This is a genomic window from Kitasatospora sp. NPDC038210 (assembly GCF_055600605.1).
On sequence record NZ_JBVJYK010000013.1, the window covers coordinates 1 to 55914 of the forward strand.

General features: G+C 72.6%; 51 protein-coding genes and 3 pseudogenes (1 of these 54 only partly in view). 24 read left to right on the plus strand and 30 right to left on the minus strand.

Going from position 1 to position 55914, the window contains the following annotated elements; genetic code table 11:
- Window positions 1-406: 406 nt before the first annotated feature.
- A complete protein-coding gene (locus tag ACZ7KX_RS25130) occupies window positions 407-664 on the plus strand; it encodes a hypothetical protein (protein ID WP_470328403.1) in 258 nt (85 codons plus the stop codon).
- 194 nt (window positions 665-858) lie between these two features.
- Here the strand turns inward: ACZ7KX_RS25130 and ACZ7KX_RS25135 are convergent, their stop codons facing one another.
- The gene (locus tag ACZ7KX_RS25135; protein ID WP_470328404.1) at window positions 859-1146 is read right to left on the minus strand and encodes a hypothetical protein; all 288 of its coding nucleotides are present in this window, start codon (window positions 1144-1146) and stop codon (window positions 859-861) included.
- A gap of 133 nt (window positions 1147-1279) precedes the next feature.
- Here ACZ7KX_RS25135 and ACZ7KX_RS25140 point away from each other — a divergent pair, with 133 nt between their 5' ends.
- Complete coding sequence (locus ACZ7KX_RS25140) at window positions 1280-1447, plus strand: hypothetical protein (RefSeq protein WP_470328405.1); 168 nt, start codon at window positions 1280-1282, stop codon at window positions 1445-1447.
- Between the two features lie 99 nt (window positions 1448-1546).
- On the opposite strand, the gene ACZ7KX_RS25145 is transcribed toward ACZ7KX_RS25140, so the two are convergent.
- The 3 genes from ACZ7KX_RS25145 to ACZ7KX_RS25155 all read right to left on the minus strand — a co-directional run bounded on the left by ACZ7KX_RS25145 (window position 1547) and on the right by ACZ7KX_RS25155 (window position 3981).
- Window positions 1547-1918 carry a hypothetical protein gene (locus tag ACZ7KX_RS25145; protein ID WP_470328406.1) on the minus strand — a complete coding sequence of 124 codons (372 nt, stop codon included), beginning with the start codon at window positions 1916-1918 and terminating at the stop codon, window positions 1547-1549.
- A 56-nt stretch (window positions 1919-1974) separates the two neighbouring features.
- Window positions 1975-2304 (minus strand): hypothetical protein, encoded by a 330-nt coding sequence (locus ACZ7KX_RS25150; RefSeq protein ID WP_360268853.1) that lies wholly within the window; start codon window positions 2302-2304, stop codon window positions 1975-1977.
- 1278 nt (window positions 2305-3582) lie between these two features.
- Entirely contained in the window at window positions 3583-3981 is a 399-nt protein-coding gene (locus ACZ7KX_RS25155; protein WP_470328407.1) for a peptidoglycan-binding domain-containing protein, read from the minus strand.
- A gap of 301 nt (window positions 3982-4282) precedes the next feature.
- On the opposite strand from ACZ7KX_RS25155, the gene ACZ7KX_RS25160 reads away from it, so the two are divergent.
- Entirely contained in the window at window positions 4283-5200 is a 918-nt protein-coding gene (locus tag ACZ7KX_RS25160) for an undecaprenyl-diphosphate phosphatase (RefSeq protein ID WP_470328408.1), read from the plus strand.
- A 226-nt stretch (window positions 5201-5426) separates the two neighbouring features.
- Here ACZ7KX_RS25160 and ACZ7KX_RS25165 read toward each other — a convergent pair whose 3' ends face one another.
- The 5 genes and pseudogenes from ACZ7KX_RS25165 to ACZ7KX_RS25185 form a co-directional block, all read right to left on the minus strand.
- Window positions 5427-6281, minus strand: coding sequence for an SDR family NAD(P)-dependent oxidoreductase (locus ACZ7KX_RS25165; RefSeq protein WP_470328409.1), 855 nt, complete (start codon window positions 6279-6281; stop codon window positions 5427-5429).
- 1159 nt (window positions 6282-7440) lie between these two features.
- Window positions 7441-7947 carry a DUF6624 domain-containing protein gene (locus ACZ7KX_RS25170; protein WP_470328410.1) on the minus strand — a complete coding sequence of 169 codons (507 nt, stop codon included), beginning with the start codon at window positions 7945-7947 and terminating at the stop codon, window positions 7441-7443.
- Window positions 7937-8470, minus strand: coding sequence for a hypothetical protein (locus tag ACZ7KX_RS25175; RefSeq protein WP_470328411.1), 534 nt, complete (start codon window positions 8468-8470; stop codon window positions 7937-7939). The genes ACZ7KX_RS25170 and ACZ7KX_RS25175 overlap by 11 nt, the downstream gene beginning before the upstream one ends.
- A 617-nt stretch (window positions 8471-9087) precedes the next feature.
- Window positions 9088-9177: pseudogene (locus ACZ7KX_RS25180) on the minus strand ((2Fe-2S) ferredoxin domain-containing protein); the annotation flags it as partial.
- Window positions 9178-9426: 249 nt separating this feature from the next.
- Entirely contained in the window at window positions 9427-10317 is an 891-nt protein-coding gene (locus tag ACZ7KX_RS25185) for an AraC family transcriptional regulator (protein WP_470328412.1), read from the minus strand.
- A 92-nt stretch (window positions 10318-10409) separates the two neighbouring features.
- On the opposite strand from ACZ7KX_RS25185, the gene ACZ7KX_RS25190 reads away from it, so the two are divergent.
- Entirely contained in the window at window positions 10410-11525 is a 1116-nt protein-coding gene (locus ACZ7KX_RS25190) for a serine hydrolase domain-containing protein (protein WP_470328413.1), read from the plus strand.
- 346 nt (window positions 11526-11871) lie between these two features.
- On the opposite strand, the gene ACZ7KX_RS25195 is transcribed toward ACZ7KX_RS25190, so the two are convergent.
- Window positions 11872-12471: a hypothetical protein gene (locus ACZ7KX_RS25195; protein ID WP_470328414.1), complete on the minus strand. Its 600-nt coding sequence runs from the start codon at window positions 12469-12471 to the stop codon at window positions 11872-11874.
- Window positions 12472-12940: 469 nt separating this feature from the next.
- Between ACZ7KX_RS25195 and ACZ7KX_RS25200 the strand changes: the two genes are divergently transcribed.
- The gene (locus ACZ7KX_RS25200; RefSeq protein ID WP_470328415.1) at window positions 12941-13465 is read left to right on the plus strand and encodes a MepB family protein; all 525 of its coding nucleotides are present in this window, start codon (window positions 12941-12943) and stop codon (window positions 13463-13465) included.
- Between the two features lie 364 nt (window positions 13466-13829).
- Here ACZ7KX_RS25200 and ACZ7KX_RS25205 read toward each other — a convergent pair whose 3' ends face one another.
- Window positions 13830-14024 (minus strand): hypothetical protein, encoded by a 195-nt coding sequence (locus ACZ7KX_RS25205; RefSeq protein WP_470328416.1) that lies wholly within the window; start codon window positions 14022-14024, stop codon window positions 13830-13832.
- Between the two features lie 1089 nt (window positions 14025-15113).
- On the minus strand, window positions 15114-16082 hold the full coding sequence (locus ACZ7KX_RS25210) for a protein kinase domain-containing protein (RefSeq protein WP_470328417.1): 969 nt from the start codon (window positions 16080-16082) through the stop codon (window positions 15114-15116).
- Window positions 16083-17067: 985 nt separating this feature from the next.
- Here ACZ7KX_RS25210 and ACZ7KX_RS25215 point away from each other — a divergent pair.
- Window positions 17068-18006 (plus strand): hypothetical protein, encoded by a 939-nt coding sequence (locus ACZ7KX_RS25215; RefSeq protein ID WP_470328418.1) that lies wholly within the window; start codon window positions 17068-17070, stop codon window positions 18004-18006.
- A gap of 518 nt (window positions 18007-18524) precedes the next feature.
- Here ACZ7KX_RS25215 and ACZ7KX_RS25220 read toward each other — a convergent pair.
- Both ACZ7KX_RS25220 and ACZ7KX_RS25225 read right to left on the minus strand, forming a co-directional pair.
- On the minus strand, window positions 18525-18815 hold the full coding sequence (locus ACZ7KX_RS25220) for a hypothetical protein (protein ID WP_470328419.1): 291 nt from the start codon (window positions 18813-18815) through the stop codon (window positions 18525-18527).
- 568 nt (window positions 18816-19383) lie between these two features.
- A complete protein-coding gene (locus tag ACZ7KX_RS25225; RefSeq protein WP_396553017.1) occupies window positions 19384-19698 on the minus strand; it encodes a hypothetical protein in 315 nt (104 codons plus the stop codon).
- Window positions 19699-20007: 309 nt separating this feature from the next.
- Between ACZ7KX_RS25225 and ACZ7KX_RS25230 the strand changes: the two genes are divergently transcribed.
- Complete coding sequence (locus ACZ7KX_RS25230; protein ID WP_470328420.1) at window positions 20008-20307, plus strand: WhiB family transcriptional regulator; 300 nt, start codon at window positions 20008-20010, stop codon at window positions 20305-20307.
- 161 nt (window positions 20308-20468) lie between these two features.
- Window positions 20469-20597, plus strand: a complete 129-nt coding sequence (locus ACZ7KX_RS25235; protein WP_470328421.1) for a glutamate-cysteine ligase family protein — start codon at window positions 20469-20471, stop codon at window positions 20595-20597.
- Between the two features lie 260 nt (window positions 20598-20857).
- On the opposite strand, the gene ACZ7KX_RS25240 is transcribed toward ACZ7KX_RS25235, so the two are convergent.
- The 3 genes from ACZ7KX_RS25240 to ACZ7KX_RS25250 all read right to left on the minus strand — a co-directional run bounded on the left by ACZ7KX_RS25240 (window position 20858) and on the right by ACZ7KX_RS25250 (window position 23624).
- Complete coding sequence (locus ACZ7KX_RS25240; RefSeq protein ID WP_470328422.1) at window positions 20858-21514, minus strand: PRC-barrel domain-containing protein; 657 nt, start codon at window positions 21512-21514, stop codon at window positions 20858-20860.
- Window positions 21515-21617: 103 nt separating this feature from the next.
- Window positions 21618-22637 carry a YdcF family protein gene (locus tag ACZ7KX_RS25245; RefSeq protein WP_470328423.1) on the minus strand — a complete coding sequence of 340 codons (1020 nt, stop codon included), beginning with the start codon at window positions 22635-22637 and terminating at the stop codon, window positions 21618-21620.
- A 375-nt stretch (window positions 22638-23012) separates the two neighbouring features.
- Window positions 23013-23624, minus strand: coding sequence for a YhgE/Pip family protein (locus tag ACZ7KX_RS25250; protein WP_470328655.1), 612 nt, complete (start codon window positions 23622-23624; stop codon window positions 23013-23015).
- Window positions 23625-24247: 623 nt separating this feature from the next.
- Here ACZ7KX_RS25250 and ACZ7KX_RS25255 point away from each other — a divergent pair.
- Together ACZ7KX_RS25255 and ACZ7KX_RS25260 are read left to right on the plus strand one after the other, a co-directional pair.
- Entirely contained in the window at window positions 24248-25081 is an 834-nt protein-coding gene (locus ACZ7KX_RS25255) for a class II glutamine amidotransferase (protein WP_470328424.1), read from the plus strand.
- A gap of 347 nt (window positions 25082-25428) precedes the next feature.
- Window positions 25429-25962, plus strand: a complete 534-nt coding sequence (locus tag ACZ7KX_RS25260) for a CbrC family protein (RefSeq protein WP_470328425.1) — start codon at window positions 25429-25431, stop codon at window positions 25960-25962.
- 224 nt (window positions 25963-26186) lie between these two features.
- Here ACZ7KX_RS25260 and ACZ7KX_RS25265 read toward each other — a convergent pair whose 3' ends face one another.
- On the minus strand, window positions 26187-27713 hold the full coding sequence (locus ACZ7KX_RS25265; RefSeq protein WP_470328426.1) for an MFS transporter: 1527 nt from the start codon (window positions 27711-27713) through the stop codon (window positions 26187-26189).
- Between the two features lie 276 nt (window positions 27714-27989).
- On the opposite strand from ACZ7KX_RS25265, the gene ACZ7KX_RS25270 reads away from it, so the two are divergent.
- Together ACZ7KX_RS25270 and ACZ7KX_RS25275 are read left to right on the plus strand one after the other, a co-directional pair.
- The gene (locus ACZ7KX_RS25270; RefSeq protein WP_470328427.1) at window positions 27990-28139 is read left to right on the plus strand and encodes a CsbD family protein; all 150 of its coding nucleotides are present in this window, start codon (window positions 27990-27992) and stop codon (window positions 28137-28139) included.
- A gap of 118 nt (window positions 28140-28257) precedes the next feature.
- Window positions 28258-28605 (plus strand): PRC-barrel domain containing protein, encoded by a 348-nt coding sequence (locus tag ACZ7KX_RS25275; protein ID WP_470328428.1) that lies wholly within the window; start codon window positions 28258-28260, stop codon window positions 28603-28605.
- A 167-nt stretch (window positions 28606-28772) separates the two neighbouring features.
- Here the strand turns inward: ACZ7KX_RS25275 and ACZ7KX_RS25280 are convergent, their stop codons facing one another.
- Both ACZ7KX_RS25280 and ACZ7KX_RS25285 read right to left on the minus strand, forming a co-directional pair.
- Window positions 28773-29309, minus strand: a complete 537-nt coding sequence (locus ACZ7KX_RS25280) for an RICIN domain-containing protein (protein ID WP_470328429.1) — start codon at window positions 29307-29309, stop codon at window positions 28773-28775.
- Window positions 29310-29797: 488 nt separating this feature from the next.
- Window positions 29798-30367, minus strand: coding sequence for a ricin-type beta-trefoil lectin domain protein (locus ACZ7KX_RS25285; RefSeq protein WP_470328430.1), 570 nt, complete (start codon window positions 30365-30367; stop codon window positions 29798-29800).
- A gap of 230 nt (window positions 30368-30597) precedes the next feature.
- Between ACZ7KX_RS25285 and ACZ7KX_RS25290 the strand changes: the two genes are divergently transcribed.
- Window positions 30598-31560, plus strand: coding sequence for a helix-turn-helix domain-containing protein (locus tag ACZ7KX_RS25290; protein WP_470328431.1), 963 nt, complete (start codon window positions 30598-30600; stop codon window positions 31558-31560).
- An 88-nt stretch (window positions 31561-31648) separates the two neighbouring features.
- Here ACZ7KX_RS25290 and ACZ7KX_RS25295 read toward each other — a convergent pair whose 3' ends face one another.
- A complete protein-coding gene (locus ACZ7KX_RS25295; RefSeq protein WP_470328432.1) occupies window positions 31649-32008 on the minus strand; it encodes a hypothetical protein in 360 nt (119 codons plus the stop codon).
- Window positions 32009-32373: 365 nt separating this feature from the next.
- Here ACZ7KX_RS25295 and ACZ7KX_RS25300 point away from each other — a divergent pair, with 365 nt between their 5' ends.
- The 4 genes from ACZ7KX_RS25300 (at window position 32374) to ACZ7KX_RS25315 (ending at window position 37758) form a co-directional block, all read left to right on the plus strand.
- Entirely contained in the window at window positions 32374-32955 is a 582-nt protein-coding gene (locus ACZ7KX_RS25300) for a TetR/AcrR family transcriptional regulator (protein WP_470328433.1), read from the plus strand.
- A gap of 320 nt (window positions 32956-33275) precedes the next feature.
- Window positions 33276-33965, plus strand: a complete 690-nt coding sequence (locus ACZ7KX_RS25305; RefSeq protein ID WP_470328656.1) for a type III effector protein — start codon at window positions 33276-33278, stop codon at window positions 33963-33965.
- Window positions 33966-34173: 208 nt separating this feature from the next.
- Entirely contained in the window at window positions 34174-36114 is a 1941-nt protein-coding gene (gene htpG / locus ACZ7KX_RS25310) for a molecular chaperone HtpG (protein WP_470328434.1), read from the plus strand.
- Between the two features lie 573 nt (window positions 36115-36687).
- Complete coding sequence (locus ACZ7KX_RS25315; protein WP_470328435.1) at window positions 36688-37758, plus strand: P1 family peptidase; 1071 nt, start codon at window positions 36688-36690, stop codon at window positions 37756-37758.
- Between the two features lie 93 nt (window positions 37759-37851).
- On the opposite strand, the gene ACZ7KX_RS25320 is transcribed toward ACZ7KX_RS25315, so the two are convergent.
- Window positions 37852-38529 (minus strand): glyoxalase, encoded by a 678-nt coding sequence (locus ACZ7KX_RS25320; protein ID WP_470328436.1) that lies wholly within the window; start codon window positions 38527-38529, stop codon window positions 37852-37854.
- Window positions 38530-38863: 334 nt separating this feature from the next.
- Between ACZ7KX_RS25320 and ACZ7KX_RS25325 the strand changes: the two genes are divergently transcribed.
- The 5 genes and pseudogenes from ACZ7KX_RS25325 (at window position 38864) to ACZ7KX_RS25345 (ending at window position 46186) form a co-directional block, all read left to right on the plus strand.
- The gene (locus tag ACZ7KX_RS25325) at window positions 38864-39367 is read left to right on the plus strand and encodes a hypothetical protein (protein WP_470328657.1); all 504 of its coding nucleotides are present in this window, start codon (window positions 38864-38866) and stop codon (window positions 39365-39367) included.
- Window positions 39337-40755 carry a hypothetical protein gene (locus tag ACZ7KX_RS25330; RefSeq protein ID WP_470328658.1) on the plus strand — a complete coding sequence of 473 codons (1419 nt, stop codon included), beginning with the start codon at window positions 39337-39339 and terminating at the stop codon, window positions 40753-40755. Before ACZ7KX_RS25325 ends, ACZ7KX_RS25330 begins: the two co-directional genes overlap by 31 nt.
- Window positions 40752-42188: a VWA domain-containing protein gene (locus tag ACZ7KX_RS25335; protein ID WP_470328437.1), complete on the plus strand. Its 1437-nt coding sequence runs from the start codon at window positions 40752-40754 to the stop codon at window positions 42186-42188. Before ACZ7KX_RS25330 ends, ACZ7KX_RS25335 begins: the two co-directional genes overlap by 4 nt.
- Window positions 42189-42262: 74 nt before the next feature.
- A complete protein-coding gene (locus tag ACZ7KX_RS25340) occupies window positions 42263-43378 on the plus strand; it encodes an ATP-binding protein (protein WP_470328438.1) in 1116 nt (371 codons plus the stop codon).
- 17 nt (window positions 43379-43395) lie between these two features.
- Window positions 43396-46186, plus strand: a pseudogene (locus tag ACZ7KX_RS25345) (DUF5682 family protein).
- 114 nt (window positions 46187-46300) lie between these two features.
- Here ACZ7KX_RS25345 and ACZ7KX_RS25350 read toward each other — a convergent pair.
- The 6 genes from ACZ7KX_RS25350 to ACZ7KX_RS25375 all read right to left on the minus strand — a co-directional run bounded on the left by ACZ7KX_RS25350 (window position 46301) and on the right by ACZ7KX_RS25375 (window position 51250).
- Window positions 46301-46843: a DUF6328 family protein gene (locus tag ACZ7KX_RS25350; RefSeq protein WP_470328439.1), complete on the minus strand. Its 543-nt coding sequence runs from the start codon at window positions 46841-46843 to the stop codon at window positions 46301-46303.
- Between the two features lie 32 nt (window positions 46844-46875).
- The gene (locus ACZ7KX_RS25355; RefSeq protein ID WP_470328440.1) at window positions 46876-47076 is read right to left on the minus strand and encodes a hypothetical protein; all 201 of its coding nucleotides are present in this window, start codon (window positions 47074-47076) and stop codon (window positions 46876-46878) included.
- A 69-nt stretch (window positions 47077-47145) separates the two neighbouring features.
- Window positions 47146-47406: a DUF4235 domain-containing protein gene (locus ACZ7KX_RS25360; RefSeq protein WP_470328441.1), complete on the minus strand. Its 261-nt coding sequence runs from the start codon at window positions 47404-47406 to the stop codon at window positions 47146-47148.
- 263 nt (window positions 47407-47669) lie between these two features.
- Window positions 47670-48956 (minus strand): pyroglutamyl peptidase, encoded by a 1287-nt coding sequence (locus ACZ7KX_RS25365; protein WP_470328442.1) that lies wholly within the window; start codon window positions 48954-48956, stop codon window positions 47670-47672.
- A gap of 316 nt (window positions 48957-49272) precedes the next feature.
- Complete coding sequence (locus tag ACZ7KX_RS25370; protein WP_470328443.1) at window positions 49273-50295, minus strand: zinc-binding alcohol dehydrogenase family protein; 1023 nt, start codon at window positions 50293-50295, stop codon at window positions 49273-49275.
- Between the two features lie 148 nt (window positions 50296-50443).
- Window positions 50444-51250 (minus strand): glycine betaine ABC transporter substrate-binding protein, encoded by an 807-nt coding sequence (locus ACZ7KX_RS25375; RefSeq protein WP_470328444.1) that lies wholly within the window; start codon window positions 51248-51250, stop codon window positions 50444-50446.
- A 136-nt stretch (window positions 51251-51386) separates the two neighbouring features.
- Here ACZ7KX_RS25375 and ACZ7KX_RS25380 point away from each other — a divergent pair, with 136 nt between their 5' ends.
- A complete protein-coding gene (locus tag ACZ7KX_RS25380; protein WP_470328445.1) occupies window positions 51387-51749 on the plus strand; it encodes a winged helix-turn-helix transcriptional regulator in 363 nt (120 codons plus the stop codon).
- Between the two features lie 165 nt (window positions 51750-51914).
- Here ACZ7KX_RS25380 and ACZ7KX_RS25385 read toward each other — a convergent pair.
- Both ACZ7KX_RS25385 and ACZ7KX_RS25390 read right to left on the minus strand, forming a co-directional pair.
- Window positions 51915-53292: pseudogene (locus ACZ7KX_RS25385) on the minus strand (PP2C family protein-serine/threonine phosphatase).
- A gap of 179 nt (window positions 53293-53471) precedes the next feature.
- Window positions 53472-54350, minus strand: a complete 879-nt coding sequence (locus ACZ7KX_RS25390; RefSeq protein ID WP_470328446.1) for an alpha/beta hydrolase — start codon at window positions 54348-54350, stop codon at window positions 53472-53474.
- A 110-nt stretch (window positions 54351-54460) separates the two neighbouring features.
- Here ACZ7KX_RS25390 and ACZ7KX_RS25395 point away from each other — a divergent pair, with 110 nt between their 5' ends.
- Window positions 54461-55914 carry the 5' portion of a BTAD domain-containing putative transcriptional regulator gene (locus ACZ7KX_RS25395; protein ID WP_470328447.1) on the plus strand. The gene runs 484 nt beyond the window's last position, so 1454 of the gene's 1938 nt are visible here — the first part of the coding sequence; the start codon lies at window positions 54461-54463; its stop codon lies off the right edge, out of view.

Below are 55914 nucleotides of genomic sequence, written 5' to 3' on the forward strand. Positions count from 1 at the left end.
TACTACCGCCTCCTGCTCGGAACCGGCCCACTCGACCCGGACGACACCGCCGCCCGCATCGACTACCTCCTCAACGGCCTCAAACAACGCTGACCCCGGGAACAGGCAGGCGCGCAGCGAATCCTGCACCAACAGCGCCCCCCAGCCGGCCACCCGCCGAGGACCGCCTTCCACCCCCGAGCAGCACCGACACACCCCACAGGCCAAGCCCTCGGCCAGTACCACCAGCGCGTCATCGGCACCGTCGAGAACGGCGCCGAAGCCGAAGGTGTCCCGCGCGGATCGGTTCGCGCTTGGGATTGCCGCGCTTGCGCAGTTCGCCGAGCGGGAGGGCCGCGGGGTGAGGTGAGGTGTCAGCACCGGGAGATGAGTACCCCGATCACCTGGTCCAGGCGCAGAGGCGCTGGTGGCCGTGCAGGCCGAGCGCCGCACCTGCCTGGCCTCGCTCGGGACCTGGAACGGCGACCTGGAGGCGACCCGGGCGGGCGTCGCCGAGGGGCAGCTCGCCGGGTCCGGGCGGCTGGAGGAGGCCGAGCGGCAGGCCTCGCACGCGGCGTGGGCGGACGGGTTCCGGGCGGAGCTGTCGGGCAAGGACCGCGTCCAGGCCCGCAGCCTCCTCCAGCACATCGACGACCCGACCGAGGCCGCCGAGGCCGCGGCGTAGCGGGTGCGGCCCGGTGGGCCGGGCGGGCGGGACCCGGCCTCTGGGCGCTGGCGTCGCTTGCCGACGGTGGCGGTGGCGCCCCGGCCCTGTGTCACGAGGGAGTCCGCCCGAGGGGGTCGTGGACGGTGCGCGGGCCCCGCACCCGCAGCTCTGCAGAGTGCCCTACCGGCGGCACCGCCTGGTCTGACGGGCGGCTACGACGCAGGCGGCGCCTGGCCGCGGTCTCGGGAGCCCCACGCCGCGTTCCACGGCGTCAGTACCCGATGCCGATTGAGGTGGCGCAGGTCGCCCCTGTCGGATGCCGCGAGCAGGGTGTCGACGACGCGGTCGCGCTCCGGTACCGCGGGCTGGTGGCAGATGCCGGGCAGCGCGTGCTGCGCGGCGCCGTAGGCGCAGCTGTAGTGGCCGTCGGCCGTACGGAGGAGGAATCCCCGCTCGGCGGCGATGCGCTCTCTGCCGGGCGGCAGGGTGGCGAGGTCCATGGCGACCGCGTCGTAGGGCCGGTGCCGGTCACGGAGGGGCCGGGCGAACAGGGCGTCGGCCCGGGTGGAGACTTCGAGGGCGCGCTGTACACCGGCGACCTCACCATCATCACGACCCTTCCCAGGCGGGCAGGTGTGGGTCGCCGTCCAGTACACCGGCGCCGACAAGTGGTACATCCTCACCGGCACCCCTGCTCCGCTCCCGGCCGGCCAGACCCTCGACCAGTACCACCAGCACGTCATCACCATCGAGAACGGCCGTGAAGCCCCCGCACCACCAGCCACAGCCCCGGAACCGTAGCCGCGTCCCCACCCTTCCCCAGACCGACCGGACCTCCGGCCCGACCCCGTGGCCTCCACCCCGCCTGCTGGGTGGAGGCCACCACCGCGCTCCGGATGCCTACCCGCAGGTCAGCGGGTTGACTGACCGACAGGAGCGTGCACGCTCCGGTGGTTTCGCCTCACCGCACTCACCCCAGGTCCTGCCGAGGTCGTCGCTGTCCATGACGGCCGACCAGACGATGTCGGTCATGCCCTCCTCGCGCTGGTCCGGGCAGCGCACCTCGACGTCCCAGGCATGGAGGAGCTCTGCCTTCATGCTGATGTTCATGGGGAAGCCGTACTGCTGCGGCGGCGTGGAGACGGGCAACGCGCCGGGTGCGTCGAAGCGGGTGCCAGGTCTGCTGGCTCTGCCCTGGGGCGGGAAGATCGGCGCCAGCAGGAACAGGGTGCGGACCTTGTCGGGATGCTGCACCGTGTAGGGGCCCATCACGAACGAAGCGGCGGACCAGCCGACGAACGCGACAGAGCGCTACCACCTACGCGACGTCAACTGTGCTTGCAGTCGCCCTGTGGGCTGGCTGCTGGCGGAACGCACTGGTAGTGAGTGTCTGCGGCGTGATGGCTCAGGAAGCGGCCGATGCACTGGTCCTTGCCGGTACGGCCGTGCGCCGCACAGAAGGCGAGTGCTGCATCTCCGTCGCTGAAGGGGCCCGGATCGTAGATGACCCAGTACCCGGGACGCAGTGAGGCGAAGTCGCCGCTCCGCAGGACCTGGGCCCCGGGTACGTCGGCCCGGACCTGTGCCAGCCGTTGGTCCAGTCCGGCGGCACCAGTGGAGACCGGCTCGGAGTAGAGCTGGGCGATCCAGCTGTCCACGCTGTCCTCTCCTGCCCCCGCAGCTGTTCTGGCAGCCGCCGACGGTGACGTCGGGGGCGGACTTGACGGCGGATCCGGGGCCGGCGCGTGAACCGGAGTCGAAGTTGCCTGCGCTGGAGCACTCCCTGGTGGATCCGGGGTCGGCGCGGGAACCGCGGCCGGGGCTGCCTGCGCTGGAGCACTCCCTGGCGGCTCAGCCCCCGATGGGGATGGACGAAGCCAGGGGCCGACGACTCCGATCACTGCCGCGATGATGGCGGCTGCGGCACCGATGAGGGCCACCGTGATCCTCGGCGACGGCGTAGGCGGTGTGCCACTGGTCACCATCACTCCCGTGTTCATCCCGTTGGCAGAAACTGACTGGGAATCACGATGCTGGCGGGTTGGGTAGAGCCGCCCTGCGACTGCCGCCTTTGCTGCCTTATCGTTACGAACGAGACACAACGGTGCCCGCCCCGGCCCCGCAGCCAGCCCGGCACCGGCAGCAGCGGCCGCACCACCGCCCACTCCGCCTCGGTGAGCCAGACAGTCACACGCGCGATCGACCGAAGGGGAACCCGCTCCCGCGATGCCGTAGAACTGCGACAACAGGGCCTCCTGGACTGCTCTTTGGCGTAGACACCCTTCGAGCCACCAAGAGGCCCTGCTCTTCGTGCGCGGCGGCCGTGAGCGTCAGGACACGTCTTCGGCGGCCTGGCAGCACCTCCTGGCGCTGATCGAGGAAGCCGCCGCCGACGGACGGGAGGTGTTTCGGCCGTTGGTGGAGATGAGCCCCGAGAGCGGCGCCAGATCGTCACCCTGCCGGCCAGCATCGCGAAGCTCACCGCCGTCAAGCAGTTCATCCTCTACGGCAGCAACCTGGTACGGCAGCAACCTGGTTCGGATCCCCCCTGGAGATCGGCGCCATGAGCAGCCTGCAGGAATTCACCCCGTACACCTCCTACCGGCTGCACTGGTTCCCGTACGAGCTGACCAGGTGCCCGAGGCTGAAACGCAGCACCGTGAGCACACGCGCGCTGTACGGCAACGAGAAGCTCCGCTCGCCGTTCCCCCCGCTCCGACCTGGCGGCGTGGAGACTCAGAACCTGCTCCGCAGCCTGCCTGCAGATCCTTCCCGAGCCTCCCGAGGACTACGTCCGGACCCCGCACACGGGCGGCCCCGGACTTGCCCAACCCCTCGCTGACTACGCCTGACTCCTCGGCCGGTTGTCGGTTGCCGTGCCGTGGCACGGCACGGGGGCGGCGGTGGGCCGCAGGCGGGCCGACGGCCGCAGGGCCTCAGGTCGTGGGGAGGGCCAGCCGGCACGTGTCCCGGTACGAGCCCGGGAACACCGACCCATCGCGGTCGATCTCCACCATGGCGGTACCGGTCAGCCGACCGACGACCCCGTCCGGCGGCCCGACGTAGTACCCGGGAACGCGGTTGATCTTGTCCTGGACGATCCTGATGGCTTTCTCGGTCATCGGCCCGAACTTCCCGTCCACGGTGATCCAAACCCCGTTGGAGGCCCAGACGTTGTAGAACTTCTGCACGCACGACACGGCCACAGCGGAGTTCGGATAGCCGTACCCGATGTACGGCGCGCCGCTATTCGCCTCCGCGGCGCCCGGCACCGCGACCACGGTCAGCAGCGCCGCCGCCGCCGTTGCGAGGATCCGGCCACCCTTGCGCGTCACACCCATGTCCACCCCGTTCGATCGAGCTCTTGATCAACAGCGCCCCGAGAGTACAGGTCTCCGCCCACCGGCACGCCGCCGGGACGAGGGCTGCCGCAACGCCGGCCTTGCGCGACGGCTCGGCGGTTGCTGTCGTGACGTCAATTCGCTTGCCGGGCAAAAGCCGACCGCAGGTGACCCGGCGAAACGCATAGATCATCTTGTAGTAACCTCGCTCCGCCGAGGGACGGGGGAAGCGGCGTCACCCTCGTGCGGAGGCTGTGCACGGGTCTCCCGCCGATTGCGAAAGTCGTCGTCGAAGATGTCCGTCCTGACCTATCCCGAGGCCGTCGGTGTCGGCCTGCTGCACGGTGTCACCGAGCTGTTCCCGGTCTCCAGCCTCGGCCACAGCATCCTGTTGCCCGCGCTGGTCGGCGGGCGCTGGCGGCACGACCTCGACGTGTCCGCGCCGGGCTCGCCGTATCTGGCCGTCCTGGTCGGGCTGCGCCTGGCCACCACGCTCGCGCTGGTGATCCGGTTCCGGCAGGACTGGGCGCGGATCGCGCGGGGCCTGTGCAGTTCGGTCCGCCGCCGGCTCATCCGCGAACCGGACCAGCGCCTCGCCTGGCTGGTGATCGCGGGAGCCACGCCGGTCGGCATCGCCGGGCTGGCCGTCAGCGGGGTGTTCAAGGCGGCCCTGGGCAAGCCCGTCCCCGCCGCCGTCTTCCTCACCGTGAACGGCCTCATGCTGTTCTGCGTCGAGCTGCTCCGCCGCGACGGCTCCGGCCGACGCCGGGCGCAGCCGTTCGTCGCCCCTGGCGACGAACACCTCTCCGCCGAAGGACAGTCGGACCGCCGGATCGTCCAGTTGAGCTACCGGCAGGCGGCCTTCATCGGGGCGGCGCAGATCACCGCCTTCCTGCCCGGGATCAGCCGTACCGGGATCACCATCGGTGCCGGCATCCTCAACGGCCTCTCCCACGAGGACTCGGCCCGCTTCGCGTTCCTCCTCACCGCGCCCGTGATCGGGTCCGCCGCTCTGTTCGAACTGCCCTCGCTGATCGACGCGTACGGCGCAGACCTCGGCGCACAGGTCCCGGTCGCGAGTGCCCTGGCCTTCGTCGGCGGGTACGCGGCCGTGCACTTCCTCAGCAAGTACTTCCAGACGCACACCCTGAAGCCGTTCGCCTGGTACTGCTCACTGGCCGGGCTCGGCGGACTGGTCTTCCTCACGGTGTGAACTCCGCCTCGAAGTCCCGGGATTCAGTCACCGACGACGCCGCTCAGCCGACCGCCGACCCGCCACCGATCCGTGCGGTCAGGGCCGCCGGCTGACCAGCGTCTGGCACGGGGGTCGTGACCCGACGGGCTCGACCGCGCTCCCCCGCTTGCACGACACAGCGTGCTCGATCCCCGAACCGGCCGGCCGGTCCGGCCACCAGCCGACCCGAAGACCGGGGCCAGGGTCAGCCGGCGGACTCACGCAGGCCGATGCGGTAGGCGAAGGGCAGGGTTCCCGGGTCCAGGACGGTGGCGCCGCCGTCGACGGTGAGGGTCGCGCCGTTGACGAAGGAGGCGGCCGGGGACAGCAGCCAGGCGATGGCCTCGGCGACCTCGCGCGGGTCGGCGGGACGACCCGCCGGGAGCAGCCGGGTGGCTTCGGCGTAGGCCGCGTCCGTGCCGCCGTCGCCGTCGCTGTCGTTGTTGCTGTCGCTGTTGCCGTCGCCCAGCTGCGCATCCTCGGCGAAGCGGGCCATTCGGCGGTCGGCCATCTCGGTGCGCACCCAGCTGGGGCACACCGTGTTGGCCCGCAGCCCGCTCGGGCCGTAGTCGACGGCCAGTGAGCTGCACAGCTGCAGCAGGGCCGCCTTGGACGCGGCGTAGGCGGCGTTGCGCAGGCCGTTGCGCAACGCCGAGACGGAGGCGACGGCGACGACGGCTCCGCGTGCCCGCAGCAGGTGCGGCAGAGCCGCCCGCATCGTCAGGAACGGGCCGGTGAGGTTGGTGCGCAGCACCAGGTCCCAGTCCTCGTCGGAGGTCTCGCCGACGCCGCCGCCGCGGCCGACTCCGGCGTTGACCACCAGTCCGTCGAGGCGCCCGTAGTGGGCGACGGTGCTCTCCACGAGGTCGCGCACGGCGGCGGGGTCCGTCGTGTCGGCCGGGTGGGCCAGCGCGCCGCTCTGCCGGGCGACGTGTTCCAGCGGCTCGCTCCGCCGTCCGGAGACGACGACCTCGTGGCCGCCCTCCCGCAACAGCCTCGCGGTGGCCGCGCCGATGCCCGTACCGCCCCCGGTCACGATCACAACTCGCTGCTCCGTCATGGGCCTTCCCCCTCCGATCGGCCACCAACCACCCCTGCTGCCCTAGCTGTATCACAGGGTCGGCGCAGGCGCGGCGCGGGCTGTCCCGATGGCGCACGGGGCCCCTGGGGGGGGGTTCCCGCGGTCCGGTGCGGCGGCCGACCGGCCGACCGGCAGACCGGGCCGTCCGGTGACCGAGAGCCTGAGGACTCAATGGTCGTGTCGACGACCGGGTCGGATCGGGCGGCGGCCGGGCAGGTGACCGCCACGTCGGGGGTTTCGCGCCGCACGCCGGAGGCGCTGCGCGCGGCGCGGCCGCGGGCGGGCTCCGGCGGGGTGGGACGGCGCTGCGTCTCGGCCGGGCTCCGGCGGGCGGGACGGGTTCGGCGGGCGGGGAGGCCTTCGCTTGTGCGCAGGCGCGGGCGTGCGCCAGTGCCAGGTCGGCGCAGCGCAGGTGGTGGTTGACGACGGGGGTCAGGGTGCCGCGCAGGCGGTCGTCGGCGTGCAGTGCGTTGGCGGCCTGTTCCAGCAGGTCGCCGGCGCGGTGTACGGCGCGGCTGCGGTCGCTGGTGCGGAACTCGTCGGCAGGGACGTGGGCCAGTCCTGCCAGCTGGGCGTTGCGGCGCGTCTTCCACCACGTGCTCACGTGGCGATCACGCACCACGATGCGCCGCGGCGGGTGAGGGACGGGCCCGGGCCAACTTCCCTGTGCCGACGGGGACTCGGCGGCCTGCGGAAGGAGGGTGTCCCGATCCCTGCGCTGTGAGGGGCCGTGTCACCCGTGGGCCCGGGGCCGCTGGAACTCCATGATCTCCTCGGCTCGGGCCTGCCTCACCTCCGGGGTGGCCAAGCGATGGCGAGGCGAGGCGGCGGGCACCCGCGTAACCGGCCGGCGCCCACAGCGCGGCGCCGTGCTCGTCGGTTTCCAGCTCGATCCGATCGCGCGCCTCGCCGGCGGCGTGCCGCCGTCCGTGAACAGCGGAAACTGCTTGCCGGGCGGATCGAGGAACTCCTGGAGGCCCACCCTAATCCGTAGTGAAGGCGGTTCCAGATGAACCCCGGTTCGGTGCGATCGGGCTGTCTTCGGGTGGCAGACACCTTGGAACGGTCCTGGCCCGGGAGGCCTTGGGACTGTCCGGCGGATCAGGCGCGAGCGTGATCCGCCGGACGCCGGGATGGTTCAGGCGATGGAGAACTGAGCGATGTACTCGGCGAACGGCGGGATTCCGACTTCTGCACGGCGCTCGTCCATGCGCTCGGGTTCCTCACAGGGCCACGGGGTCGGCGCGCCGTCCTTCACGCCGGCAATCTGCGTGCCGTAGATCTGCTTCCTCCCTTCGTTCACAAGGGTGCGATCCCGCAGAAAGGCAAGATCTCGCAGGCTGGCGGCGCCGTCGGCCACCGCCTGCTCCATCAGCCGCAGCGCGCGCCGCTGAACGTCGAGCTGCCGATCGGCGTGTTGCGCGATCAGCCACGCCGCGCGGGCCGCGTCCTCACCGACCAGCTCCGCGGTCGGCCATCCGTACGCGTCCATGATCTCGCTGAGACGGTCCGCGTGCTGCACGGTCAAGCGCCGCCAGGCCAACTGCTCCGCCGGGTCTTCGCTGTTCGCATTGCGCGCGGCCTGGTGATCTGTCGCAACCATCCTGTTGAGCTCCGCAGCCACTGCGGCGATGTCAGGTGCCATCCCGACTCCAAGTCAGATCGAAGTTCTCGCTGGTCATCCGCAACCTTAGGTGTGTAAAACACGACAAAATATCCTCCCGGAGGACGGTGACAGGCCCGTCCCGATCTTGGGATACTTGATCTACCGACGGAGCCAGAGCCGGATCGAGCCGGTGGGCTCCCGCGAATCCCATGGCGGCGGGCACGGGACTGAGAACGGCGAGGTCCCCACGCCCGATGAGCACCGCCGTCACCGTCGCGGCGGCGACCCAGCCGGTGATTGCCGCGAGGGCCAGGACTCCGTGCAGCCCGTTCCGGGCCAGTGCGGTGACGGCCCGGAAGGACAGGGTCTCTCGCACCGGCTCCGGCAGATCGGCCGGCGCCGCCGTGCCCGGTGATAACTGCGTGCCGCGTTGAACGCGGCCTTCAGGACATAGGCCCTCGGACTGAGGATCTTCATCCGCTGCTCGGCCCTGAAGAGAGCGACGAAGCCCTGGCTGGCAACCCTTGCTGTCCAGCCCGTGGTCGCCGTAGGCGAGTTCCACTTGGGTGCGGACTTCGGGGCCCTGAAGAGTTCGTCCGCGCTGGCGCCGGCTTCGAGGTACCTCCGCCTGAAGACATCGTCTGGCGAATCGCCACTGTCTTCCATGCTCCACGCCTCCGGTTGTGCAAGCCGCTCAGGGCTGCCAGTCCGTACAGTCCCTCAGGCGCCGGACAGGGAGTACGCGTTACATGATGCCCAGCCCAACATTCCAGGCCGGAGACCGAGCCGGTGCGGCATCGGGACGCGCGCCCGCTGGGAACCCGGGACACTGCGGGCTGCGGGCACGGCCACCGGCAGGCCCGCACCGCCGCGAGGTACTGCCGGAAGACAGGCGGGGCTGCGGGACAACGGGGCGGCCGACGACGCCGGAGGAGACAGCGGGAGGACGACGACGAAGGACCGGTCCGCCGCCCGCTCGGGCGTGCGGGTGGCGGACCGGTCCCTGCAGTACGTGCGGACGGACACCGCGGTGCGCCCGGGCTGCTCCGTAGCGAGGTCTGGCCGGTCGGTGCAGGCGCAGCGGGCCGGCTGGCCGGGGCTGGAGGAGGATCAGCGGGACCCGCTGGCGACGCCGAAGGCGCCCCTCAGGTAGGGACGGAGCGTTCGGTGTTGGTTGCTTCAGCTGTCGATCTGCTGGCGGATGCGGCGCGAGGGGCTGAAGACGTAGAGGTCGAGGATGTCGGGTGGGTCGGCGAGGCCAGGGCCGCCGCCCCTTCTCGGAGGCGGCGGCGGGCTCGCGGGTGCGCCGGCTCGTCGCCGCCGAGCAGGAAGAACAGGTCGAGCCGGGTGAGGCGGGCGCTCCGCTCGTCCTCCTCGGCGAGGCACAGCGGGGCGACGTCGCACGACCTCGACGTGCTGCGGACCGCGGTCACCCGGTGGTTCACCCTGGCCGCCGGCATCCCTGGTGCCCCCCTGCCCCGCGGGCACGAAGGGGTGTCCGACTCCGGCGCGTAGCGGTCACGAGGGGGACGACCCGGCGCTCCAGCCGCTCAGTTCGACCGGGATCCACAGCTGGGAGTCGACCTCCGCGCCGATCTCCACGGGGCGCGTCCGGAGCAGCTCCGGACCCGGCCGGCTCGCATAGGGGTTCGAGGGGAACCACTGGGTGAACACGTCCCGCCACAGTTCCTGAAGGGCACGCGGATAGGGCCCGTGGTTGTCGAAGACCGCCCAGGTCCCGGCCGGTACGTCAAGGGCGTCGAGGCCCTCGGCAGCCGCCTCGGGACCGGTCACCACGCCGATCCAGTAGTCCGCCTCCGCGCCGTCCTCCCGGCTGTCGGTCAGGTGAACCGCCGCCGACAGGACTCCTTCCGGCTCCCGGTCGGACAGCTCCTTCATCCGGGCGACCGCCCGCTCGTCCAAGCTCTCCAGATGCGCCGCGGCGGCCGCGTTGACCCCCTCGTGCACGAGCGGGACCCGCGCCTTCCTACCGACGATCCGGAACCGCTCCTTCTCGACGATCCGGTACCGCATCGTCGTGCTCCCCTCGACGACGACGCGGAAGGACATGCGCGGCTGCGCCGTGAGCACCGCACCCGTGCGCCGGGCCTCGCCCGGCCCGATGCCGTGCACCGACCGGAACGCCCGGGCGAACGCCTCGCCCGAGCCGTACCCGTAGCGCACCGCGACGTCGAGCAGCGTCGGCTCCCCGGACAGCACCTCGGCCCCGGCGAGCGTCATCCGCCGGCGCCGTACGTAGACCGTGAGCGGCATCCCGGCGAGCGTGGAGAACAGCCGCCGGAAGTGGTACTCGGACATCGCGGCGATCCGGGCCGCCTCGGCGATGTCGACCTCCCGCTCCAGGTGGGCCTCCAGATGGTCCAGCGCCTGATTGAGCCGCTCCAGCACGCGTGTCCGCCCTTCATCCGATCGCGACGCCCGACCGAACCGGTGCGGGAAGTGTCAGGCAGCGAGCCCCTCCGTCACCCGAGGCTTACACCATGACCGATATCAAGGGAGCGTGCGAGCCCCGCTTCGACGCAGTCCGTGCGGCCCTCGCGGCGTCGCTCGACGAGGACGACGTGGGCGCCTCTGTCGCCGTCTACCTCGACGGCGAGCCGGTGGTCGACATCTGGGGCGGCTACGCCGATGCGGACCGCTCGCTCGGCTGGGAGCGCTCCACCCTCACCTGCGTGAACTCCACGACCAAGACCATGACCGCCCTGTGCGCGCTGATCCTGGCCGACCGGGGCCGGCTCGACCTGTCCGCGCCAGTCGCCGACTACTGGCCCGAGTTCGCCGCGGCCGGCAAGGAGAGCGTGCTGGTGCGGCACGTGCTGTCCCACACCGCCGGGCTGCCGACCCTGACCGGGCCGGCGGCGGTCGAGGACCTCTACGACTGGGAGAAGGTGACGGCGGGGCTGGCCGCGCAGGCCCCCGCCTGGGAACCCGGGACGGCCGCCGGCTATCACGCGCTCACCTTCGGGTTCCTGATCGGCGAGGTCGTCCGCCGCATCACCGGCCGCAGCCTCGGCGAGTTCTTCGCCGAGGAGGTGGCCGAGCCGCTTGGCGCGGACTTCCACATCGGGCTCTCCGCCGCGCACGACCACCGCGTCGCACCGCTCGTCCCACCGCCGTCGTTGACCGACGAGTACGTCGCCGCCGCACCGCTCGGACCGGACGGCGCGCCGCCGGAGACCACCGGCGCCGCGATCCGGGTCGGGGACGTCAACTCGGCGGCCTGGCGCCGTGCGCAGATCCCCGCGGTGAACGGCTTCGGCAACGCCCGGTCCGTCGCCCTCGTCCAGTCGGTACTGGCGAGCCGGGGAGCCACCGGCGGCGTGCGGCTGCTGTCCCCGCAGGGCTGCGAGCCCGCGTGGCAGGAAGTGTTCCGCGGCGAGGACCGCGTCCTGGGAACACCGATGTGCTGGACGGCCGGCTTCGGCAGGTTCGGCAACACCTTCGGCTGGGGCGGCTGGGGCGGCTCGCTGGTCGCGAGCGACCCCGACGCACGGATGACGGTGGCCTACGTCATGAACCGGATGATCGACCGGGGCCGGCAGGAGGACAACCGCGGCACGGAGATCGTCATGGCGGCGTACGGCGGACTGCGCTGACAGGCCTCGGCTGTGCTGGGAGAGCGCGTCGGCGTGGGAGCCCGGTGAGCAGGCCCGGCCGAGGACCGGTGAGACCGTGTCCGCGCCCGGGACGTTCCCGAGCACGGCGGCGCAGTACTGGACGCCGGGTACGGGCAGCGGGCGGAGCCGGGTCGCCCCGGCCACCTGCTGAGCTGGTCAAACTGGCGCCGCGGACGCCGAGCCGTCGCCCGCCACTGCCACGACCAACGGCGACTGCACCCGGGAGAGGGGTGTTCCGCGAAGAACGCCCCCGCCCCACCAGCGGCCCACCACACTCCCCGCGACGCCTCTGACCAGGCCAGATAGCGAAGCGCTGCTGGGAGCACTAGGAGGTTTCGCCGTCCGTCTCCTCGAAGTCGCCGATCATGGCCGGGTCGTCGGCCGAGGTGGACTCGGGCCAGGGGGCGGCGCCCGTGACGCCGAGGTCGACGCGCATCGCATCGCGGGTGGCGCGGATCAGGGGCCAGAGCGCCTGTTGACCCTCGGCGGCTGACCGTAGCGTCTCGCCGAGCCGGGGGTTCCCCTGTTCGATGCGCTTGATCTGCCCGTACACCCGGGTCAGTGCGTCGTTCAATTTGTTGGCCGGACCGATCACGGTGTCCGGGGCGACCATCAAGGTCTCGGACCAGCGGTCCCGGTGGGCGTCCTTCGCCCTTTCCAGCGCCCGGACATCCTCCTCCCCGGGCGCACGGTCCCGCATGACGTACAGGTGGCGGCTCAGCGCCGTGGCGAACTGTCGGGCGTCCCGGTGGAGTTCGGTGTAGCACCGCCGCCGCAGTTCGCGGTTCTCGCGACGTTCCTGGATGGCGTGGCTCATCTCCAGCTCACGCTTCTTGACCCGGTCCGCGCCGCGCTGGGTCAGCAGCGCGCCGCCCAACGTCCCCGCCACCCCGGTCATCGCAATCAGTACCGCCCCCACGTCCATGGGATCACCCTAGGATCCGCCCTCAGCCGTCCTGGCGGCGGGTTGGGAAAGGGATACCCGGCAATGCGAACCCGGCAACCGGGACGACGGCCAGCAAGCAGGCCGGCGGCGGCGGCGCGGCCTGGACGGCGGGCAGCGGGCAGCGGGCGGCGGGCGGCGGGCAGCACGGCACCGATCAGGCCAATGACCCAGGCCAACGACGATGGCACCCGGACGGCGCCCTCGCGCCCGGACAGGGCACGGGCTCACAGCCCACCCCACGGGCACCAGTCCCGATCAGGAGGCCGACCAGCACGACCGGCTCGACCGGCGCCCTGGTGGTCTGGCGGCCTGGCGGCCGTTCAACGGACGGGCTCCACGACGCTCTCAGCGACGGCCGTATCGATGTTGCCCGGCCGCGGCGGATGCCGGCCGCGCTGCCCCGGACCGGGCCGCCGACGGCCGGCGGTCGCGATGGCAGGATGACGGCATGGTGACGAATCAGCCGTGGTCGGGGTTCCACGACGACCTGGTGGCGGCGAAGGCATTGGTGTACGACCCGGGCGCTTTCACCTGCTCACCGCCGGTGCCCGAACCGGAGAGCGCCGAATACGCCGCTTGCGGGTTCACGCTCGACGGCCGCTCCCTCCGGTTCCGCGTTGCCAAGACCACCCCGACGAAGGTAGGCCAGTTCGTCACCGTGTGGCAGCGGTCCCAGGAGGGGCCGATCCGGCCCTTCGACGCCGCCGACGGGGTGGACCTCTTCGTCATCAGCAGCCACGACGAGAACGGCTTCGGACAGTTCGTGTTCCCGCGCGAGGTGCTGTGCGGGCACGACATCGTCTCCCGCAACGGCTCTGGCGGGAAACGAGGATTCCGTGTCTACCCGCCGTGGGTGACCCCGCCCAACCGGCAGGCCCGCAGCACACAGGCATGGCAGGTGAACTACTTCCTCCACATCGGCAAGGACGGGCCCGCCGACCTGCCGCACGCCCACGCCCTCTACCACCCGTAAGTGCCCGCTCCGGTCCCGGCATCCGTCCGCCGAACGAACGGGTCGTGCAGAAGTCGCCGAAACGAGTGGACGGGTTGCGGGGGCGGCGCCCACGACCTCCCCCGGGGACAGGCGCAGCACAGCTGGATCAGCCCGCGAGGCCGGCCCCGCAGGCGACCAGAGAACAGCAGGCCCGGCAGCCCGCCTGTCAGGCGCGTACAGGGCTCTCGACAGAACCGCGAGAAACCCCAGTACTTCTCACGCCATCCGGCACTTCTCAACCAACCGCACAAACACCGACCGGGTGCAGACCGCCGTCTTCGCCTACGACGTGGGCTGACCCGGCGGAAGTCGTCAGCCTGATCTGCCGAGGCCACGGGCGCGGTCACGAGGTCTTCGCGGTGCCGGTCCTCTCGTCGCCCAGCTTCTGCAGCGCTTCGATGGCGAGCGCTCGCGGGTCGAGGCTCCGTCCGGCGAAGAGCCTCGCCAGGGACAGGGCCCACCGTCCCTTCTTCAGTCGCCCCAGGACGTATCCGATGAGGACCCCGATCCCGAGAGCGATCTTGGTGGTGATCTTCATAGGTGCTCCCTCGGCCCGTGCCTCTTCTGGTCGGACGGTTGCCGCGCCGCGATGTCGGACGCCCTGCCGGAACCCGTCGGCCGGGCCGGCCGAACCGGTATGCGCCGCAGGTACGGCACGATGCGACGCGGGCCGAACCACGACCTGGCCTGTCCCTGTGCTTCTGACCGGGCCGACCTGCTCGTAATCACGATCACGACCGGTTCGCCGCGTGTCCGGGCGAAGAACGGCCACGAGACGGTCATGAACCCCGGACCAGACACTGTTCCCGACAGTCGCAAGGCCCACGGCCGGGCCTGACCCCTACGCCTTCGGCAGCCGGTCCGGCCCGGCCTTCTCCGCGAGCTCCAGCAAGGAGCCCGCCTTCCCGCCGAAAGAGCTCGGAACGTCCAGCGCGGGCGAGCGCGGCGTTCGCTGCCCGGGCTGCCTTCGTTGCTCTTCGGCCTCCCGTTCCAGTCGTTCGTCGTGTTCCTGGCGGCAGGCCAAGCAGCGGCCGCCGGGGCGGCGGGTCCACTCCACCTGTCCTTCGGGGCCGTACTCCCAGGGGCTCTCGACGGCCCGGGCGCAGCCGGCAGCCTCCCGGAGCCGCCGGCGTCGTCTCGACGGCCGTCGAGACGACTGTCCCGGGGCGCTCGGTCGCCAGTGCCGGTCGCGCCATTCCGCCTCGGGGATGGAGCCTTCCGAGACCTCACCGCAGCGCTCCGCCGCCTGGACGGGGCGACGAACACAGGCTGGCTCAGTACGACGTGAGCGGAGCGCCGGGCACGAAGGGCAATGCCCAGCACGTCCGAGGCAGGATCCCCGTACTGGCCGAATCGCAGGTCGTGTCCGCGGGCGGCCGTGTACTCGGCGAACTCGGCCTCGACGAGCTCGGACGGCACGCGGCCGACCAGCGGCAGTGCGTCCAGCATGGTCTGCGGACCGCGGGTCCGAGGCGAGGGGGCGGGGACGTGCAGGAGGAGTGGTCGCCGGAAGACGTGGTGGCGTGCTGGACGCTGGTCTCACCGATGCGCTGGTGGATCTGCTGGTCGCCCTGGTCCCGGCAGCTCCGGACGCGCCGGGTACATCAGGTCACCGGTCTCTGAAGCCTCACTGGCCCTCTCCCGTGAGGCGTCCCCACAGTCCCCGCAGCGGGCCCTTCCGCTGCGCCTTCTCCTCTGCCATCCGGGCGCGGACCCGAGCCGCGCTGATCTGCCGGTGCCCTTCGAGGAACACCCGGGTGAAATGCTCCTGCCGCGCTCTGCCGGCCCGCTGCTCCTCCTCACGGCGCCGTAGCGCCTCCAGTGGCTCGGGGGTCCGCGGCGGCATCTCGGGGCGCAGCGTGCTGCCGTCGGTCATGGCGTCCCGGAGCAGCGCGATGCACGCGGCGGCGTCCTTCGGGCGCTCGGCCGGGTCGCGGGCCGTGAGCCGCTGTATCACGGCCAGGTACGGCAGAGGTGCGAGGCGTCCGTCGTCGTCGTGGTGCAGCATGGCCACCAGGACCCGCCCGGCGCCGTAGAGGTCGGAACGCGTGTCGGCCGGCCGCTCCGGGGCGGCGAAGAAGCTGTCATCCTCGGCGGTTCCCGGCAGGCCGGGCAGCCCGGCGTCCAGGAGGACGACGGGCCGGTGGAGGTCATCGGTGAGGAGGATGTTCGACGGCCGGACGCCACCGTGTGCGAGTCCGCCGGCGTGCAGGTGCTCCAGCCCGCGCAGGACGTCGGTGACCAGAGTGCCGGCCGTACGCGGGGCGGAATTGTTCACGGTGTCGGCGAGTTCGGCGGCGAGGGTGCGGCCTTCGAGGTGCTCCATGACGAGGAAGGAGGCGGGGGACCCGTCCGGCGCGGCGGTCGTGCCGCTGTCGTGGCAGGTGACGACGGCGGGCGACGGCTGCGACAGGATCCGGACCCGGTCCTGGAAGCGCTGTGCGGCGTCGGTGCCGACCACGAACCTGATGGCGAGGGGCCGCTGCGCGGCAGTGTCGACGGCCTGCCACACCCCTTCCCACCCCGCTCCGGCCCCGCCCGTCCCCAGGCGCCGCTCCACGCGGTAGCGCCCCTCGACCACCCACCCCTGCTCCACGGATTCCCCCTCCGATGCCGGGCGTTGACGTACGTTCCCTCTCCCGCGCCAGGCTATGCGCGTTGCAGAGGGCAGTGTCAGCCCGGCACACGACCCGACGGCAAGCCCAGGACGGCGACACCCGGCCCGGACCACAAGCCGAACACCCACCCCCGCCACCGCCCCCGACCTCCATCAGCAACCACACAAAGTCACCAAAGCAGCCACCACCCACCAACAACCGGAACCCCCACCAGGCCCAACAAGAGGTCTAGACCACACGCCTCCAGGGCCATTCCACGCCCACCACTACCAACTGGTCACACCCGGCGTCACCTCGCCGGGTGGAGCTTGGCGTGCAGTCCGGCAGATCTTTCGGGCGCGTGCAACGGGCATCTCGTCGGAGCGCGTCTCGACGTGCGGCAACGTCAGAAGTCGTTGCCCCACGGGCCATACGAGGTCGACCATGTGACCGAGAGGATCAGGAGCCGCTCCATGCCGGACGAGACCCCACTGCATCCCGCCCCTGACAACCCGCCCCGATCAAGACCGAGCGGCTCGTGCTCCGTGAGCCCGAGGCCCGGGACGGCGGCCGCAACACGGGCAGAGGCCATTCCACGCCTTACGAGCCGGTCAGATCACACCGTGCGGTCCTTCGTCGGGAAGAGCCTCGCGTGGAGCACGCGGTCATCCCACCCGCGCAACTGCACGATCCGCGCGAGGCGCGCCGGCGCATGGTGCCCGTCGGCGGGGGAGGCTGATCCCCGGGTTGCGGCTCGCCGCGCCCGAGGCACTCACGGCCCCCGGAGAGGAAGCCACCCGGTGTTCCCGGGGCTGAGCGGTCCTCTGCGTCACTACTCCCCCTTTCTCCCGCCTGGGGGAGCCGCATCAGATGCCCGGCTACGCACCGGGGCCGACCTGGTCAAGCTCGACGACGTGCCCGGCTGCGAGCCCAGCCAACGCGTGGCCGCCGCTGTTTTCGGCACCCCGGTGAGAGGCTGGTCCCATGCAGGATCCCCCCGTCGACGCCCGGGAATCCGCGCTGTCCCGCTTCGTGCTGCGAGCGGCCCTGGCGGACCCCGGACACCTGCCCGAGCTGCTGGCCAACTTCGCCGTCCAGCATCTCGGGCGGCGCGCAGCCGCCTCGGTCGCCCGCACACGCGAAGAGCGTCCCGAGGCGGCTCCGGCCGAGCTGTCCGCGATGGTGATCACCCGGGGGCGGCGGGTCAGCCAGAGCGAGGGCGCCTTCGTGGGTGGCCCGTTCACGGTGCTCATCCCGTTCGCGTTCTGCACCGCGCTGCTCACCCAGAGCCGCATGATGCTGGAGCTCGCGGCGTTGGCCGGGCGGGAGCCGACCGATCCGGCACGGGCGGCGGAGCTGTTGGTGATCCAGGGCGTGTACGAGGACGAGGACCAGGCCGCCGCCGCGCTGGAGGCCGCGGCGGCGGCGCGGCCCGATGCTCCTCCCGGCCGCATCGCCGCCCTGTGGAGAGTGGTGAAACGGATGGCCTACCTGCTCGGTGTGGTGACGCCCGAGCAGCGGCCGGTGTCGACCGTCATCCGCACCCTGCAGTGGACGCTGCTCGCGGTGGTCCTTCTGATCGGCCTGGTCGCCCCGCTGATCTGGCTGCCCTACCTCGGGTACTCCTACCACCGTGCGAGCCAGGACCTCGGCGAGCGAGCTCGGGCCTACTACCAGGGCAAGGCCGACGCCTGGCCGACGGAGCCGGAGCCCGCCGCGCGGGCCCGGCCAGCGCTCGTGGCCGCCGTCCTGAAGACACTGCTCGCTCTGCTGCTGCCGATCGCCGCCGTGGTCCTCGTCATCGCCACCGACGCCCAGTTCGTGGGCGGCCGCTACCCGTTGCTCGCGATCGTGCTGGTCGCCCTGTCCGCCGTGGTCGGCGAGATCTGGTACCTACGGCGCCGGCGCCGGTCGGCCGACTGACCCACTGCGCCCGAACCGGCCCGACCGACACCCTCAGGCCGCTCACGGATGGGCGGGCAGAGGCCCGCCCAGTACAGGAGTCCGCGCCGGTGGCCGCCTTCGGCTCCGGTGTCGAGGACTTCCCGGACGGCGAAACCGAAGGTCACGAAGAAGGGCGATCCCCAGCACCGCAGCCCAGGTCGGGGTGGCGGGACTTCCCGGAATTTTCCGGCGACCCCTGCAACGCATCAACCTGCGAGGACATTGCCGACCCGGTCGAACGAGATCCCGGGACTGGGATGATCATTCCGGCCCTTCGGGCTCAACCATTGCCCGCCCGGGGAGCCGCTCGGCCCAGGACGCCTCGGACCACCGACTCCGGTGCCCGGCCGCGCAGCGCCCACGCCCGGGTGCGGGCCGCATCCCCCGGGCACCGCCTCGGCCGCCGGGGGGTCGTGCGCGCGAAGGGCAGAGGGGGAACCAGGCAGCCTCGACTGATGTCTTCTCGGGGTGCGGACGGGCCGCGGGTTCCTTGCGCCTCAGGTTACGGGCCGGGCCCCGACGCTCAGGATCTCCTGCACCACCGATCCCGTGTCGGCCACAACGTGGTGAATGGCGCCGCTCGCCAGGACGACGGCGCTGAAGAGGATCCAGCCGCCCGGACCGCTGTCGATGCCGATCTCCTGCCTGCCCTCTCCGGACGGCTCGGCCGGCGACCTCACCGCCGCCCGGGCGATGCGTGCCGCCCCGGCCACGGCATGCGCGGCCCCGGCCAGCGCCAAGCCTGCCACACCGAAGGCCAGCCATTCCGTTCCGCTGATCTCGTCCACCGTTCTCACTGTCCTTGGCCGGTGGGGCACGAAGCGGAGCGCCCTCACCTCTCAGGCTCGGCGTGATCCGCTCGCGGCCTTCCAAAGCCGACAGGGCAGCCTGTCAGGGCCACTGGGCCCATCCGGCGAAGGCCGAAAGGCACGACCGATCGCTCCGCCCCGCGACTCCCGCCGGACGTGCCCCATCGCGCCGCGGGCGCCGGTCCCGGCCCGGCCAGGGGCGCGGCGCGCCGCGCCCCTGGCCGGAGCGTGCGGATCACAGGGGTACATGCGCGAGGACTTGGCGCCGGCCTCTGGATCGGTCAGGTCGACGTACGCTGCGTCCGCCGTCTTGCGTACTCGCACCAGCCCCGGCAGTCCGACTCCAGCGGGAAGCGCCGCCACCGGCATGGAGGTTCTTCTCCTCACCGGCGTAGCGGCGGTCGTCGCCGACCCGCCGCAGCGCCGCCGGACCCGGACGGCGAGGAGCAGGCCGGACGGCGAGGAGCGGGCCGGGTGAGTCCGGCCCGCTCCGGCGGGCGGTGTCAGGCCGGTGAGCCCCTGGTGCGGTCGACCGGCGGACGGCGGATCAGCCGACGTCGATGCCGGTGACCGCCGGAGTCCCGATGCCCACCGCACCCTCCTCGTACCCGGCCGCGGCGAAGGCCCGCCGGGCCAGGTCCAGTGCCGCCTCCCCGGCGGCGGTCCGGTCAGCGGCCTCGACCTCCAGCCGCAGCACGAAGGTTCCCTCCGGTTCGTCGAGGGTCAGGACGTCGAGGTCCGGCACCTCCGCGCCGGCCTCCTCCGGGTCCGCGCCGCGCACGACGGCGAGCAGGGTGCGGCGTGCCGACTCCCCCAGTGGTTGCTTGACGGTCCCCGGAACGGTGATCACATAGCTGCCCATGTCCTCCGTGTGACCCGTCCGCGGCGTCGGAAACCTCGATCCGCAGGGTTCACCCGGACGTGCGCCCGTGGTCCGGCGGCTTGGCGGCGTGAACGATGTCCGGGAACTGCCGGACGTCCGCGACGAGGACGAGGACAAGGCCGTCAACGGGGACGGGGACGCTCCCCGGCCTCCGGCGGCGGACACCCGGGCGCCCTGACCGGCCCCGTTGCGCGGCGCCACCAATGGGCCCGATCGGGCGAGTGGTTCGGCGCAACCGGGGCAGACGGACGCGACAGGCAGCTTCCCCCAGTCGGAGAGGACGACCCCATGCCGCACGGCCCGACCCACCAGCCCGGCGCCTACGAACACCACTGGAGCTGGCAGTTGCGCGGCGCCTGCCGCTCCGGGGGTGCCGGCCTCTTCTTCCACCCCTCGGGCGAGCGGGGCAAGGCACACGAGGCCCGCGACGCGGCCGCCAAGGCCGTTTGCGCCGGCTGCCCCGTCCGGCTCGAATGCCGCCGCCACGCCCTCGAAGCCCGCGAGCAGTACGGCGTGTGGGGCGGGCTCACCGAGGACGAGCGGGACCGCCTGCTCAGCCGGGGCCTGCACCGGCAGCCGGTGGCCTGAGGTGCCGCGGCGGGGGCCCGCCCGCCGGGCCCCCGCGGCGGCGGCCCGCGCGCCCGCGGGTAGGGGCGCGGGCATGGGTTCGCGAACGAATGACGCGGTGGGCCCGTCACCGTGGGGGTCGAGGCGGAGTACCTGCTGATCGATGCGGTCACGGCCTGCTTGTGCTCGACCGGCTGCGCGGCTGGCTGCCGGTGCTCACTGCGCCATCCGCCAACTCTCCGCTCTGGTACGGCGGCGACACCAGGGCCGGCCGGCGCACGGTGGTGCTCGGCCGCTGGCCGCCGGGCTGATCCCCGACGGCGGGCAGCTACTGGTAGGCGCGGGCCTCGGCCCGCTTCCCGACCGTCGAACTGCGCGCCGTGGAAGTGCAGTTGCGCGCGGACGAGGCGGTGATGCCGGCCCAGGGCAACGGCGCCGAGCACCCGCGCCGCCACCTGGAGCGGCACGGGAAGTCCGGCCTGCTCGCGACGATCACGGACGAGAGCTCCGCGGTGCGATCGGGGACCACCCGGCCGGGCCGGACCCCGATCACACCGCGGGTGCCGAACGGTCAGGCGCCGCTGAACTCCGCCGGCGGCAGGTCCGCGACCTCGTCCTTGGTCAGGCGAACATGGAGCAGGCCGCCGCTCCAGTAGGTCTGCCGGATCGGGATGGCGACCGTCTTGCGGCCCCACAGGTGGCCCTCCTGCAGCAGCACGTGGGTCACCGCATGGTCAGCCGGGTCGACCACCAGGCCGCGGACCTTGCCGATCGCGCCGTCCTCGGCCTCCACCTGGTCCCCGCGCCGGATCTGCACCTCGCCGGCCGGCACCCGGTCGTGCTGCTCCAGCCCCGGGTCGGCCGCGGGGAACAGCAGACCGGGCGTCAGGCCGGCGGTCCCGGCGCCCAGGCCGTAGTAGGGCAGCAGCAGGGCCTCGCCTGGTCCGTAGCCCGGGCTGTTCGGGTCGGTTTCCAGGTAGTGGGATTCGACGGCGGGGTCCAGCTTCTCCAGGTCCGCGCGCGTGCACCGCAACCTCAGGGTGCCGTCGGACCCGTCGTCCGGCACCGCCGGGTGCTCGACCAGGTCGGCCGGCACCAGGCGGTCGGCGACCACCAGGTGGGTGACCTCGGCCGCCACGGGGTCGACCACCACGCGGTCCAGCCGGCCGCAGTCCTCGTCCGTGCAGCGGACTTCGGCCCCGATCCGGTACGGCACTGCCTCGATCATCGCAACCTCCGATGCTCCGATGGGATGTCGGGTCGCCCGTTCGTCTGCCCCGGTCGTGCCCGGCCATGCCTGTGCGGTCGGGCACGGCAGGCGCCGACGCGGCTCAGCCGCGCCAGCCCGCCCACGCTCCGGCGACAAGCACGAGCCCGCCCGCCACCAGGTTCGTCAGGGGGTAGGAGACCAAGACGGCCGCGTACTCCCGCAGGATCGCGCTGGGCCAGTAGTACGCCGCCGTCGGCGAGCCCGCGGCTTCGCCCGGCACGTCGGCGCGGCGTGCGAGGACGGCCGCGCGAAAGGCGTGGAAGTCGTTGGTCACGATGACGCAGCGGTAGCCCGGCCGCAGGCGCTCCATCAGTTCCCGGCTGAACTTCAGGTTCTCCTCGGTGCTGGTCGAGGAGCGCTCCTGCACGATGCATCCGTCCGGGACCCCTCGCTGCCTCAGGTAGTCAGCCATCGCTTCGGCTTCCGGCATCCGTTCGTCCGAGCCCTTGCCGCCGGAGACCAGCAGGATCGGGGACCGTCGCCGCGCCGTCTGCTGCCGGTACAGGGCGAGCGCCCGGTCCAGCCGTGAGGCCAGCAGCGGCGGGACGACGGATCCGTGCGTCAGCCCGGCACCGAGGACGACGACGAAGTCCACCCGACGGCGCGCCGCCACCCGCTGGTAGAGGGCGGAGTAGCCGACGAAGCAGGCGAAGAGGAACGAAAGGTGGCCGGTCAGGAACAGCACGGCCGTGTTCACGGCACGCAGGGGGCGGTTGTCGATGCCGGCGGCGACGCCCGCAACGCCGAGCGTCCCCAGGAGCGCGGCGCCCGCCAGCAGTGACAGAAGGTTGGCCGGGCGACCGCCTTCCGTACGGATCATCCGGATGCCGTTGGTCACCAGGAACCCGGCGAGGACCGTCGCACCCGCTGCAGCTCCGAGCGTGATGCCGGTCCCCACCGCTCGGTTCACCGGCCGCACCACGTGATCGAGCCCGATGAACGAGCCGGCCAGCAGGAGGAGCGCGCACACGCCCAGCAGGACCCCGTTGCCGAACCGGCGCCGGTCACCGTCGTAACGCCGCAGGAAGACGAGCAGGACGAGAGCGGCCGCCAGGTAGCAGGAGAAGAAGGAAAGAGTCATAGGTGGTCCCTCGTACCCGTGAAAGGCTGTCGGCGGCAGTCGGACGCACTGAGGTCCGGTGCGGGCTGCCCCCTCTCACCGGATACTCGCATCGGGTTGATCTCAATCGCGGTAGCCGACGCGAGACGGTCCGGGTCGCTGAGGCTCCGGTCGGCTCCGGCCTCTGGCGGCACACTCCGGTGCGTTCCGCCTGCCGCTGCCAGGGCGCCACGGTCCACCCCGGTCGGGCCGGCCGCAGCAGAACCGGCTCGACTTCGGCGGCGTCCGCGCCGGGGGAGCTTCTCGCCGTCCCTGACAGCCGGCGGGGCCGGGATCGCCATGTCGGCTTCCACGGCACGCGAGCAGCTCGGGAGCGAGCAGGCGCCGATGGGTAGTTCACAGCGTGAGGTCCGGGTGGAGGCGTCCCATCGTCCACATCCGCTGGCGGCGCGTCACCAGCGTGGTGAGAGTGAGGAAGAGGATCCCGTAGGCGGTGAGCAGGGCGCAGTCGCGGACCAGGTGCGAGGTCTGGCCGCCGGAGACGGTCATCCGCAGGCCGTCGATGAGGTAGGTCACCGGCAGCAGCGGGTGAAGTGCCTGGAAGAAGGCGGGTGTGGTGGCCATCGGGCGGAGGCCGCCGCAGGCGGTGAGCTGGAGGATGAGCAGGACGAGGGAGAGGAGGTCGCCGGTGATGCCCAACGCGGTGCGCAGGAAGTGGTCGACCGTCACGAAGGAGCCGGCCGCGATGACGAGGAGGGCGGCGGTCGCCAGCGGGTGCACGGGGTGCAGGCCCAGGGCCAGGTCCACCGTGCAGTAGACCACCAGGGCGGCTGCGGCGCCGAGGGCTGCGGCCGGCAGCCATCCGGCGAGGGCGATGCGACGGGCCGCCGGTGGCGACGTCGTGGCTGCCGCTGTCGATGGCGGTCCTGGCCTGGATGCGCCGCGCCCCGCGGCCCGCCGCGCGGTCCCATCCGCCCCGACGCCCGGCGCTTCCGGTGCACGTCGGATTCAGGCCACTGGACTTCCTGCCGGAGGTCTACCACCGCTACGGCGAAGGCCCAGGCGGCGCCATCGTCCCCGACGCCCTGCTGCACTGCGCGACGTGCGGGCGGCTCAGTGCCGCCGGGCAGAAGCGGTGGCGATCGTCTTGAGGCCGCGGTGTGGTCGGGGCCGGGCTCGCGATGGCAGGGCGGGGCCGGGCTCGCAATGGCAGGACGGGGCCGGGCTCGCAATGGCAGGACGCGTGGGGTCGTGGTCGCTGACCGCGACGTGTACCAGGCCCGGCACCGGTGTCCGAGGACGAGTTCCCGTGGACCGTGTCCGTAGCGGGAAGCATTGGCCGGCAGTTCGCCGACGATCAGGAGGACGTCGTCCGCGAAGCACGCCCGTGCGCTCTCGCCGGGGGGCGAGCAGGTCCGGCGCAGGACGCCAGCACCCGGGGGCCCACCGGTCCTGGCTGCCCGGCCCTCACCCGCTCACCCGGCCCCCGGCCGGAACCGCGTCCGGTGCCCTGGCCTTCCGTCCTGCGTCGTCGTCGAGGGTGATCGATAATTTCTGCAGTGACCGGCGCCCGCCGGTGTTCATACGTCGCATGGGCATGCCGGGCCGCTACGTCCACAAGGAGGTCGACCATGTGCCGATGGCTCGCCTACTGGGGCTCTCCCATCCGACTGACGGATGTGCTCTACACACCGGTCCACTCGATCATCGATCAGAGTCTGCATTCCAAGCTAGGAGCCGAGACGACCAACGGCGACGGCTTCGGGATCGGCTGGTACGACGGGACCGACGCACCGGGGGTGTTCCACAGCACCGAGCCGGCATGGAACGACACCAACCTGCGCGAGGTCTCGGCGCACACCACTTCACCGCTGTTCTTCGCGCACATCCGCGCCGCCATCGGCTCCGCCGTGCAGCAGTCCAACTGCCACCCTTTCCGGTACCGGCGGTGGCTGTGGATGCACAACGGCTTCATCGACGGGCTCGGCGACATCAAACGAGAGCTCTCCTTCGAGATCGATCCCGCGCTCTGGCTGGACGTCAAGGGCACGACCGACACCGAGCTGATGTTCTACCTGGCACTCACCTACGGACTTGAGGACGACCCTCCGGGCGCCGTCGCCCGCATGATCGGGTTCGTCGAGGCGCGCGGCCGCGAGCACGGGCACCAGTTCCCGTTCCAGGGAACGATCGCGACCAGCGACGGCGATTCACTGTGGGCGTTCCGGTATTCGAGCGTGGGCCGGAGCCGATCGCTGTACTTCAACCGGAGCGTCCCGCAACTCAGGGAGCTGTTCCCCGATCGGGCCGTCCTGCGTGAGGCGGCCGACCGCACGCGCCTGGTGGTATCCGAACCGATCGGGGACCTTCCCGGTGCCTGGGTCGAGGTCCCGGAGGCCACCTACGGCGTGGTCAGCCAGGACCGGGAGGAACTGGTTCCCTTCACTCCACGGACTCCTGCCTGACGGGGAAGACCGGGAGGCCATCCGGGATGCCAGCGCACCGACAGCCGCTCCGTCAACGCGCAGGCAGGCGGGATCGTGCGGGAGCACGTGTTCCTGACGGGGCCAGGACGACGATGCCCGGCGGCCCGGGGCGGCACCTCGCGCTCGGGGCGGTGGGCTGGGCCGTGCCGTCCCGGTGATGGACGGCACCCGAAGTGACGGACGTCCCGGCGTCTGGGTCTCGCCGCTTGATCACGGGGCTGCTTGCGGAACAGACTGCGACCCATGAGGTTCACAGGCACGCCCACCGACGCGCAGACCACCCGCGTCCACTCGGCTTCCTCCTTCCTGCACGGGCAGGCCCGCCGGTGAGCGCCGGCCTCCCCTTCTTCCGCTACCACCCGGAGCCCGTCGCGAGCGGATCCATCCGCGAGAGTGCCGAGGCCTGCGCGTGCTGCGAACGCAGCACCGGATGGATCTACACCGCGACCTTCTACACGGCCCAGGACGTCGACGGGCGGTTCTGCCCCTGGTGCATCGCCGACGGCAGAGCCGCCGAACGGTTCGAAGGCGACTTCACCGACTCCTACGGGCTCGACGGCGTCAGCGAGGAGACCCTGGAGCTGGTCACCCGCCGCACGCCCGGATTCCGCGCCTGGCAGGACCCGCACTGGCTCGTCCACTGCAACGACGCCGCCGCCTTCATCGGTGAGGTCGGATACACCGAACTCGCCGCCCACGCCGGCGCACTCGACCGGCTTCGAACCGATCTACGGATGAGCGGTCGGCACGACGCATCTCAGCTCGAAAACGTCCTGACCCACCTCGGTCAGGGCGCAAGCGCCATGCTCTTCCGCTGCACCGTCTGCGGCACCCACCTCGCCTACGCCGACGCTTCGTAACCAGGCCCTGCCCAGCAGCACGTGCTGTTCCCTTCAGGGGAACTCCGCCCTTCGGAGCTCCCCGGTCCGTCTCCTGGATGCCGCATCGCCCGGTCCGCCGTTCCCAACCCGGATTCGGCGGGCGGAGTTCGAACCGCCGAGGGGGTGCGCGGTCGGGATGCGCGCGTCCGTGGAGTGTCTGCCTCCTTCCCCTGCTCCGTCGGTCGGCAGCCGGTGGGGAACGTTCACGGGGTCCGGGCGGGTGTCACCTGGCTGAGGGGTGCGGCCAGGGTCTCCAGGCTCCGCCGTTCGGCGCGTACGCCGATCGCTGCTTCGACCAGGCCGGCGCACGTCATCAGGGCGGCGCCGATGCAGAAGGCGAGCGTGGTGTCGGAGGTCCTCCCGCTGCCGACCAGGCCGTTGAACAGCAGCGGTCCGGTGATGCCGCCGATGGCCGTGCCCACGGCGTAGAAGAAGGCGATGCACAGCGCCCGGGTCTCCAGCGGGAAGATCTCGCTGACCGTCAGGTAGGCGGCGCTCGCGCCTGCTGACGCGAGGAACAGGACCGCCGTCCAACAGGCGGTCATGGTGGCGGCGTTGAGAGCGCCGCGCTCGAACAGAGCCGCCGTGCCGAACAGCAGCAGGCCGGAGCCGATGTAGGTGCCGGTGATCATCGGCTTGCGGCCCACGGAGTCGAAGAGGTGGCCGAGGAGCAGCGGCCCGAGGAAGTTGCCGACGGCGATGACGGCGAAGTAGTAGCCGGTGTGTCCTTCGGGCACGTCGAAGAAGGTGGTGAGGATGGTGGCGTAGCCGAAGGTGACCGAGTTGTAGAGGAACGCCTGGCCGACGAAGAGGGCCAGGCCGAGGATGGTGCGCCGGGGGTACCGGGTGGTGACGGTGCGGGCGATGGTGAGGAAGCCCAGTGGGCCGCGGGGCCGGATCCGGATCGTCTCCCGGACGGGCTCCAGTTCGCGTCCGGTCTGCGCGGCGACGGTCCGCTCGACCTCGTCGACCAGCCTTTCCGCCTCGGCTTCGCGGCCGTGGGTGAACAGCCAGCGGGGGCTTTCGGGTACGTGGCGTCGTACCAGCAGGATGACCAGGCCGAGCACCAGGCCGAGGCCGAAGGCGAGCCTCCAGCCGACCTCGGTGGCGAACAGCGCCGTGTTCAGCAGGGCGATCGAGGCGAACGCGCCGAGGGCGGCGCCGATCCAGAAACTGCCGTTGACGACCAGGTCGATCCGGCCGCGGACCCGGGCGGGGATCAGCTCGTCGATCGCCGAGTTGATCGCCGCGTACTCGCCGCCGATGCCGAAGCCGGTGAAGAACCGGCAGAGGAAGAAGAACCAGGCCGTCCAGGACACGGCGGTGACCGCGGTGGCAGCCAGGTACACCGCCAGGGTGACCATGAACAGCCGCTTGCGGCCGAGCCGGTCGGTCAGCCAGCCGAAGAACAGCGCGCCACTGCACGCGCCGGCCACGTAGAAGGCAGCGGCCGTGGCGGTCACCTGGGTGGTGCTGATCGCGATGCCGCTGCCGGATTCGGCGAGTCGCCCGGCGATGTTGCCGACGACGGTGACCTCCAGGCCGTCCAGGATCCAGACGGTGCCCAGGCCGATGATGATCCGCCAGTGCCAGTGCGACCAGGGCAGTCGGTCCAGTCTGGCGGGTACGGCGGTCTCGATGACGTCTTCCTGCCGGTCGGTGCGGGTCCGCTGGTCGCGGGTCCGTTCGGCGGGGCTGGTTCCATCCGGCACGGTCGGCCTCCCTGTCATTCGTTCTCGCTGCGGGCGCCGCGCTCTCGGGTTCGGCGCCCGCTGCGTCTTCCCGGCGTTGCGCTCCCCACACCCGCCGACTCCCGCCGACACTCCGTCCACGCCCGTCCGCGTCCGGCAGCGGTGGGTGGTCCGCCGTCCTGAGCCTGACGGCGTTTCAGTCGGATCGTCCGGATTCGGTGTGCATGGACCCGGGCAAGGGGGGCAGTCGAGCGACAGCCGTACAGGACGTCACATCGGGAGGGGACGCCGTGAGCACCGGTGACAGGGCATCGAATGCCGTCCGGGGGGGCCAAGGGTAAGGCTGAGGAAGAGGTCGGCAGGGCGTTCGGCAACGAGCGGATGACCGCCCGGGGCAAGACCGACCAGGTGGCCGGGGACCTGAAGCAGGCCGGCGAGAAGGTCAAGGACGCGTTCCGCGACTGACGCACGGCGTCCGACGTCGCGCACGTCCGGCGCCCACCGGGTACCACGTCCCGGGTACTGGGCGCCGGGCACGGCACCGTCTCGTTTCCGCCGAAGTCACACCGAAGAGGAGGCAGTTGTGAGCACCGGTCTGTGGGGTTACGGGAACGCCGAGGGCTACAACCCGGGCAGCGACCTGACGGGTTTCCGCGTCGAGGCGGAGGACGGCCACATCGGCAAGGTCGACAAGCACTCCGAGGAGGTCGACTCCGCCCATGTCGTGGTCGACACCGGTCCGTGGATCTTCGGCCGGGAGGTCCTGCTGCCCGCGGGCACCATCCAGCGGGTCGACACCGGGGAGAAGACGGTCTGGGTCAACCGGACCAAGGAGGAGATCAAGAACTCCCCCGGGTTCCACCGCGACAAGCACATCGACGATCCGGACTACCGTCACCGGCTGGGCGGCTACTACGGCGGGATCTTCTGACCGCCTGACGCCGCACCCGAGGCGGCCCGCAGTCGACATGGGCGACCGGGCCCGACCGCGCGCCCCACCGCGATCTGCCGCGCCAGGCGCAGCCGGTCCTCGTGCGAGCGCTGCGAGCGCCCGGCCCGACGCGGTGTGGCGTCGGACCGGGCGGCGGGATCGTTCGGTCAGGCGGGGCAGTTGCCCAGGACGACCTTGCCGCCCGACTGCGAGGCGGTCGCCGGATCCACCATCAGGCACAGGTTCGTCCACTTGTTGATGAACCGGTAAGCCGCCTGGTCGGCGAGATTGGTGGGCATGATGTTCCACATCTGGTTGTCGGACATCCAGCGGGTCTCGCAGGGCCACCAGAACAGCTGGGTCCCGGCCGACGGCGGGGTCCCGTTGTTGTACGGGGCGGTCAGGCACTGACCGTTGGCGGCCTTGATGAAGAAGTAACCCATGCTGTCGAAGGTGGACGGCTTGGCGGCCTGCCACTGGTGGCTGCTGGGCGGGTTGCCCTGGCAGGTCCGCTGCTGCACCACGCCGCCCTGCCCGGAGCTGTCGAACTCCGGTCCGCGGGTCATGCACCGGCCGTACTTGCTGTCCACGTACGTCTTGTCGGACTTGACCACCCAGATCGCCGGGCTGGTGTTCCTGGCCTCGTAGTACCTGTTGCGGGCGACGATGTCGTGCACCAGCGCCCAGCCGGGGTAGTCCATCATGACGATGCCCAGCCGGCGGTTGGCGGTGTCCTTGTTGAGGTAGTCGTGGTCGCCCCCAGCTGCCCATCCAGTCCTGTTGGTCGGCCGAACCGAGGTTCTGGAAGGCGTCGCGGTTGTCCGTCCCCTCGGCCAGGGCAGCGTGTGGTGCGGCCAGCGAGGCCACGACCAGGGCGAGGGTGGCGACGGCGGTCATATTTGCCGTCCGGGTCAGGCGGCGCAGGCGCCGCAGGGCGGCACCGGCCGGGCGCACGGACGGGGCGGAGGTGTGGGGCATGGCCGCACCGTCAGTGCCTCGGCCGCCTCCGAACCGGTCGGTGAAGGCCGCCCCGTGACGGCCGACCAGCCGCACCGGCGCGGCCCCGGGCCCGTCGGCCACGCACCGGCAGCGTTCACATCCGCCCCTCCCGGTCGGCATGCGCGGGCGTCACCGAAGGCCGGGGCGCCCCGCTGCAGGCGCCCCGGCCCCGCGTTCGCGACGCCCCGTGCGTTCAGATGTTGGGGAAGACCGGGCGGTCGCTGTCGGAGTGGTGCCAGTCGAATTCCTGGGTGATGCCCGCGCTCGCGTTGCGGCCCAGGGTCCACAGGCCGTAGGAGGAGCGCGGGCCGGGGTTGCCGACGTAGGTCAGGCAGGCGCCGCCGGCGTTGCACACGCTGCGGTCGGTGTTGAACGTCCAGCGCTGGTTCGCGTCGTTCGCGTTGCAGCCCACCGCCCGGGCGCCCGGGCTGTCGGACGGGCCGTCCGGGAAGTGGCCCCACAGGCACCGGCCGTCGTTGGTGCTGTGGATCAGGCCGTCCGGGGAGACGAACCAGAACTGGTTCCAGGAGCCGTCGCACGGGCGCAGCAGGACCGGGCGGCCGTCGCCGTTGACCTGCCGGTACTCGTCCATGCAGTAGTAGGTGCCGTCGGGGCCTCCGCCGGCCGGTCGGGCGAGCGCCGCGAGGAAGCCGTAGGCGTAGGGCTGCGGGTTCATCGGGTCGGCCTGGGCGGTGGCCGGCAGGGCGAGGGCCCCGGCCAGGGCGAGCAGGGCGGTGGACAGGGCGGTGAGTGTTCGTCGCATCGGCGTGTTCCTTGACCTTCCGGTGGGTGATGGCTGCAGCGGGCGCCCGGCCCGGCTGCGCGTCACCCACAGTGGAGGACTTCCTCGCTGCCGGTCAGCACCGGTCGGGTCCGGACAATCAATCCCGGAGAACGCCGCCGCGGCAGGCACCCGGTGCGTCAGAGTACGGACAAACAATCCCGTGGCTCTGACCAGAGAGAGGAACGGAAGTGGGCCGCAAACAACGTGCGTTGGACCCCTCCGCCGGACCGGTGGCCGGGTTCGCCGCCCAGTTGCGCGAGTTACGACAGTCGGCCGGGAACCCCACCTTCGCCACCATGAGCCGGCGGGTCCATCGTTCCGTGTCGGTGCTCTCGGAGGCGGCCGGCGGGGTGGAGCTGCCCACCTGGCCGACGGTCGAGGCGTTCGTGCGGGCCTGTGGGCAGAGCGAGCCGGCCGTGTGGCGGGAGCGGTGGGAGCGGGTCCAGGAGGAGGTCGCGCGGGAAGCGACCGTGTCCGCGCCGCCCTCGGTACCGTCCGGGGGCGGGGCCGTGGCGCGGGTGGACGGGCCGGGTGGGCCTGCTGTCCCGACCGGCCCGGTGCTGGGGCCGGGTGGGCGCCGGCGGTGGGTTCCGGCCCGTTTCCGGGCGCTCGCCGCGCTGGCCGCGGGTCTGACCGCCGGCTGGGCGGTCGGCTGGTCCGCCGGATGGTCGGCCGGCCAGGATGCGGCCACGGCACCCCGCCCGGCCGCTGCGGCTGCCGCGGGCACGCCGGCCCCGATGCCCTCCGTCGTGGTCGTGCCCCCGCCCTCCCCGCTGCCCTGGCCGTCGGCCGGTTCCGGATGCGAGGTCCGCACCCACTGGGTGTACCAGTTCGCGCAGTCCTACCAGGGGCAGGTGTACGCCCTGCTGTCGACGCCCACCGGCCGGAGCGCCGACGTGGCCACCACCGTCACCTGGGGCGTTTGGGCCTGGCACCACGACGTGACCGTCACCTCGGGCGTGCCGGCCCAGGGCTTCGGCGGCACGCTCCTGCTGTTCGACAAGCTCGACACCAACGTGCGCAACCCCCTGGTGGAGGTCGACACCGCCGTCCCGACCTGTGCCGCCTTCGGGACCGCGGGCGGCACCTCCGTAGCACCGCTGGCCGTCGTCGACGCCGACCAGGGGTGGGTCAGCGTCACTGCCTCGCCGGCACCCGTCGACGACCGGTAGGCGCGGCAGGGGCAGCAGGTGGCGGGGCCGGAACACCTCCGGTGCGGCAGCGGCCGGCCGGTACGCGGTGCGGAACGCCAGGTGGCAGTCAGGTGGTCTCGCGGCGCTGCTTCATCTCGGCCTCGGCGATGTGGTCCCGGTCGCCCGCGAGGGCCTGGCGGACTCGGCGGGCGACGTCGGTGAACCGCTGGTGGTAGCCGCTGTCGTAGGCCTCCACGATCTGGAACGTCCACATTCCCGGCAGGACGTCGGCTCCCTGGACCTCCCGCTCGACCAGGTCGGCCTGGTCGTGGTGGCCGGCGTGCCGCAGGAGGCGGACCGCCTCGCCGACCACCTTGTCCGCACCGCCGGTCAGCTGGTGGAAGTCGTACAGCCGTCCTCGCGCGCGCTGGGTCGTCTCCCACGCCTGGGACAGCATCCCAAGGGCCTCGACCGTCGCATCGTCCATGCCCGCAGGACGCGCGTGCCCCGTCTCTGGATCGGCCATCGTCGTCCGCCTTCCTCCCGGACCCCTGCCCGGCTCCGGGAGGGGGACGCAGTGGGGACCGGGCGGCTGCCGCACTCCCGGCCCCGAGCCGCTCCTGCCGGCCGGCCGGCACCCGGGGGGGGTGGCAGGTGCCGGCCGACCGGCGGGAGCGGTGGGACGCGCTCCGTCGCCACGTCCGGCAGATTCAACGAGCGGGCGCGGCCGGCGGTATGCCCGGGCGACGGGAAGCACCCGGTCGGCCCCGTGACGGCCGGCGCCGGCCCGGCTGCAGCGGTGGACTCGGGCGGCGGGGCCATCCGGATGAGCTATCCGATTACCATGACCCCATGACGACGACACCACTGCGCAAGGACGCGGCCCGCAACTGGGACCGGATCGTGGCCGTCGCCCGCGAACTGGTCGACCAGGGCACGCCGTTGCAGCTCAACGACGTCGCCCGCCGCACCGGACTCGGAGTCGGCACCGTCTACCGCCACTTCGCCACGCCCGAGGCGCTCCTGGAAGCCGTCGCCACCCCCCGCCTGGAGGCCCTGGCCGCCCACGGCAGGCAGGCGCTGGCCGACACCGACGCCTGGCGGGCGCTGGAGGGCTTCCTGGCCCGCACCATCGAGGCGCAGGTCACCGACGCCTCCGTAGCGCCGGTGGCCGCCGCTCCGGTCGACGCCCTGCCGCGCACCACGGAACTCAAGGAGTCCCTGTGGTCCACAGGCACCACACTCCTCGACCGGGCCCGCGAGGCCGGCGCCGTCCGTCCCGGCCTGGCCGCAGCCGACCTGGTCCCGCTCATGTGCGGCATCGCCTACGCCGTCGACGTCCACGGCAGCGCTCCCGCAGACCGGATCGACACCGCGCACCGCTACCTGGCCGCATTGCTCGGCGGCCTGCGAGCCACACCGACGACGGCGTGAGACCTCCCCCTGCCGAAGCCCGGGGCGGTCCTTGCGCCCGGCGGTGACGCCGGGCACCTCCAGCACACGTTCCACGACCGGCTTCCCGCCCCGGTCGGGACGACGGTGTCGACCTCCTGCTGGGCATCGCTCGGCTGCAGAACCCTCGTCTGCGGCCCCGTCGTTCGGAACCGTCGGCCGCCCCGGGCCGACCGCGCGGCGTCCTGCGGATCGGGCGACGGGGGCCGGTGCGGCGCGACACGGCGTTGTACCATGTCGCCCGGAGCATGTCGTCCATGCGATGACAAGCGGCAGGTCAACGAAAGGGTGACGGCGTGACGATGCGGGACACCGGCACGGCCGGGACGGGCCCGGCCTCGTTCCTGGCCGCCGCCGCCGCGCTGGGCACGATGGACGCCGCCGCCCGCACGGCCCGCCGCGCACCTGCGGACACCGCGGACACCGCCCGCCAGAGCGACCCGCAGCAGGCCCTGTCCGCACTCCTGATGCTGCGCCACCTCCGGGAGGAACTCTCCGGCTGGGAGACCGGCCTGATCGAGACCGCCCGCGGCGCCGGCGCCACCTGGGCCGACCTCGCCGAACCGATGGGCGTCCGCAGCCGCCAGGCCGCCGAGCGCCGCTACCTGCGCATGCGCCCCGACAGCGACGCCGGCACCGAGGCGGGCAGCACCGGCGAGCAGCGCGTCCGGGCCGCGCGCGACCGGCGCGCCGCCGACCGCGCGGTGATCACCTGGGCCCGCGCCAACGCCGTGGACCTGCGCCGCCTCGCCGGCCAGATCAGCTCCCTGGACGGCCTCGTCACCTCGGCGGCACCCGCCGTACGACGCCTGCTGGACGCACTCGGCCACCACGACCCCGCCCGCCTGCTCGCCCCGCTCACCGAGACCCGGCCCCTCCTGGCGGCGGACCACCCGACGATCGCGGCCCGCCTCGACGAACTCACCGCCCGGACCGAGCAGTTGCGCACCGACAGCGGCCGGCAGCGGCGCAGACCCGCCACCGGCCCGTGACCGCGAGCCCGACGGGCCGCGGCCCGCAGAGCACGGGACGGTGCCGGACCCGACCCGCGGGCCCGCCCCGCGCCGTCCCACCAGCCCTCGACCGCATCCGAGGACCGGGTCCGGCCGCGTGAGACACCCGGCCCCGAGACACTCGGCCGGCAGTCGCCCCGACCGAACCGAACCCTTTCCGTCCGCACACCCGAAGGAGACGCCACCCGTGGCCAGCCCGACCGAGACGCTGGAGTTCCAGGCGGAGACCCGCCAGCTGCTGCAGCTGGTGATCCACTCGATCTACTCGAACAAGGACATCTTCCTGCGCGAGCTGATCTCCAACGCCTCCGACGCCCTCGACAAGCTCCGCCTGGAATCCCTCACCGACACCGGCCTCGCCGTCGACACGTCCGACCTGCACATCACGCTGGAGGTCGACCAGGAGGCCCGCACCCTGACGGTGCGGGACAACGGCATCGGCATGACCCGGGACGACGTCGTCGACCTCATCGGCACCATCGCCAAGTCCGGCACCGCCGGTCTGCTGGCCAAGATCAAGGAGGCCAAGGACGCGGACGCGGCGCAGAGCCTGATCGGGCAGTTCGGCGTCGGCTTCTACTCGGCGTTCATGGTCGCCGACAAGGTCACCCTGCGCACCCGCCGCGCCGGCACCGAGCAGGGCACCACGTGGGAGTCCGACGGTGAGGGCACCTACACCGTCGCGCAGACCGACGGCCTGCCGGTGGGCACCTCCGTCACGCTGCACCTCAAGCCCGCGGACACCGAGGACGGACTCGGCGACTACCTCGCCGCACGGAAGATCCGCCAGATCGTCAAGCAGTACTCGGACTTCATCCGCTGGCCCATCCGGATGGCCGCCGAACCCAACGGTGCGAACACGGACGCCGGGGACGCGGCCACGGACGGCCCGGAGACGCTGAACTCGATGAAGGCCCTGTGGGCCCGCCCGCGCGGCGAGGTGACCGAGGCCGAGTACAGCGAGTTCTACCAGCAGATCAGCCACGACTGGCAGCCCCCGGCCGAGACCGTCCACATGCGCGCCGAGGGCACCTTCGAGTACGAGGCGCTGCTGTTCATCCCCGCGCACGCCCCGTTCGACCTGTTCTCCCGCGACGCCAAGCGGGGCGTGCAGCTGTACGTCAAGCGCGTGTTCATCATGGACGACTGCGATGCGCTGATGCCGGACTACCTGCGCTTCGTCAAGGGCGTCGTCGACGCCCACGACCTCTCGCTGAACGTCTCCCGCGAAATCCTGCAGCACGACCGCCAGATCACCGCCGTCCGCCGGCGCCTCGTCAAGAAGGTCCTCGGCGCGCTGAGGACCATGCAGACCGCGAAGGCCGACGCCTACGCCGAGCTGTGGGAGCAGTTCGGCCGGGTGATCAAGGAGGGCCTGATCGGGGACCGCGACAACACCGACGCGCTGCTGGAGCTGGTCCGCGCGGCCTCGACGAACGACCCGGAGCAGGCGACCACGCTGCGCGAGTACGTCGCGCGGATGAAGGACGGCCAGGACACCATCTACTACCTGACCGGCGAGAACCGTCGGACGGTGGAGAGTTCCCCGCACATGGAGGCCTTCGCCGCCAAGGGCTACGAGGTGCTGATCCTCACCGACCCCGTCGACGAGGTCTGGACCGACCAGGTCCCCGCCTTCGACGGCCACCGGTTCCAGTCCATCGCCAAGGGGCAGGTCGACCTCGACCACGACGGCGACCACGACGGCGACGGCGGCGACGAGGCGAAGGCGGAGAAGGCCCGGCGCGAAAAGGACTTCGCCGACCTCCTCGGGTGGCTGCAGACCACCCTGGGCGAGCACGTCAAGCAGGTCCGCCTCTCCACCCGGCTCACCACCTCCGCCGCGTGCCTGGTCGGCGACGCCCACGACCTGACCCCCACCCTGGAGAAGATGTACCGGGCCATGGGCCAGGAGCTCCCGCCGGTCAAGCGCATCCTCGAACTCAACCCCGGCCACCCGCTCGTCACCGCGCTCCACCAGGCCCACCGGGCGAATCCCGACGACCCGGCACTCGCGGACACCGCCGAGCTCGTCCACGGCAGCGCCCTGCTCGCCGAGGGCGGCGACCTGCCCGACCCGGCCCGCTTCACCCGGCTCCTGACGGACCGCCTCTCCCGCACCCTGTAACCGCTGCGCACGGGTGCGCGTCCGCCGGGGCCGAGGAGCCCTGCGGCCGGACCCGGCACGCCTCCTGCTGCCGCGTCGGCGCGGCGCGGGTGCCCGCGGTCCCCCTGCCGGAGCGTTCCGGGAGGGGGACCGTCACGGCCGGGACACCGGGACTGCGCCGGCGGCTGCCGTCTTGTTCACACCGTTTCCGGTGGAGGTCGACCAGAAGGGTCCGGACGATCCCGCAGGCGACGTCGTTCCCATCGTCCTGCAGGACGGGTGTTCCGCCTCCCGAGGTGCGGACCCCGTAGCGGGCGGACCGACACGACGAGACGCCATGACGGAGAGTGATGGATTCGTGACTTATCGTGTCCACGGTATCGGGTGCCGTCCCTCCGCACGGTCCGGTCGCTCGCGTACGGCCCTTCTTCCGCAAGGAGATCGGAGAAGCGGTGGGCTCGGACACGTCGCGAGCCGGGAGTCGGCCCGGCGACCCGACCCGACCCGTCATATCCGGCCCTCCCGGGCCGCCCGACAGCATACGGAGATCCGATGAGGTCACGACTGACGCGCCTTCTGGTACCCGGGGCCTGTGTGGCCGCTTGCTCACTGGCCCTCGGCGCCGCCGTCCCCTGCGCGGCGGCCGAAGGGGCGGCGACCACAGGTGGCACGCCGGGTCGGTTCAACGCCATCACCGACGTCCCGGGCATCCTGGTCGGCCAGGTCCAGCAGACCCGCCCGCCCTACCTCACCGGGACCACCGTGGTGTACACGCCAGGCGTTCCGGTGGCCGGTGTCGACGTACGCGGCGGCGACCCGGGCACCTGGCTGACGGACCGGCTCAATCCGCTCGACAACAACCCAGGGGTGGATGCCGTCGTCCTCACCGGCGGCAGCTCCTGGGGCATGGACACCGGCACCGGCGTGATGCACTGGCTGGAGGACCACGGGAAGACCACGGTGCCGGTGGCCCCCGGCGCGGTGATCTACGACATCGGCAGGGGCGGCGATGTCCGGGCCAGGCCCACGGCTTCCTGGGGGTACCGGGCGATCGACGCCGCCACCGGCGGCCCGGTGGCCCAGGGCACTGCGGGTGCCGGAACGGGAGCCGTGGCAGGGGGGCTCAAAGGCGGTGTCGGTACGGCCAGCGTCAAACTGCCCGGCGGCATCGTCGTCGGTGCTCTCGTCGTGGTCAATGCCCTCGGATCGACCGTGAACCCCCGGGACTGTTCTCTGCTGGGAGCCTCCTTGGGGATCGGTCAGGAGTTCGCCGGGCTGAGGAACCCCTCGCCCCAGGAGTGCAAGGCGCCAACGGCCCCGACGGGAGACCACAACACCACGATCGCCGTCGTCGCCACCAATGCGAGCATGGAGAACTCCGCGGTGACCCGGATGGCCTCGGTCGCGAACGACGGCCTGGCCCGGGCGATCAACCCCTTGCACACGCTCTACGACGGGGACAGCGTCTTCTCCGTGGCGACCGGCACCGGCCACAAACTGGCCACCAACGATCCGAACGACTCCGAAACCCTCACCGAGATCGAGAGCGCGGCGGCCAACGCCCTGTCACGGGCGGTCGTGCACGCCATGCTTTCCGCCACGTCCGCAGGGAAGTTCACGAGCTACTGCGACACCTATCCGTCGGCCTGCACCGACCTTCACTAGCCCGCCGCCCGGCCTGACGGTGCCAGGGCCGCACCGCCCCGCGCCCCCGTCCTCGCCCTCTCCCTCGCCCTCGCACGGCCGGGCGGCCGCGGGTCAGGACCGTGCGGACGGGCCGGCGGCGGCCCGCACCGCGGCCTCCCAGGCGAACCCGTCCGGGTCGGCGAAGGGATCCGCGGTGCCGCCGAGGACGATCCGGTGCGAGCCGGTGCCGTCGACGGGAACGCCCACCTCCTTGGCCAGGGCGCGGCGCTTGTACAGCGCCAGCTTGACGGCGCCGGCCTCACCCGGGGCGAACTCGGTGTACTTGCCGCCGAAGCTCCTGGCCACGGTCAGGCCACGGCCCACGTAGAACTCCCTGGTGGCCTTGACGCTCTCCACGCCGAGCAGCAGGACGACGTCGTCGATCTCGCGGGTGGCCGGGCCGGTGTCCTTCTTCGCCGAGGTCGCGACCTTCCAGGCCGTCCCGTCCGGCGCCTGGACGGAACCCCCGTAGCCCCACAGGGACTTCGTCGCGGGCTTGATCACGGTGGCGCCGGCGCCCACGGCGGCGGCGAGGAAGGCGTCGACGGTGGCCGGCCCGGACACGGTGAGCGCCAGCGCGAAGCCACGGAACCCGGTGGACGGCGCCCCGGACTCCCGCAGGCGAACGTACCGGTCCACGCCGAAGGCGGTGTAGAAGCGGTGGGCGTCCGCCGTGTCGGCCACCTCCAGGGTGACGGACGCGAGGGACGCGGTGGACGCGGTGGACGCGGTGGTTTCGTTGTTTCCCATGTCCGTCACGCTACGGTCGGCCCGGCGCCCGGGGCTTCTCGAATCCTGATCGGTCCGGCCCGGTCCCCGTCCCCTGCTGCGCGGCGGGGACACCGCCGCCGATGCCGATGCCCTCGCCGGGACGGGGTGTCGGCGGCGCGGGACCGACACGGACGCGACCGCAGCAACCTCGCACGGGTGCCGACGGGGGCGAGGCCCCGGGCCTCGGCGGGCCCACGGCTGCCGGAAGCCGCGCTCCGGCGGCCGTGTCAGTGGTCGGCCCTATGTTGATCAGCACGAACGCCGCTCCGATGCGGCGTGAATCCCCCTGTCATCCTGAGGAGCTGGTGTGCTGTTGCCTGCCTGGGAGGAATCGAGCACGGCCCGGGTGGTCCCACCCGCCCGGCCGCGCAAGCTCGCCAAGGTACCGTTCGTGCAGCTGGCCGACGGGCGCCTGCAGGGCGTCGTCTCCAGCGGCTCGGACATCGGCCGGGTCTACGTGTCGGCGATCGCGGCCGGCACCTTCGAGTTCGCGTGCAGCACCAACAACAACCGCCCCTGCGGCGGTGCCCACGGCGGCTACTGCAAGCACCTCCACGCCCTGATCGCCGAGGGAGTGGTGCAGTTCGGCGGCCCACGGGTCGCCCGCTACCTGCGGGTGGACACCGACACCGCGGAGCCCGACGCCGCGGAGATCGGCCGCGTCATGGCTGCGGCCCGCCCGGCGAAGGCCGGGAGCTCGCCGGCGGCCTCGGTGTTCGCCCGGTTCCTGAACCACCTGGAATACCTGGAGTTCGACGCGGCGACCGAGCCGCTGCCGGACATGCACTGGTTCCCGACCGCCGGGGCGGTGGCGTGATGCGCACCGACCTCCTGTCCGCACCGGTCGACGGCCTCGACGAGGTTCTGGCCGTCGTCGACGCCTTCGACCGGGCGCTGTCCGCCGGCCTGCTGCGGCCGCAGCCCGCCCAGGCCGAAGCGCTGGGCCGGCTGGCCGACGCGCTCACCGGCTCCCCGCTCGCCGCGCGCGTCGCCGAGGCGGCCGACCGGGCGGCCACGGGCGCGGCCGACGAGGAGCACCTGCTGGTGCTCGCCGCCGCGCGCACCGCGCTGCTGGGCGCCGCCCACGACGCACTCGCCGCCACCGTCGGCGAGGCCACCGGCCGCGCACGCAGCGAGTGGACGGCTTCCGGACCGGGCCTGCCGGGCTCGCCGAACCTGCTCGCCGCGGCGCGGTCCTGGCTCACCGACCTCGCCCGGTCCGGCTGGCGCGGGATGGACCACGACATCGTCTCCGGCGCCGCTCCGGTCGTCTCCGCGATGCTTCCGGATCCGGCCCTGCGCCGGTTCGGGGTGCTGCTCGACGGCTTCGCCGGCGAACTCGCCGCGTCGTGCCCGGGCGCGCAGCTGGACCGGGTCCCGGCACGTCGGTGGGCCGATCTCTGGTCGCGGGCCATGCTGCTGACGCACCCGGGTGCGGCCGGCGCCGGGGCTGCGGGGACGGTGACCGGCCGGCTGCTGCCGCTCGGTGTCGACCTGCAGGAGCACGCCACGGCCGCGCAGGCGCAGGTCCACGCGGTGCTGGAGCCGGCCGACGGCTCCGCGCCGCGCCTGGTCCGGGCATCCGTGTCCGTCCCCAGGCCGGACAGCGTCGTCGGCGCCGGAGTGTGGCAGCTGCTGCGCCCGAGCCTGTCGCTGCTCGCCGCGGCCGGTGCGGGCCTGGCGATGGACCTGACCGACATGCCGGTCACAGCCGAGGGCGACCTGCTGTGGCACGAGGGGTGCGCGCGGCCGGCCGGGGCCGCCGACCCGTTCGCCACCGCGCGGGCCGTGCTGCCCACCGCGGTCGGCGCGGCGGTCGCGCCGCTGGAACGGCACCCCGTCCGGCTGGCCGAACCCGTTCTCCTGGAGAACTACACCGTCCAGGAGGAGGACGGTGGTCCGGTGTTCACGCTGGCCGGCCACCCGGTGGCCGTCGACACCGGCCGCGTCCCGGCGGCCGGGCCGCTCACCCCGCAGGCGGTCGCCGCGTCCACCGCGTGCATCGGTCTGCTCCGCTGGGACGCCGGGGCGTTCCGGCTCCAGCCGCTCGCCGTGGAGACCCCGGTCAAGCGGCGCACGGTGGCCGTGCACGCGGGGGCGTGGGCCGGGGGCACCACCGACAAGGCGGCCGCCAAGGCCGAGGCCGCCGCGACCGAGACCGTGGCCGTGCTGCGCGAGCGCGCCGGAAGGCTGCTGCGGAAATGACCGACGACCCCGTACCCCAGGCCGGCCCCGCCGTGACGCCGGAGGAGAACCGCCGCCAGGTCCTCTACTGGCGCCTGCTGGCGAGCCTCTTCGACCCCGTGGAGCAGCCCGCCCTGGAGACGGCGAGCCTGGCCGTCGTGGAGGACCTCGGACTGCCGGCGGGCCTGCTCGACCCGCGCACGTCTGTCGACTCCCTCGTCCAGCGCCACCCGGGCCTGGCAGCCGGGTTCGACGGCCTCACGGCGCCGGACGCCGACCCGGCCGACGCCGGCACGACGGACGGCGACCGGGACCGCGCCGCCGAGGTGTGGCGGGCGGCGCTGTTCTCCAAGGTCCTCCTCAACACCTTCGCCACCGGCACCGGCACGGTGACCGCCGGACAGCTGTCCCGCTGGCAGGCCGACGCCGGATGGCTGGAACGGGCTCTGGGCTTGCGGCCGGGCGATCTGCGCGCCGGGCGCACCGGCGGGACGGGGCCCGGTCCCACCGGCCCGGCTGCCGGGTCAGGCAGCGCCGGAAGCCCCGACCCGTCGGCGCTGATCCCGGTGATCGGCCCCGAACTCGCCGCCCTCGAAGCGGACCTGGTCAAGCGCATGCATCTGCGCGAGGTCCTCGCGGACAGCACGCTCGCCGCCCGGCTCACCCCGAGCATGTCGCTGATCGAGCAGTTGCTGCGCGACAAGGGCAACCTCGACGGCACCGCGCTCGCCAACGCCAAGGCGCTGATCCGGCGGTTCGTCGACGAGGTCGCCGAGGTGCTGCGCACCCAGGTCGAGAAGGCCACCGTCGGGGAGCTGGACCGTTCGGTGCCGCCGAAGCGGGTGTTCCGCAACCTCGACCTCAAGCGCACGATCGACAAGAACCTCATCAACTGGAGCCCGGAGGACGAGCGGCTCTACGTCGACCGCCTCTACTACCGGCAGACTGCCCGCAAGACCACGCCGCAACGGCTGGTCGTCGTGGTGGACCAGTCCGGCTCGATGGTCGACTCCATGGTCAACTGCACCATCCTGGCCTCGATCTTCGCCGGCCTGCCCAAGGTCGACGTCCACCTGATCGCCTATGACACGCGGGCCGTCGACCTCACCCCCTGGGTCCACGACCCGTTCGAGACACTGCTGCGCACCGACCTCGGCGGTGGCACCGACGGCACTGTCGCCATGGCCCTCACCCAGCCGAAGATCGCCGAACCGCGCAACACCGTGGTGGTGTGGATCTCCGACTTCTACGAGTGGCGCGGCGAGGAGCTGTTCGAGCAGATGGCCGCCGTGCACCGGTCCGGGGTGAAGTTCATCCCGGTCGGCTCGGTCACCAGCTCGGGCCGCGGCAGCGTCAACCCCTGGTTCCGCGAGCGTTTCAAGGACCAGGGCACCCCGGTGATCTCCGGGCACATGCGCAAGCTCGTCCACGAGCTCAAGACCTTCCTCACCTGATCCGGCGTCCGGCGCACGCACCCGCCGCCCCTACCGACGATTCCTGTCCCGCCACAGAGAGGCGACCCACCCCGATGACCGACATGCTCCGCGCCCCCGCCGAGGCCAAGTACGCCGACGAGCTGGACTACCTGGAGTCGATCGACACCGGCCCCCGGCCGTCCACCTGGCGGCTGTCACCGAAGATGGTCCGCACGTTCGTCCTCGGCTCCGAGCGCTCCGACGGCCTGGACCGCGAGATCGGGCAGAAGTGGTTCGGTGAGCGCAGCATCGTCGAGCGCGCCATCGTGACCCTGGCCTCCGACCGCGGCCTGCTGCTGATCGGCGACCCCGGTACCGGCAAGAGCTGGCTCGCGGAGCTGCTGGCCGCCGCGGTGTGCCGCAACTCCACCCAGGTGGTGCAGGGCACCGCCGGCACCACGGAGGACCACCTCAAGTACTCCTGGAACGTGTCCATGGTGATCGCCAAGGGCCAGTCCCGGGAGTCGATGATCCCTTCGCCGATCATGACCGCGATGGAGACCGGCACGATCGGCCGGTTCGAGGAGCTCACCCGCTCCACCAGCGACGTCCAGGACGCGCTGATCTCCATCCTCTCCGAGAAGTACGTGTCGGTGCCCGAACTGGGCGGCGAGGACGGCATCGTGTTCGCCAAGCCCGGCTTCTCGGTCATCGCCACCGCCAACAGCCGCGACCGGGGCGTCAACGACCTGTCCTCCGCGCTCAAGCGGCGCTTCAACTTCGTGCGCATCCCGGTGGTGACCAACAAGGCCAGCGAGGCGGAGATCGTCCGCTTCCGCACCGAGGAGCTGCTGCGCCGCCACGAACTCGACCTGGAGGTGCCGCCCACCCTGCTCGACGTGCTGCTGCGCAGCTTCGGCGACCTGCGCGACGCCGCCGCCTCGGCCGGCAGCGACGACGAGAAGCTGGAGTCCGCGCTGTCCACCGCCGAGCAGATCGGCGTGCTGGAGGACGCCGTCCTGCACAGCAACTTCTTCGGCGAGCGCGCGCTGACCGCCCGTACCCTCGGCTCCTCGCTGGTCGGCTCGCTCGCCCGGCGCGCCCCCGAGGACTCGGTCATCCTCACCAAGTACCTCACCGGCGTGGTCGGCCCGCGCAGCCGGCAGGAGGGCGGCGAGTGGCCGGAGTTCCTGGAGGCCGGCCTCGACACGCTGAAGGCGCTCGCGTGAACGACGTGACCACCCGGGTGTCCGCCGAGAACGGGCACCCCGCGCACGGCACCTTCGACGCACTGCGCGCCCAACTCCAGGACGCCGCGGCCACGTTCGCGGGCGGCCCGGGAACGCTGGACGGCATCCTCCACGGACTCGTGGACGACGTCGACCGCGCGCTGCGCGAGCCGCTGGAGATCTTCCCCGTCTGCCACCACTCCCCCGCCTCCGCCACTGCCATGGCCCGCCGGCTGCGCGCCAAGCAGCCGAAGACGGTGTTCCTGGAGCTGTGCGAGGACATGGCGCCGCTCCTCACCGAGCTGCGCAACTGCCGCCTGCCGGTCGCCGTCCAGGCCTTCGCCACGCACATCGACGGATTCCCCGCCGGCTGGGCGCCGCTGTCCGTCCTCGCGCCGATCACCGAGGCCTCCGCCGAGTACCAGGCCATCGCGTACGCGCTGGAGACCCCGGGCGTCGAGCTGGTCCTCGTGGACCGGTCCTCGGACCACGTCTTCCAGTGGCAGCCCCGCGAGGACGCCATGGGCGGCACCGCCCCCGCCGAGGCGGAGGCCGCGCTGCACGGCGACGCGGTCGGAGTGGAACTCGGCGACCTGCGGCCCCGGTTCGCCGAGCTGGAGCAGCACCTGCTGCGCCACGGCAAGGTCAGGCACTGGTCGGAGTGGTGGCACCAGTACGTCGAGCTGCCGCTCGGCGACGCGGACCACGACACCTACCGGCAGGTCATGTTCCTGATCGGCAGCCTCTTCCGCCGTCTGGCGCCCGGCGACCCCGGCCGGGTCCGGGTCGACGAGGACCGCGAGCGGTACATGTGGACCCGCATCCGCGAGTACCTCGCAGCCACCGGCGCCGACCCGGCCGACAGCGTGTACGTCTGCGGCGCCTTCCACGCCGCCAGCCGGGTCGAGGAGTTCGGCGTCCACGGTTCGTCCGGCACCTTCACCGTCTCGCCGCGCACGGCGACCGCATGGCAGTACGGCCTGATCCCCTCCAGCCACACGGCCATCGAGGCGCAGTTCGGCCTGGAGAGCGGGTCGGTGTCCATCGCCGCCACCCAGTGGGAGAAGAACCTCAAGCGCACCCGTGTCCAGCCGTACCGGCTCAAGGGCCAGGCCGGCGCCAGGGCGGGACGGGCACGGAAGGGCCGCCGCCCCGGCGCCGGTGGTGGCGGCGGACACCACCGACCTGCTGTCGGGGTTCCTGCGGCGCCCGCCGGTCCTGGACCGCCTCGACCAGCAGGAACTGCTCGGCTGGTCCGTGGAGATCGTGCGCGCGGCCCGCCGCAGCGGCTACCTCGCCTCCACCGCCGACGCCATCGCCGTGTACGAGACGTCCATCCTGCTCGCCGGCATGCGTGACCGGGCCAGGCCGACGCCGTACGACTTCCTGGACGCGGCGGTCACCTGCATCGAGAAGGACAGCGTGCCCGGCCGGCGCGACGTCCGCCGTCTGGTCGAGATCATGATGGGCGGCGACCGGATCGGCCAGGTCGGCTACGAGTCGCTGCCGCCGCTCGCCCGCGACGTCCACGACCGGCTCGCCCCGCTCGGGCTGAACCTCCAGGCACGAGGCGTGAAGCGGGCGCTGCTGGACATCAAGTCCGACCCGCGGCTCAAGGCCTGCTCGGACGTGCTGTGGATGCTGCGTCACCTGCTCCCGCACGGTGCGGCCCGCCCGGTCATGGGCGAGCGCAAGCTCGGCGAGCAGCCTGTCCAGGAGTCCTGGGACCTCGCGCTCGGCACCCACCAGCGGGCCCTGATCGAGCTCGGCTACGAGGGCGTCAGCCTGGAGCAGGTCCTCGAACAGCGTCTGCGCCGCGAGGCCAACGCCCCGCGGGCGACGACCGCCGAGGTCCTGCGGACCGTCGAGGACGCCACGCTGCACCTCGGCAGCCGCCGCCTCGCCGACGAGCTCGGCACCCGCGCCCTGGAGGTCCTGTCCACCGAGCGCAGCGTCGACGGCGCGCCGGAGGTGCTGCGCCGGGTCCGCACGCTGCTCGCGTACTACCGCACCAGCGAGCCGGTCCTGCCGTCGTGGATCGAGCAGTTCGCGAAGACCGGCTACGCGCACTACTGCACCCTGCTCCCGACCGCGTTCACCGACGAAACGGCGACGGTGCGCCAGGTCGCCGCCATGCTCGGCTTCCTGTTCGGCATGGAGGGCCTCGCCCTGTCCCTGGGCAGCGACCGCACCCAGCTGGAACTCGCCGTCGCCCAGTCCCACCCGCAGGAGCCCGCCAGGACCGCCCTGCTGTGGGCCGCGCAGCTCCACCTCGGCGGGCTCTCCCGGAAGGAACTGAGGGAACGCTGCGACGAACTGCTCGACAACCCGCTGCTCCTGCCTTCCTGTCCCGGCTACCTCAGCGGGCTCCTGCACGCCCTCGAACCGGTGCCCGGCCTGGTCGACGTCGTCGTGGAGGCGGTCTCCAACGCCTTCGCCCGGTTGCCGGACCGGGTTCTGCTGCCCTGGCTGCCCGTCCTGATCACCACGCTGCGCAGCAGCGGCGCGGAGCTGGCACCGCTGCTGACCCGCGAGGCCGGCCGGGTCTTCCCCGGCCGCCTCGCCGACCTGGACGCCTGGGTGCCGCCGTGGCGTTCGCCGGCAGGCCCGCCCGCCGCCTTCACGCGGCCGTCCGCCCGCCGGGGAGCCGCACTGCTCGCCGGGCGTCCGGCCACCTGCGACGCCCTGGCGGAACTGTTCGGGTGTGACGACGACTGGGCGATCGAGGAGGCGCCCGCGGGCCCGGCACTGCTCACCCGGCACCCCGCGACAGCCGACGCACTGGCACTGCTGCTCGCTCCGGCGTGAGCGACGGCCGTCGGGGCCTGACGACCCGGGGGGAGCGGGCCCGGCGGCCCGGCCGCTCCGCGGTCACCCGTCCCGGAGGCGGAGGAGGAGGAGAACGGCGCGGTTCCTCTGGCGTCAAGCCCGCGCGGGCGGAGCAGCGCCGGTCGAGGAACCGCTCCCCCCGGCTGCAGGCCGCGAACCACGGTGTTCGCGTCGCAGGACCAGGAACGGCAGGACGAGCCAGCAGGTGGTGAACAACAGCAGGACCGCGCCGCTCAGGACCCATGCCGTGGTGGAGCCGTGCAGGGCGGTGCGGAGCAGGAGCAGGAGGGCGCTGGTGATGGTCAAGGCGAGCAGGGCCAGCCCGGTGGTGATCAGGTGCCCGGCGGCGCGGACGAGTTCCGGTTTCATGCCGCGGCCGGCGAGTACTCGGTGGAACGCTGTCGGGGCGACGAGAGCGGCGGTGGCGGCCGCGCCGAGCATCACGGTGGCGACGTACAGGTGGCGGTCGAAGGTGGGCAGCGTGGCGAACCGTGGGGTGAAGACCACCGAGATGAGGAACCCGAAGAGGATCTGGGCACCGGTCTGGCAGACCCGGACCTCTTGGAGCATCTCGCCCCAGAGCCGGTCGGCCCGTTCTGCGGCTGTTTCGTCGCGGCCGGATGTGCCCTGCGGCACCTGGTCCTCCTGTTCGGCGGTGTTGCCCGGGTTCAGTCCGGTGCTTCGGCGTTCCAGACGATGCGCTGCACGGCAGCTGCGGAGATCCACGTCTCGTCGCCGTCGTCGGCGGGGCGGATCCTCACCCAGCGGCCGCTCAGGCGTACCAGCCCGCTGACGTGCGCCGTGGCCGTCCCGGGCACCGCGCCGGGCAGGCTGTGCACGACGGCGGCGGCCCACTTCTTTGTGCCCATGACTTCGACCATCGGTGTCCGCGGGGCGGACCGCCACCGGGGGGTGCCGTCCGGGTCGGTGACGCTTGCTCAGCCGGGCCAGGTGCCGGTGAGCCGGTGGGTGGCGACGGCTCCGCCCCGGTCGACCGCCGCCTTGACCAGTGCGAAGACCGCCCCGTGCAGCGCGGCTGCGGTCAGCACCTCCTTCCAGGTGCGCTCGGGGTCGGTGGCGGACGGCGCGTCCTCCTCGTGGCCCAGGAGCGCCCACAGGCGCTGGAACACCGCCCCGGCGGCCACTCCGCCGAGCGCGCCGAAGAGCAGCCCGAGCGGCTTGTAGAGGATCTTGACCATGGCGGGCCTCCGTGCGTGGTGCCGACGGGTACGGACATCAGCCCGTCGTTCCGGAAAGCGGGACACCAATTCCTTCGCTCGGCGGCCGGTCCGCCGGGAGCGGTCGGTGGTGCCGTCGTCCCGCGCCGCGCGACGCGAGGCGCAGGGGTCGCCCCGCGGCGCCGTCCCGGGGCCGGGGCGGCGCTCTCCGCCGCGGTCCCGCCTTGGTGCGGGCCACCCGTCACCACGGCGCCCCGGGACGCGCCCTCGTACGGGGCGCCCGGTCAGGGCGTGGTGTGGCGCAGGATGTCCAGCACCTCTGCGGCGATGCTTGCCTCGGCGTGCTCGAAGTCGGGGCCGGTCAGCTGCGCGGGGTCGGCCGGCAGGCCGGTCAGGACAGGCGTGTGCAGGTGGCCGCCGGGCGTGTGGGGTGCCAGGGCGAGCCGGAGCAGGTTGGAACGGTAGGCGACCTCGTTGGAGAGGTACCCCCCTCCGCCTCCCTCGACCGAGCGCGAGCCCGGCGTCGGGCCGTCCTCCCGGGAGACCGGCTCCGTGCCACCGACGGGGATCTCGGCGACCTGGGTGTTGAGCAGGACGGGGTACGGCTGCTGGACGGTGGTCATGGCGGCGGTCGGCAGGCTGGTCGGGATGAACTCGGGACCGGCGGCCAGAGCGGGCGGGTCGGCGGGGTGGTCGTAGCTGCCGCCGCCGAGCACGTCGAGGTTGTCGGGGTAGGGGTCGGCGGAGCGGGCCCGGCCGGCCCAGGCCTCCAGGGTGAACAGACCGGGGTAGCCCTGGCTGACCGTGGTGATCAGGTCGGCCGCCACCGGCCCGGCAGTCAGCCGCGGGGCGAAGGCCCGGTCCACCACCCCCCGGTCGAAGTCCCCGTACCGGACCGGCAGGACCACCGTGCGGATCTCGGCCTGGCTGCCGTCCGCCAGAGTGACCTGGCGGCCGTCGAGCTGCAGGGCGGCCGAGCCCGACGGGTTGGCCCGCCGCAGCTCGGTGTCCAGGCCGAACGGGTCGAAGCCGCTCACGAAGTAGCGCCGCACGCCCCGAGTGCCACGGAACTCGTTGCCGACCAGCCCCCGGGAGGCGTCCTCGAACCCGCGGCGCAGCGCGGCCCGGTCGACGGTGAAACCGGGCTGCCACTGCGCGAGGTGGGCCGTCATCGCCACCCGGGTCCAGTACAGCGGCCGGTCGTCCTGCGCGGGCAGCGTCCCGCCGGGGCGCCGGCCCTGCGCGCGGTCGACCGCCGAGCCCCAGAGCGCCTGCCCCCAGTTCTGGACCAGGTGCTGTGCTTCGGCGGCGGTGCGGGCGGTGCACAGGGCGGCCGGGAAGCGGCGCACGAAGTCGCCGAACCCGCCGCCGTCGACGAGCGCGGCGGTACGGGGGTCGGAGAGCCGGGCCCGCTCCTGGTCGGGTGCCACCGTGGTGTCGGCTCGGCAGCCGGTCTCCGCGGCTGCCGAGCCGACACCCGGGCCGAGGAGGGCGGCGAGGGCGGCGGCGACGCTGAGGACGGTCATCGCGCTCGTGGACGTACGGCGGGCGATCTCGGGGGTCCGCATCATGGCGTGTGACATTACACATTGCACTGACGGGGCGCCAGGGCGCGGACCGCTCCCGGAGGTGTGACCTCACGGGTCGTCAGGGCGCCCGGTGCGCGGGCGTACCGGTGAGGCCCGGTGTCTCCTCCCGACCACGGCGTGTTCGTGGCGATGTGCTGGTGGCGGGCACAGTGCCCGACGAAGGGAGGGAGCAGCGGTGAGCACCGCTGTCGAGAAATGGGCGTGGACAACCCCGCGCTGCCGCTGTGCCGCCGGGCCCACACTCCGTCGGCACACCCCCGGCCGCCCGCAGGGCGCACCTGCGGGGCGGCCTGGCGGCTCAGAATCCGGTCAGGGTGGTCTTGCCGATCACCGTGCCGGACTCCTGGAGGCGGTGTGCCTCGCGCAGGTTCGCGGCGTTGACCGGCCCGAGGTCGGTGGTGGCGGTGGTCACCAGGGTTCCGGCGTCCACCAGGCGGGCGACCTCGGTGAGGATGCGGTGCTGCTCGACCCGGTCGGCGGTCCGGAACATCGACCGGGTGAACATGAACTCCCAGTGGAACGAGATGCTCTTCGCCTTGAGCAGGCCGATCGGCAGGCTGTCGAAGTCGTCGATCGCCAAGATCCGGCCGAAGGGGTTGAGCACCTCGGCGTAGTCGGCGAGGTTGCGGTCGGTGGCCGTGGTGCCGAAGACGTGGTCCACCCCGGCCGGGGCCGCTTCGGCGAGCTGGGGGACGAGCGGCTTCGAGTGGTCGATCACGTGGTGGGCGCCCATCCGGCGGGCGAAGGCCGTGCTCTGCGGGCGGGAGGCGGTGCCGACGACCGTGAGGCCGGTGAGCGCCCGGGCCAGCTGGCTCACCATGGAGCCGACGCCGCCGGCCGCCGCGGTCACCAGGAGCGTGCCGGTCTGCTCCGGGGCGCCGGGCTGCAGTCCGAGCCGCTCGAACAGCCCCTCCCATGCGGTGAGCGAGGTCAGCGGCAGGGCGGCGGCCTCGGCGAAGGACAGCGAGACCGGCTTGGGGCCCACCAGCCGCTCGTCGACCGCGTGGTAGCGGGAGTTGGCGCCGGGCCGGTCCAGCGCTCCGGCGTAGTACACCTGGTCGCCGACGTGGAAGAGCTCCACCTCGGCCCCGACGGCGACGACGATGCCGGCCGCGTCCCAGCCCAGCACCCGCGGCTCACCGGCCGGATCGGCGTTCTGCCGGACCTTGTGATCGACCGGGTTGACCGCCACGGCCTCGACCTGGACCAGCAGGTCGCGCGGCCCGGGCTCGGGGACGGGCAGTTCGAGGTCGAGCAGGCTCTGCGGGTGGTCGATCGGGAGGCTCTGGCGGTAGGCGACGGCGGGCATGGTCCGGGTCATGGGATTCCTCGGTTCGCGGGGACGGTGCTTGCAGCGGATCAGGGGGCTACGTGCAGTGGATCAGGTGCCGTTGGGCCGGCGGTCGGGCGGTGTTGGGCCGGCGGTCGGGCGGTTGCGGGGCGGACGTCGGGCGGTTGGAGGTCGGCGGTCAGGCCGTTGCGGGCAGCAGGTGCGGTCGCGCCCCGAGGTACCGGTCGGCCGCCTGGAGCGGCGTCAGGCCGTCGACGTTGATCAGGACGTCCAGTTCCTCGACGCCCTCGTTGCCCAGCTTGAGCGCGTCGAGCCGGGCGAGTGCCTCGGGGTGGAGCCGGTCGAGCGCGTCACGGCGGACGACCGGACTGGCGGCGTCGACGGTGCCCAGCAGCCCCTTGGGCTCGGCCAGCTGCCTCAGCCCGTGGCGGCGGTTCAGGTACTGGGGTCGCCAGAGCGGGATGACGAACCACTCCCGCTCGGCGAGGCCGCGTTCGACCCGGTCGGTGAACGCGGCCTCCGTGCCGGGTTCGAAGCCGTAGCCGACGCGGTCGAGTCCGTACTCCACGACCATGCGCGCCGAGAACCGGCTGATCCCGGCCCCGGGGTTGATGCCGTCGATGACCCGGGTCATCCGCGCGGCCACGCCGGGGCGGGTGAGGTCGGCGACTTCGGTGACCACCTCCGCGGGAACGTAGGGCGGCAGGGCCCAGACGCAGTACGGCTCGTAGTGCGGCGAGAGTACGCGGACCTCGTCGCGACGGCCCGTCAGGTAGATCTCGTGGCTGGACGGCAGCCAGGCCGACACCAGCACGTCGATCTCCCCCGTGGCCTGTCTGCGGAACAGCTCCTCGTGCGCCGCCTCCACGACGGAGACGGGATGCCCGAACGCCTCCAGGACGCGGCGGACGACGGCGGCGGCGCCGCGGTGGAACGAGAGGGCGATGGTGCCGACGGTCAGGGGGGCGGGCGTCCGGCCTGGCATGCCGTGATCTCCTTCGCTGCTGGGGGTGACCGGCTCCGCACCGGGTGGCCCCGGTGCCGGGGCACGTCGGCGAAGGTATGCGAAAGGTAGTAGTTACCTGCAAGGGATACTGCTTCCTTTTGGGTACTATTGGCTCGTGACCAAGACCAGCGCGCGCACCGGTGACTGCAGCGACCCCGTGTCCGTGTACGCTGCCGCCTGCCCCTGCCGCGACATGCTCGACCTCCTCGCCAACAAGTGGAGCGCCCTGGCGCTCGGCGCCCTGGAGGGCGGCCCGCAGCGCTTCGGCGAGCTCCGCAGCCGGCTGCAGGGAATCAGTCCCAAGGTGCTCACCCAGACCCTGCGTCGACTGGAGGACCACGAGCTGATCAGCCGCGAGGTCTACGCCGAGGTCCCGCCCCGCGTCGAGTACAGCCTCACCCCGCTCGGGGCGGAGGCGTGCGTCCCGCTCGCGCACCTGCGCGACTGGGTCGAGCGGAACATCTCGCGCTTCTCGTGACCGCGCGGAGTCCGGAACGTCCCGAACAGAACACTTGAACGCAACACGTTGCGCCATCTTGCGCAAGGGTGAGCGGCCACGTGCCGAGGCTGCCGGGGCCACGCGGTCGTGCCGTCAGTCGATGGGTCAGACCCGCCGACGGGATCACCACGAACACCATCCCTGTCAGTCGTGCACCGGCGTTCGGATGGCGAGGATGGCCATGTCGTCGTGGCCGTCGCTGGGGTGGTGGTCGGCGAGTGTGCGGACGAGATCGTCCAGGGGCTGGCGGGCGTGGGCGGCAGCGAGGCCGGCGAGGACGTCGAGGCGCTCGTCGATGGCGTGGTCGGGGTGTTCGACAAGGCCGTCACTGAAGAGCAGGACGATGCTGCCGCCGGGCAGGAGCTCGGTGTGGTCGGGTCGGTGGATGTCGGGATCGACGCCGAGCGGGACGCCGGGTTCCGCGTGCAGGTACCGGGCCTCCCCTTCTGGGCTGAGGACGAGGGGCGGCAGGTGGCCGGCAGTGCTCCAGTGCAGGGTCCAGCCGTCGGCGGCGGGTTCGATGCGGGCCAGGCAGGCGGTCGTGACCGGCAGGTCGGTGATGGCGTGGATGGTGAGGTCGAGCTGGATGAGCACCGAGCTGGGCGGGGTGCGGCGGTCGTAGAGGAGGGCACGGAGCATGTTGCGGGCCTGGGCCATGGCGGCGGCGGCATGCAGGTCGTGTCCGACCACGTCGCCGATGACGGCCGCACAGACGCGGTCGGGCAGGACGACCGCGTCATACCAGTCGCCACCGACACTCGCCGGCTCGGCGGCGGTGCGGTAGACCGCGGCGCCGGAGAACGGCGTCAGGTCCGGCAGGGTGGGCAGCAGCAGGCGTTGGAACTGCTCGGCGCTGTCACGCATGTACCCGAACAGGCGGGCGTTCTCGATCGCGATGCCCGCAGCCCCGGCGAGGGCGCGCATGACTTCCTGGTCGTCCTCGTCGAACGGGCGGCCGTCCCACCGCTCGGAGAGGTAGAGGTCGCCGTAGATCTCGCCGCGGACGGTGACCGCCACACCCAGCAGGGTCCGCATCGGCGGATGGCCCGGCGGGAACCCCACCGAAGCCGGATGCGAGGGGATGTCGTCGACCCGCAACGGCTCCGGATGGTGGATCAGGTGCCCCAGCACCCCCCCGGCCGTGCGGGAAGTCGATCCCCGCCAGGGCCGCGCGTTCCTCGTCGGTGAGGCCGGCGGTGATGAACTGCTCCAGGTGGTCGCCGGACGGGGCGAGGACGCCGAGCGCACCGTAGCGGGCGCCGGCCAAGTCCATGGCGGTGGTGACGATCCGGTGCAGCACCGTCGGAAGACCGAGATCACCGCCGATCGCCAGCACCGCCGACAGCAGCCCCTGCAACCGGTCCTTCGCCCGCGCCAGCGCCCGAAGGTGCTGGGCGCTGCCCTCCAGCTGGTCGTCCAGGTTCAGCCGAAGCTCCGGCAGGCTCGCCTTCCCCACCGCATCCGACGGCTCTTCACGGGGGCCCACGGCCTCGCCATCGTTCACCGTCCCCACGCTACACATGCCCCGGTCCCCGGCCCGCAGCACACGCCCGCCCCGCGTTCGCTGTGAACAGGAGCCCCGATGTCGATGCTGTCGGTGGCGCGAGTGAGCACCACTGGCCCCGGCACGAGACGGGCATGGTGCCGATCGCCGACGCTCCCGGGCCTGCTGCCCGGCCGGCGAGCCCGGGAACAGGAGGATCAGCGCGCCAGCAGGCCCCGGATCGCCGCCGCGATCTCCTCGGGCGCCTCCTCGGCCATGAAGTGCCCCGCCCGGGTCAGCCGGTGGTCCAGGTCCGGCGCCCACGCCTTCCACACCCCGGCAGCGTCGTAGCCCAGCTGCGCACCCCAGTCCTGCTGGACGACCGTCACGGGCATGGCCAGCCGCGACCCGGCGTCCAGGTCCGCCTGGTCGTGGACGACGTCGATTCCCGCCGAGGCCCGGTAGTCAGCGACGATCGACGTCACCGCCGCGGCGCTCGCACGCAGGTATTCGGCACGCACCTCCCCCGGCACCGCGGCCGGGTCACCGGCCCAGGCGTCGAGGAACGAGCCGAAGAACGCGTCCGCGCTGTTGGCGATGATCGTCTCCGGCAGACCCGGCGGCTGTGCCATGAGGAAGAGGTGGTAACCGACCGCCGCCGACGCGCCGTGCAGGACGTTCCACATGTCGAGCGTCGGCACGACGTCGAGGACGCCCAGGTGCGTGACGGCCTCAGGGTGGTCCAACCCCGCCCTGAAGGCGACCAGGGCGCCCCGGTCGTGGCCGACGAGGGCGAACTGCTCGTGGCCGAGCGCCGCCGCCAGGGCCACGACGTCGGCGGCCATGGTGCGCTTGGCGTACACCTCGGGGCCGGTGGCCGCCGGCTTGTCGCTGGCGCCGTAGCCCCGCAGGTCGGGGCAGATCACCGTGTGCTCGCCGGCGAGCCGCTCGGCGACGTGCCGCCACATCAGGTGGGTCTGGGGGAAACCGTGCAGCAGCACGACCGGGCTGCCGCTGCCGCCGACAGCGGCGGCCAGCTCCACACCGCCCGTACCGGGCAGGCGGACGCGGTCGAAGCCGGGAACAGTGAGCGTCATGAACGACGGTCCTTTCGAGTCGGGGACTGACCGGGCCAGCCTGGCCGACGGCGATCAGCAGCCGATCAGTACGGTTGGGCACAGTCGGCCCCGGCACGGAGGATGGGGGCATGCGAATCGACGTGCTCGGTGCGGTGCGGGCCCTCCGCGACGACGGAAGCCCCGTCGACCTGGGTGGACCCCGCCATCGTGAGGTACTCGCCCGGCTCGTCGCCGCCGAGGGACGGATGGTCACCACCGACACCCTGGTCGACGACCTGTGGACCGACCCGCCGGCCCGCGCCGTGGGCGCGCTGCGCACATTCGTCGCCGCGCTGCGCCGCGCCCTCGAACCCGAGCGGCCGCCCCGCACGCCGCCGCGCGCACTTGTCACCGAAGGCCCCGGTTACGCGCTGTGCCTGCCGCGCGAGGACGTGGACGTCCACCGGTTCCAGGACGCCCTGGCCCGTGCCCGCCGCAACCCCGACGCGGTGACCGGCCTCGGCGCGGCACTCGCGGCCTGGCGCGGGCCCGCCTACGCCGACGTGGCCGGCTCCGCATGGGTACTGCGCGAGCGGACCCGGCTGGAGGAGTGGAGGTTGGAGGCGGTGGAACTGCGCGCCCGCATCCTCCTCGACTCCGGGGAAGGGGCCGATCTCGTCGCCGAACTGGGTGCTCATGTTGCCGAACACCCGTGGCGCGAGCCGGCCTGGGGGCTGCTCGCGCGAGCGCTGTACCGCGCGGGTCGCCAGGCCGATGCGCTGGCTGCCCTGCGCCGCGCCCGCGCGATGCTCGTCGACCAGCTCGGGTTGGAGCCTGGTGCCGAACTCCAGCGTCTGGAGATGGACATCCTCAACAGGTCCGGGCGCTTGGAAGGCGTGGGTGGGGTGTGGAGTGGCCCCGGTGTCCGGCTGGGTCCGCGCACCACCGTGGACCTGGCCCGCACCCTCGCACTCGCGGGTGGCGATGCCCTCGTCCGCTCGCGGCGTGACCGTCTCGCCGCCATCCAGGCGGCACAACGCACGGGAGACCTCCGGCTGACCGCCCGGATCATCGGCGCCTACGACGTGCCCGCCATCTGGAGCCGGGCCGACGACCCCGAGCAGTCCCGCGCCGTCGTCGCGGCCGCCGAGCGCACGCTCACGGCGCTGGGCCCCGACGGTCCCGCCGACCTGTGCGCCCGCCTCCTGGCCACGATCGCCGTCGAGAGCCGCAGCGCCGACCTGTCCGGGACCGAGCTGGGACGCGCGCTGCAGGCGGCACGGCAGGCCGAGTCGCTGGCACGGGACCTGGCCGATCCCGCCCTGCTGGCGTTCGCCCTCAACGGGGTGTTCCTGCAGTCCTTCACTCGCTCCGGGCTCGCGGCCGTACGGGACAGGATCGGCGCCGAGATCCTCGACCTGTCCACCCGGCACGAGCTGGCGAACTTCGCCGTACTCGGCCGACTCGTCCGCCTGCAATCCGCCTCGGCCCTCGGCGACCTCGACGCCGCGGCCTCGCACGCCGAGGCAGCCGACCGGCTCGCCGCCGCCACCGAGGCGCCCCTCGTCCCCGTCCTCACCAGGTGGCTGCGGGCCCGGGCCAC

What these genes read in the sequence shown, in the direction of transcription:
- ACZ7KX_RS25135 (WP_470328404.1), bottom strand. Translation starts at nt 1,146, where the DNA reads ATGGACCTCGCCACCCTGCCGCCCGGCAGAGAGCGCATCGCCGCCGAG.
- ACZ7KX_RS25160 (WP_470328408.1), top strand. Translation starts at nt 4,283, where the DNA reads ATGTCCGTCCTGACCTATCCCGAGGCCGTCGGTGTCGGCCTGCTGCAC.
- ACZ7KX_RS25165 (WP_470328409.1), bottom strand. Translation starts at nt 6,281, where the DNA reads ATGACGGAGCAGCGAGTTGTGATCGTGACCGGGGGCGGTACGGGCATC.
- ACZ7KX_RS25170 (WP_470328410.1), bottom strand. Translation starts at nt 7,947, where the DNA reads ATGGCACCTGACATCGCCGCAGTGGCTGCGGAGCTCAACAGGATGGTT.
- ACZ7KX_RS25190 (WP_470328413.1), top strand. Translation starts at nt 10,410, where the DNA reads ATGACCGATATCAAGGGAGCGTGCGAGCCCCGCTTCGACGCAGTCCGT.
- ACZ7KX_RS25195 (WP_470328414.1), bottom strand. Translation starts at nt 12,471, where the DNA reads ATGGACGTGGGGGCGGTACTGATTGCGATGACCGGGGTGGCGGGGACG.
- ACZ7KX_RS25200 (WP_470328415.1), top strand. Translation starts at nt 12,941, where the DNA reads ATGGTGACGAATCAGCCGTGGTCGGGGTTCCACGACGACCTGGTGGCG.
- ACZ7KX_RS25205 (WP_470328416.1), bottom strand. Translation starts at nt 14,024, where the DNA reads ATGAAGATCACCACCAAGATCGCTCTCGGGATCGGGGTCCTCATCGGA.
- ACZ7KX_RS25215 (WP_470328418.1), top strand. Translation starts at nt 17,068, where the DNA reads ATGCAGGATCCCCCCGTCGACGCCCGGGAATCCGCGCTGTCCCGCTTC.
- ACZ7KX_RS25225 (WP_396553017.1), bottom strand. Translation starts at nt 19,698, where the DNA reads ATGGGCAGCTATGTGATCACCGTTCCGGGGACCGTCAAGCAACCACTG.
- ACZ7KX_RS25230 (WP_470328420.1), top strand. Translation starts at nt 20,008, where the DNA reads ATGCCGCACGGCCCGACCCACCAGCCCGGCGCCTACGAACACCACTGG.
- ACZ7KX_RS25240 (WP_470328422.1), bottom strand. Translation starts at nt 21,514, where the DNA reads ATGATCGAGGCAGTGCCGTACCGGATCGGGGCCGAAGTCCGCTGCACG.
- ACZ7KX_RS25245 (WP_470328423.1), bottom strand. Translation starts at nt 22,637, where the DNA reads ATGACTCTTTCCTTCTTCTCCTGCTACCTGGCGGCCGCTCTCGTCCTG.
- ACZ7KX_RS25255 (WP_470328424.1), top strand. Translation starts at nt 24,248, where the DNA reads ATGTGCCGATGGCTCGCCTACTGGGGCTCTCCCATCCGACTGACGGAT.
- ACZ7KX_RS25265 (WP_470328426.1), bottom strand. Translation starts at nt 27,713, where the DNA reads ATGACAGGGAGGCCGACCGTGCCGGATGGAACCAGCCCCGCCGAACGG.
- ACZ7KX_RS25270 (WP_470328427.1), top strand. Translation starts at nt 27,990, where the DNA reads ATGCCGTCCGGGGGGGCCAAGGGTAAGGCTGAGGAAGAGGTCGGCAGG.
- ACZ7KX_RS25280 (WP_470328429.1), bottom strand. Translation starts at nt 29,309, where the DNA reads ATGATGGACTACCCCGGCTGGGCGCTGGTGCACGACATCGTCGCCCGC.
- ACZ7KX_RS25285 (WP_470328430.1), bottom strand. Translation starts at nt 30,367, where the DNA reads ATGCGACGAACACTCACCGCCCTGTCCACCGCCCTGCTCGCCCTGGCC.
- ACZ7KX_RS25295 (WP_470328432.1), bottom strand. Translation starts at nt 32,008, where the DNA reads ATGGACGATGCGACGGTCGAGGCCCTTGGGATGCTGTCCCAGGCGTGG.
- ACZ7KX_RS25300 (WP_470328433.1), top strand. Translation starts at nt 32,374, where the DNA reads ATGACGACGACACCACTGCGCAAGGACGCGGCCCGCAACTGGGACCGG.
- ACZ7KX_RS25305 (WP_470328656.1), top strand. Translation starts at nt 33,276, where the DNA reads ATGCGGGACACCGGCACGGCCGGGACGGGCCCGGCCTCGTTCCTGGCC.
- ACZ7KX_RS25320 (WP_470328436.1), bottom strand. Translation starts at nt 38,529, where the DNA reads ATGGGAAACAACGAAACCACCGCGTCCACCGCGTCCACCGCGTCCCTC.
- ACZ7KX_RS25335 (WP_470328437.1), top strand. Translation starts at nt 40,752, where the DNA reads ATGACCGACGACCCCGTACCCCAGGCCGGCCCCGCCGTGACGCCGGAG.
- ACZ7KX_RS25340 (WP_470328438.1), top strand. Translation starts at nt 42,263, where the DNA reads ATGACCGACATGCTCCGCGCCCCCGCCGAGGCCAAGTACGCCGACGAG.
- ACZ7KX_RS25355 (WP_470328440.1), bottom strand. Translation starts at nt 47,076, where the DNA reads ATGGGCACAAAGAAGTGGGCCGCCGCCGTCGTGCACAGCCTGCCCGGC.
- ACZ7KX_RS25360 (WP_470328441.1), bottom strand. Translation starts at nt 47,406, where the DNA reads ATGGTCAAGATCCTCTACAAGCCGCTCGGGCTGCTCTTCGGCGCGCTC.
- ACZ7KX_RS25365 (WP_470328442.1), bottom strand. Translation starts at nt 48,956, where the DNA reads ATGATGCGGACCCCCGAGATCGCCCGCCGTACGTCCACGAGCGCGATG.
- ACZ7KX_RS25370 (WP_470328443.1), bottom strand. Translation starts at nt 50,295, where the DNA reads ATGACCCGGACCATGCCCGCCGTCGCCTACCGCCAGAGCCTCCCGATC.
- ACZ7KX_RS25375 (WP_470328444.1), bottom strand. Translation starts at nt 51,250, where the DNA reads ATGCCAGGCCGGACGCCCGCCCCCCTGACCGTCGGCACCATCGCCCTC.
- ACZ7KX_RS25390 (WP_470328446.1), bottom strand. Translation starts at nt 54,350, where the DNA reads ATGACGCTCACTGTTCCCGGCTTCGACCGCGTCCGCCTGCCCGGTACG.